The 57,671-nt window shown below is 58.9% G+C and carries 45 protein-coding genes and 1 pseudogene (2 of these 46 cut by a window edge); 13 read left to right on the top strand and 33 right to left on the bottom strand.

All coding sequences use genetic code 11. The features are described from left to right. From AC4CWF_RS15305 to hisC, 6 genes are all read right to left on the bottom strand, one after another. On the bottom strand, positions 1-909 hold the beginning of the coding sequence (locus tag AC4CWF_RS15305) for a response regulator (protein ID WP_491282495.1). 2,538 nt of this gene lie to the left of the window's left edge; 909 of the gene's 3,447 nt are visible here — the first part of the coding sequence; it begins with the start codon at positions 907-909; its stop codon lies beyond the left edge, outside the window. A 706-nt stretch (positions 910-1,615) separates the two neighbouring features. Beyond that, positions 1,616-2,179 carry a MarR family winged helix-turn-helix transcriptional regulator gene (locus AC4CWF_RS15300; RefSeq protein WP_491282494.1) on the bottom strand — a complete coding sequence of 188 codons (564 nt, stop codon included), beginning with the start codon at positions 2,177-2,179 and terminating at the stop codon, positions 1,616-1,618. Between the two features lie 90 nt (positions 2,180-2,269). Further along, complete coding sequence (locus tag AC4CWF_RS15295) at positions 2,270-3,769, bottom strand: tripartite tricarboxylate transporter permease (RefSeq protein WP_491282493.1); 1,500 nt, start codon at positions 3,767-3,769, stop codon at positions 2,270-2,272. Between the two features lie 12 nt (positions 3,770-3,781). Further along, on the bottom strand, positions 3,782-4,225 hold the full coding sequence (locus tag AC4CWF_RS15290) for a tripartite tricarboxylate transporter TctB family protein (RefSeq protein ID WP_491282492.1): 444 nt from the start codon (positions 4,223-4,225) through the stop codon (positions 3,782-3,784). Between the two features lie 10 nt (positions 4,226-4,235). Next, positions 4,236-5,264, bottom strand: a complete 1,029-nt coding sequence (locus AC4CWF_RS15285; protein ID WP_491282491.1) for a Bug family tripartite tricarboxylate transporter substrate binding protein — start codon at positions 5,262-5,264, stop codon at positions 4,236-4,238. 638 nt (positions 5,265-5,902) lie between these two features. Next, positions 5,903-7,015, bottom strand: a complete 1,113-nt coding sequence (gene hisC / locus AC4CWF_RS15280; RefSeq protein WP_491282490.1) for a histidinol-phosphate transaminase — start codon at positions 7,013-7,015, stop codon at positions 5,903-5,905. A 434-nt stretch (positions 7,016-7,449) separates the two neighbouring features. On the opposite strand from hisC, the gene gntH reads away from it, so the two are divergent. The 4 genes from gntH (at position 7,450) to AC4CWF_RS15260 (ending at position 11,255) form a co-directional block, all read left to right on the top strand. After that, the gene (gntH, locus tag AC4CWF_RS15275) at positions 7,450-8,544 is read left to right on the top strand and encodes a guanitoxin biosynthesis MBL fold metallo-hydrolase GntH (protein WP_491282489.1); all 1,095 of its coding nucleotides are present in this window, start codon (positions 7,450-7,452) and stop codon (positions 8,542-8,544) included. A 39-nt stretch (positions 8,545-8,583) separates the two neighbouring features. Further along, complete coding sequence (locus AC4CWF_RS15270) at positions 8,584-8,952, top strand: FAD-binding oxidoreductase (RefSeq protein WP_491282488.1); 369 nt, start codon at positions 8,584-8,586, stop codon at positions 8,950-8,952. A 17-nt stretch (positions 8,953-8,969) separates the two neighbouring features. After that, positions 8,970-10,120, top strand: a protein-coding gene (locus AC4CWF_RS15265; RefSeq protein WP_491282487.1) for an IS3 family transposase whose coding sequence is annotated in 2 segments (ribosomal slippage) — positions 8,970-9,237 and positions 9,237-10,120 — 1,152 coding nt in all. Because the reading frame shifts where the segments join, the coding sequence is not laid out codon by codon here. Between the two features lie 7 nt (positions 10,121-10,127). Beyond that, the gene (locus tag AC4CWF_RS15260; protein ID WP_491282486.1) at positions 10,128-11,255 is read left to right on the top strand and encodes an FAD-binding oxidoreductase; all 1,128 of its coding nucleotides are present in this window, start codon (positions 10,128-10,130) and stop codon (positions 11,253-11,255) included. 288 nt (positions 11,256-11,543) lie between these two features. Here AC4CWF_RS15260 and AC4CWF_RS15255 read toward each other — a convergent pair whose 3' ends face one another. The 8 genes from AC4CWF_RS15255 to AC4CWF_RS15220 form a co-directional block, all read right to left on the bottom strand. Next, entirely contained in the window at positions 11,544-14,942 is a 3,399-nt protein-coding gene (locus tag AC4CWF_RS15255) for an AAA domain-containing protein (protein ID WP_491282485.1), read from the bottom strand. Positions 14,943-15,280: 338 nt separating this feature from the next. Further along, positions 15,281-16,216 (bottom strand): hypothetical protein, encoded by a 936-nt coding sequence (locus tag AC4CWF_RS15250; RefSeq protein WP_491282484.1) that lies wholly within the window; start codon positions 16,214-16,216, stop codon positions 15,281-15,283. Between the two features lie 301 nt (positions 16,217-16,517). After that, positions 16,518-18,260: a vanadium-dependent haloperoxidase gene (locus tag AC4CWF_RS15245; protein WP_491282483.1), complete on the bottom strand. Its 1,743-nt coding sequence runs from the start codon at positions 18,258-18,260 to the stop codon at positions 16,518-16,520. Positions 18,261-18,328: 68 nt separating this feature from the next. Continuing rightward, positions 18,329-18,832, bottom strand: a complete 504-nt coding sequence (locus AC4CWF_RS15240) for a hypothetical protein (RefSeq protein ID WP_491282482.1) — start codon at positions 18,830-18,832, stop codon at positions 18,329-18,331. Between the two features lie 170 nt (positions 18,833-19,002). Beyond that, positions 19,003-19,992: a phosphatase PAP2 family protein gene (locus tag AC4CWF_RS15235; protein WP_491282481.1), complete on the bottom strand. Its 990-nt coding sequence runs from the start codon at positions 19,990-19,992 to the stop codon at positions 19,003-19,005. 39 nt (positions 19,993-20,031) lie between these two features. Then, positions 20,032-21,621, bottom strand: a complete 1,590-nt coding sequence (locus AC4CWF_RS15230; protein WP_491282480.1) for an AfsR/SARP family transcriptional regulator — start codon at positions 21,619-21,621, stop codon at positions 20,032-20,034. A gap of 554 nt (positions 21,622-22,175) precedes the next feature. Next, positions 22,176-24,299, bottom strand: coding sequence for a sensor histidine kinase (locus AC4CWF_RS15225; RefSeq protein ID WP_491282479.1), 2,124 nt, complete (start codon positions 24,297-24,299; stop codon positions 22,176-22,178). Beyond that, a complete protein-coding gene (locus AC4CWF_RS15220; RefSeq protein ID WP_491282478.1) occupies positions 24,296-25,036 on the bottom strand; it encodes a response regulator transcription factor in 741 nt (246 codons plus the stop codon). The genes AC4CWF_RS15225 and AC4CWF_RS15220 overlap by 4 nt, the downstream gene beginning before the upstream one ends. Before the next feature lie 214 nt (positions 25,037-25,250). Between AC4CWF_RS15220 and AC4CWF_RS15215 the strand changes: the two genes are divergently transcribed. From AC4CWF_RS15215 to AC4CWF_RS15195, 5 genes are all read left to right on the top strand, one after another. Further along, complete coding sequence (locus AC4CWF_RS15215; RefSeq protein WP_491282477.1) at positions 25,251-26,273, top strand: ABC transporter substrate-binding protein; 1,023 nt, start codon at positions 25,251-25,253, stop codon at positions 26,271-26,273. A gap of 108 nt (positions 26,274-26,381) precedes the next feature. Beyond that, positions 26,382-27,407, top strand: coding sequence for an ABC transporter substrate-binding protein (locus AC4CWF_RS15210; protein ID WP_491282476.1), 1,026 nt, complete (start codon positions 26,382-26,384; stop codon positions 27,405-27,407). A 77-nt stretch (positions 27,408-27,484) separates the two neighbouring features. Then, positions 27,485-29,716, top strand: a complete 2,232-nt coding sequence (locus AC4CWF_RS15205; RefSeq protein WP_491282475.1) for an ABC transporter permease — start codon at positions 27,485-27,487, stop codon at positions 29,714-29,716. Then, positions 29,713-30,771: an ABC transporter ATP-binding protein gene (locus tag AC4CWF_RS15200; protein WP_491282474.1), complete on the top strand. Its 1,059-nt coding sequence runs from the start codon at positions 29,713-29,715 to the stop codon at positions 30,769-30,771. Before AC4CWF_RS15205 ends, AC4CWF_RS15200 begins: the two co-directional genes overlap by 4 nt. Positions 30,772-30,802: 31 nt before the next feature. Then, positions 30,803-31,606 (top strand): inositol monophosphatase family protein, encoded by an 804-nt coding sequence (locus AC4CWF_RS15195; RefSeq protein WP_491282473.1) that lies wholly within the window; start codon positions 30,803-30,805, stop codon positions 31,604-31,606. A gap of 211 nt (positions 31,607-31,817) precedes the next feature. Here AC4CWF_RS15195 and AC4CWF_RS15190 read toward each other — a convergent pair whose 3' ends face one another. Further along, a complete protein-coding gene (locus AC4CWF_RS15190; RefSeq protein WP_491285422.1) occupies positions 31,818-32,726 on the bottom strand; it encodes a LysR family transcriptional regulator in 909 nt (302 codons plus the stop codon). A 123-nt stretch (positions 32,727-32,849) separates the two neighbouring features. On the opposite strand from AC4CWF_RS15190, the gene AC4CWF_RS15185 reads away from it, so the two are divergent. Then, the gene (locus AC4CWF_RS15185; RefSeq protein ID WP_491282472.1) at positions 32,850-33,614 is read left to right on the top strand and encodes an SDR family oxidoreductase; all 765 of its coding nucleotides are present in this window, start codon (positions 32,850-32,852) and stop codon (positions 33,612-33,614) included. 62 nt (positions 33,615-33,676) lie between these two features. Here the strand turns inward: AC4CWF_RS15185 and AC4CWF_RS15180 are convergent, their stop codons facing one another. Both AC4CWF_RS15180 and AC4CWF_RS15175 read right to left on the bottom strand, forming a co-directional pair. Then, complete coding sequence (locus tag AC4CWF_RS15180; RefSeq protein ID WP_491282471.1) at positions 33,677-34,186, bottom strand: hypothetical protein; 510 nt, start codon at positions 34,184-34,186, stop codon at positions 33,677-33,679. A gap of 40 nt (positions 34,187-34,226) precedes the next feature. Then, positions 34,227-34,634 (bottom strand): isochorismatase family protein, encoded by a 408-nt coding sequence (locus AC4CWF_RS15175; RefSeq protein WP_491282470.1) that lies wholly within the window; start codon positions 34,632-34,634, stop codon positions 34,227-34,229. A 528-nt stretch (positions 34,635-35,162) separates the two neighbouring features. On the opposite strand from AC4CWF_RS15175, the gene AC4CWF_RS15170 reads away from it, so the two are divergent. Beyond that, on the top strand, positions 35,163-35,669 hold the full coding sequence (locus AC4CWF_RS15170) for a TetR/AcrR family transcriptional regulator (RefSeq protein ID WP_491282469.1): 507 nt from the start codon (positions 35,163-35,165) through the stop codon (positions 35,667-35,669). After that, the gene (locus AC4CWF_RS15165) at positions 35,666-36,781 is read left to right on the top strand and encodes an MFS transporter (RefSeq protein ID WP_491282468.1); all 1,116 of its coding nucleotides are present in this window, start codon (positions 35,666-35,668) and stop codon (positions 36,779-36,781) included. The genes AC4CWF_RS15170 and AC4CWF_RS15165 overlap by 4 nt, the downstream gene beginning before the upstream one ends. A 723-nt stretch (positions 36,782-37,504) precedes the next feature. Here the strand turns inward: AC4CWF_RS15165 and AC4CWF_RS15160 are convergent. From AC4CWF_RS15160 to AC4CWF_RS15085, 16 genes and pseudogenes are all read right to left on the bottom strand, one after another. After that, the gene (locus AC4CWF_RS15160; protein ID WP_491282467.1) at positions 37,505-39,289 is read right to left on the bottom strand and encodes an ABC transporter ATP-binding protein; all 1,785 of its coding nucleotides are present in this window, start codon (positions 39,287-39,289) and stop codon (positions 37,505-37,507) included. After that, complete coding sequence (locus AC4CWF_RS15155) at positions 39,286-40,245, bottom strand: acetamidase/formamidase family protein (protein WP_491282466.1); 960 nt, start codon at positions 40,243-40,245, stop codon at positions 39,286-39,288. The genes AC4CWF_RS15160 and AC4CWF_RS15155 overlap by 4 nt, the downstream gene beginning before the upstream one ends. Before the next feature lie 7 nt (positions 40,246-40,252). Continuing rightward, on the bottom strand, positions 40,253-41,869 hold the full coding sequence (locus tag AC4CWF_RS15150) for an ABC transporter substrate-binding protein (protein WP_491282465.1): 1,617 nt from the start codon (positions 41,867-41,869) through the stop codon (positions 40,253-40,255). Positions 41,870-41,895: 26 nt separating this feature from the next. Beyond that, positions 41,896-42,816: an ABC transporter permease gene (locus tag AC4CWF_RS15145; protein ID WP_491282464.1), complete on the bottom strand. Its 921-nt coding sequence runs from the start codon at positions 42,814-42,816 to the stop codon at positions 41,896-41,898. Further along, positions 42,816-43,646, bottom strand: coding sequence for an ABC transporter permease (locus AC4CWF_RS15140; protein ID WP_491285421.1), 831 nt, complete (start codon positions 43,644-43,646; stop codon positions 42,816-42,818). Before AC4CWF_RS15140 ends, AC4CWF_RS15145 begins: the two co-directional genes overlap by 1 nt. Before the next feature lie 43 nt (positions 43,647-43,689). After that, entirely contained in the window at positions 43,690-44,301 is a 612-nt protein-coding gene (locus AC4CWF_RS15135) for an ANTAR domain-containing response regulator (RefSeq protein WP_491282463.1), read from the bottom strand. Then, positions 44,298-45,374, bottom strand: coding sequence for a transporter substrate-binding protein (locus AC4CWF_RS15130; protein ID WP_491282462.1), 1,077 nt, complete (start codon positions 45,372-45,374; stop codon positions 44,298-44,300). The genes AC4CWF_RS15135 and AC4CWF_RS15130 overlap by 4 nt, the downstream gene beginning before the upstream one ends. Positions 45,375-45,950: 576 nt before the next feature. Further along, positions 45,951-47,696, bottom strand: coding sequence for a sensor domain-containing diguanylate cyclase (locus AC4CWF_RS15125; protein ID WP_491282461.1), 1,746 nt, complete (start codon positions 47,694-47,696; stop codon positions 45,951-45,953). Positions 47,697-48,287: 591 nt separating this feature from the next. Then, a pseudogene (locus AC4CWF_RS15120) lies at positions 48,288-49,399 on the bottom strand (Gfo/Idh/MocA family protein). A 39-nt stretch (positions 49,400-49,438) separates the two neighbouring features. After that, positions 49,439-50,338, bottom strand: a complete 900-nt coding sequence (gene folD / locus AC4CWF_RS15115; protein ID WP_491282459.1) for a bifunctional methylenetetrahydrofolate dehydrogenase/methenyltetrahydrofolate cyclohydrolase FolD — start codon at positions 50,336-50,338, stop codon at positions 49,439-49,441. A 3-nt stretch (positions 50,339-50,341) separates the two neighbouring features. Beyond that, a complete protein-coding gene (purU, locus tag AC4CWF_RS15110) occupies positions 50,342-51,226 on the bottom strand; it encodes a formyltetrahydrofolate deformylase (RefSeq protein ID WP_491282458.1) in 885 nt (294 codons plus the stop codon). A 111-nt stretch (positions 51,227-51,337) separates the two neighbouring features. Continuing rightward, positions 51,338-52,420, bottom strand: coding sequence for an ABC transporter permease (locus tag AC4CWF_RS15105; RefSeq protein WP_491282457.1), 1,083 nt, complete (start codon positions 52,418-52,420; stop codon positions 51,338-51,340). 20 nt (positions 52,421-52,440) lie between these two features. Then, positions 52,441-53,994: a sugar ABC transporter ATP-binding protein gene (locus AC4CWF_RS15100; protein ID WP_491282456.1), complete on the bottom strand. Its 1,554-nt coding sequence runs from the start codon at positions 53,992-53,994 to the stop codon at positions 52,441-52,443. 67 nt (positions 53,995-54,061) lie between these two features. Further along, the gene (locus AC4CWF_RS15095) at positions 54,062-54,985 is read right to left on the bottom strand and encodes a sugar ABC transporter substrate-binding protein (protein WP_491282455.1); all 924 of its coding nucleotides are present in this window, start codon (positions 54,983-54,985) and stop codon (positions 54,062-54,064) included. 111 nt (positions 54,986-55,096) lie between these two features. Next, the gene (locus tag AC4CWF_RS15090) at positions 55,097-55,909 is read right to left on the bottom strand and encodes a TIM barrel protein (RefSeq protein ID WP_491282454.1); all 813 of its coding nucleotides are present in this window, start codon (positions 55,907-55,909) and stop codon (positions 55,097-55,099) included. A 158-nt stretch (positions 55,910-56,067) separates the two neighbouring features. Continuing rightward, positions 56,068-57,099 carry a LacI family DNA-binding transcriptional regulator gene (locus tag AC4CWF_RS15085; protein ID WP_491282453.1) on the bottom strand — a complete coding sequence of 344 codons (1,032 nt, stop codon included), beginning with the start codon at positions 57,097-57,099 and terminating at the stop codon, positions 56,068-56,070. 162 nt (positions 57,100-57,261) lie between these two features. Here AC4CWF_RS15085 and AC4CWF_RS15080 point away from each other — a divergent pair, with 162 nt between their 5' ends. Beyond that, positions 57,262-57,671, top strand: partial view of a fatty acid desaturase family protein gene (locus AC4CWF_RS15080; RefSeq protein WP_491282452.1) — the beginning only. Its footprint extends 682 nt past the window's final position; only the first 410 of its 1,092 coding nucleotides appear in the window; the start codon lies at positions 57,262-57,264; its stop codon lies beyond the right edge, outside the window.

The raw sequence follows: 57,671 nt of genomic DNA, 5'->3' as shown, positions 1-57,671 counted from the left end.
CACATGCCCGAACAGGCTGTCATTATGGCCGAAACTTGCCGGAAGGGTCACGTCCGAGGGCACGCCGTGGACGGCAGTGCGCTGATAGCGGCCGGCGTGCTCGACGTAGATCGCTCCAGCCACGGCGCCGAGATAGTTCGTGAGGAAACCGAGGACGTTTTCACCCAGTTCGCCCAGCGATTGCTCGCCAGCGACGGACGACGCGAGGCCCAGTTGCGCGTCCTGCAACCACTGATCGCGCCTTCTCGCCAGTGACACTTTTCTCGTCAGGGCTGAGATGACCAGAGTGAGGCCAATGCCCAGCACACCGGAGGCGAGCGCACTCACCCAGGCAATGATGTAGGAGGTGTCCATTTCGCCGAGGCGCTGGCTTCGATCTTCGGTAGCCTCATTGCGAAGTTGCGATATGATAGTGCGGATGCCGTCCATGTCGCTGCGGCCGCGATCCGATTTTACCAGCGCCAGCGCTTGCGCTGCTCCTTGTCTCTGAAAGAGCCCAAGGGTCTGCGCCATCACCTCGAGCTTGGACGAGAGGTAGCCCCGCAGTTCCTCGACACTTCCGCGTTCCCGCATTTCGGCCGTGACAGCCGAGTTGATGATGTCCATACGGCCCTGAACCTGAGGAAGGGCGCGATGATACGGCAAGAGATAGCTTTCGTCGGCTGTCAGGAGGAACCCGCGCAGGGCAGTTTCCGCATCCTGGATGTCGATCAGAAGAAGGTCGAGCGCCACGACAAGACCATGCGTCTGCGTCACCCCCGCATTGCTGTCCTTGACGTTCTGGACCGTGTAGATGGATATTGCGGTGCTGACGATGAAAAAGAAGATCGCCGACAGCAAGCCGATGGCAACGTTATGCTCCAGACCGAGCGTTCTCCTGCCTGCCAGGGCGGTTGTTTTTCTGTGCATGTGAAAAGCTCTGACTATGTGGGCTGGGCACTCGGTTGTGCTGTGTCGAGATTGAGCGGTGGCGTCGGCGTTGGATTGGCGTTCGGCGTCGCGAAACCTTAAGGATGTCGGGTCGTCAAACTCAGCCGATCACGATCTCTGTGATGAGGGCTAGGTAGCAATTATTCTATCCATAAAGCAAGAATGTACTGAAATTCGAACGAATTGAACTCCTGACCCAGAAGAGTTCGGAATCCCCCGCCGACCCTCGCGCGCTCATAGTTCCATCCCTGCGCCAGCCGGTGCGCTGTCGATACGCGCCGTCCACCTCCCGCTTCGTCTCTGCCCAGGCGGGCAAAGTCTCAAGCAGCCCTTGCTGCCAGGTGGTAAGGTTCGGAAACTCCGAGAACGGGACCTCGGTGCGTGCGCCGCGGAAGCGGCTCCGCGATCCATCGCATCCGCGGGCGGATCGAGAAAATCTTCGGGAGGTGGAAACGCAGCTATGAGCTACGACGAATGTGCTGGCGGGGGGGGGCTTTGAAAAGCTGGGATGCAAATTCGTCTCGCCGCCGGCGCCTACAATCTGAAGTGATGTCTCAACATCATCGCCGCCACCGATTGAAGGGCAAGAAATCTGCGGCAGCCAATGGATGAAGATCGAAAGCGATCGCATCATCGCCTGCCTTCCAAAGACCTGAAAGGTCCATGTCCGCGCACGGTCTCCTCGTTATAGTTCCAACGTGCTGATGTCGGTTTCGGTATGGTTCTGGCCGCTCAACGCCGCATCGGCCAAAGCGCGGAGCATCCTGAAAAACTGCGCATTTCCCTCTTCGCCCAAGACGCCGTCGAGACGGGCCCGGCGGGCGAGCGCCAGGGGCTTTATCGTCTCGTAGAGCTGTTTTCCCTTCTCCGACAGGCTGAACAACCAGACGCGCTTGTCTTTGCGTCCCCTTCGGATGAGCACCAGCCCGGCCTTGTTCAGCGATGCAAGTGCGCGGCTGACCTGAGCCTGTTCCACGACGACTGCAGCAATGATGTCCTTCTGAGCCATGGATCCATTGCCGTGGAGAACGGCCATGACGCGCCATTCCGCGAGCTTCAGGTCACCGGTTACCTTCAGGAAGGCATCGAATTCGCTTCGCATGATGCGGTGAAGGCGGTCCACCGCGACGTGTATGACGCTTGCGACATCAGGTATCTGGTGGCCGAGAATTGGGTCTTTCTCGGGGCCCAGCGTTTCGCGCTCCGGTTCGTTCAATTGATCTTCATCCCGACAAATATTTGCAGTCATTGTATGACATATCGTTCAACTTCGCGGAAGGCGGATACCATTCCTTCCCACACCCGGTAAATTTTTGAGGTTGCGCTCAAGACGAACATCTCATTCCACGATGTGTGTTCTTCGCCAGCTGGTGACGCGCGGAAGAGCCGAGACCAGCAGAACGATCACAATGAGTGCAATGAAAAACGCAGAGATCGGGCTGTCCAGAAATGTCATGGGGCTTCCTCGCGACATCAGCATGGCGCGCTTGAATTGTTCCTCCAGAAGGGGTGCGAGCACCATTCCCATCAGCAGCGGTGCAGGCTGACAGTTCAGCAGATAAAGAACATAGCCGAAGAGCCCAAACAGCATCAACAAGACAACGTTGCCTGGCTGGTAACTCGTTGCATAAACCCCGATGCAGCAAAACAGGATGATCGCCGGGAAAATGTATTTATAGGGCATGGAGACCAGCCGCACCCAAAGGCCGATCAGCGGGAGGTTCAGAAACAGCAGCATGGCATTGCCGATCCACATGGAAGCGATCAGGCCCCAGAACAAGGATGGGTTGCTCGAAATCACTTCGGGGCCGGGCACGATGTTATGGACCATCATCGCCCCACCCATCAGTGCGGCGACCGCATTGGTTGGCAAGCCCAGAATGAGGAGGGGTACGAATGTCGTCTGGCTGGCTGCATTGTTTGCGGACTCAGGCCCCGCAACGCCCTCGATTGCCCCTTCGCCGAAACGTTCCGGTGTCGAGGAAAGGCGCTTTTCGACCAGATAGGACATGAAAGAAGACAAAACGACGCCGCCGCCCGGCAGAATCCCGAGAACACTGCCCATGACGGTGCCCCGCAGGATCGCCGGCACCGAGGCTTTGACCTCTTCCCGTGTCATCCTCAATCGGCCGATCTTCGGGACTTCGGTGGGTGCTGATGCCACCTCTGCCAGACTGGATATGACGGACGCGATGCCGAACAGCCCCATGGCAATGACGACAAAATCAATACCATCGCTTAAAAAGCCAATGTCGAATGTGTACCTGACGAGGCCCGAGGTGAGGTCTGTCCCGATAAGGCCGAGCAGCATGCCGACGAGAACCAGACCGACGGCCTTCAAGGTCGAGTCGGATGACAGGGCAACGGCGCCGACCAGGCCCAGGGCCATGAGGGATACATAATCGGCCGGTCCGAATTTGAGGGCCAAACTCGATAGAGGTACGGCAAGCGCTGCCAAGAAGAACGTGGCCATGCAGCCGCCGAAGAATGAGCCCAGAGCCGACACTGTCAGTGCAGATCCGGCGCGACCGCTCCTCGCCATCTTGTAACCGTCCAAAGCCGTGACGATGGAGGAGACTTCCCCCGGCAACCTCAACAGGATCGCGGAGGTCGAGCCGCCGTATTGACTGCCGTAAAAAATGCCGGCGAGCATGATCAAACCCGTTGTTGGCGGCAGACCGAAGGTAACGGGCAAAAGCATGGCCATGGTTGGCACGGGACCAAGACCGGGGAGTACCCCGACCAAGGTTCCCAGCAGAATTCCCACGAGACAATAGAGCAGGTTGATACCCGTCAAAGCTTCGCCGAAACCGAGCGCAAGATGTGAAAACATGTCCATAGGATGGGGTCCTCAGAGCGTCGGCCAAAGTGGCGTCGTGAGCCCGATCAGCCCGTGAAAGATCAAGGCGACGAAAGCCGTCAGGCAGAGGCCGTAGGCAAACCTTCGACCAAAACTCCAGTCGCGATGCGCAAAGGAACTGATCAGGACAACCAGAAGCCCCGAGCAGAAAAGGCCGAGCGTCTCCACCAGGGAAAACAGTGCCACCGCCAGAAGGATGAAGAACACTTCCCTTGCTTCCGATATGCGCACTTTGCCGCTCGCCCGGCTTGCCTTCAGTATGACAGCGGCGCCGATGGCAACCAGGGCCACTGACAGCATGAGCGGGAACGCGCCGGGGCCCAGCCGCGAAGCACTTCCCAAGGGATAATCCCGGCCCAGCCAAAGCCAAAGCACTCCGAACACGACAAACAGGGTACCGGTGAGAGTGTCCCGGTTGAGGAAATCTCGTTGCATGATGACCCCCTCAGTTCGCCTTGATGTTTGCGGACGTGATGATATCGCTCATCTGCTTCAGCTCGCGCTCCATGCGGGCGGAGAAGTCCACCGTGTTCGATAGAACGGCCTCGTTTGACTGTTCACTCAACAGGGTGGTGGTGGCGGGTGAGGATACGACCGCCGAAAGATCCGCGGAGATCTTGGCAGCAAGGGCCGGATCGGTGCCGGAGCGCAGGAAGAACACGTTCCAAGGTGCGATATCGAGAGCCGGGAGACCAACAGATGCGGCGCTGGGAATGGCTTCGAAACCGGTGATCGGCGCTGACGAGCTGCGGAGCAGTGGGACCAACTGCCCCGTCTTGAGATAACCTTTTCCTGCCGAAGCGGCCTCGAATATCAACTGCGCGCGGCCGGCGATCACGTCAAGCAAGGCGGGTGCCGTTCCCTGATAGGGAATGTGGACCATTTTCACGCCGGCATCACGCTGAAACAGTTCACCTGCGATATGAGCCAGCGTGCCGTTTCCGGCCGATGCGATATTGTAAGCGTCCGGCTCTGCTTTCAGCTTGGCCAAGGCTTCAGCATAGGTTTTCACTCCCATGCTGGCAGACGCATAAAGAACCAAGGGATAGCTGACGCCGACGCCGGTCGGAAGAAGATCCTTGCGTGCATCGTAGGGGAGCGTGGAAAACAGGCTGGGTGCGATGGTCAGATAGCTGGCACCGAGCAGGATCGTATAGCCGTCCGCCGGAGCCTTTTTCAGAGCTTCGGTGCCGACGGATCCCATGGCACCGGGTCTGTTCTCGACAATCACGGCCTGGCCCCATTTAGCTTGCAACTGCTCGCCCACGAAACGTGCGAAGGCGTCAGTGGTGCCGCCGGGCGGGAAAGGAACGATAATTTTGACGGCTTTTGTCGGATAGGCCACTTCGGCCATGGCCGAATGAGCGCCGAGCAGCAGTCCTGCCGCCGCGATCAGATTGCAGATCCGCGACTTCTTGATGAATTTGGTCATTCCCAGCATTTTATGTTCCCTTGTTATGTTGTTCATGAACATCGTCATTCCCGGCAGCGTTGATCGCTGCTCGGATTGATCTGCAAGACTGCCATTGCAGGATGCGCCTGGTGCGCCAATCGAGGCCCTTGCGGTCTCTCCATGCCTGCTGGCAGCTTGGGCAACGGCCACTCGACGGAATCTTCCCGTTCCGAAGGGGCTTCTTCTCGTTGCTGAACTGTATTTCCTCAGAGCCTTCGGGGGATCATCAGGGCCCCGATTGTCATCTTGTGGGATCGCTTGTCGTCGACACGTCAGGGTGATTCAGATTCCAAAGTTCCGCAAACTCGTTCCCGTTTCGGAGATCGTCGGACCTGATTTCGTTGACCGCCACAACGGATCAGGTTTTTTACGCGCTATGCAGTCTGCATTTCCAATCCGGGATGCAGGAAGGCGCCCGCGCAACCGTTTCAGCACTGGTGAACAACAGGCCGCTTTCCATATAGAAACTGTGACATCATATGAATTGTCATGCAATAGTCTCGTCTGTTCCCTTCGTTTTCTTTTCGACGTGTTTGAGACCGGGTGATGCATCGCCTTTGGTGCCGCCCAGCAAGGCAGGCAAACGCGGCGGGGCCGACTGACAATCGACTGACAAAAGCAGCCCGCCTGCACCGCGAGGTGCCGCCCATCGGCAGGCGTTACCGCGCCTTGGACATGAATTCGCTCAAGGCGAGCATGGCGCCCCGATTGGCTTCCTCCGTACCAATAGTCATGCGCAATGCGTTGTTCAGTCCATAAGGGCGCACAGGGCGCAAGACATAGCCGCGCGCCGTCAGAAATTCGTCCGCTGCTGACGCGCTCCTGGACGGTTCGTCGTTGGGGAAATGAATCAGCACGAAGTTGCAAACGCTTGGCGTAAAGGTCAGACCGATCTTACGCAGTGTTGCTGTCACGAAGGACAGCCACTGGCTGTTGTGGCGAATGGCAGCCTGGACATGTTCGCGGTCCTTCAGGGCCGCACAACCCGCCGCAATCGCCAAGGAGTTGAGGTTGAAGGGGCCGCGGATCCTGTTGATGACGTCCACGATCGGCGCTGGCGCGTACATCCAACCGACCCGAAGCCCCGCCAGGCCGTAAATCTTCGACAACGTCCGCAGCATCACGACATTGTCGTGCTTTTCAACCAGGTGCGCACCGGGCGAGTAGTCGTCCTGCTGAACATATTCCGCGTATGCGGCGTCTATCACGAGCAGAACATGTTTCGGCAGGCTGTTCAGAAGGCGTTCCACCTCGGAGCGAGAGATATAGGTGCCCGTGGGGTTGCCGGGGTTGGCGAGGAAGACAATCTTCGTCCTGTCGGTGATCCTGGCGATCAGAGCATCCACATCGGCGCAATAGTACCGATCCGGTGCGAGGACCGGGGTGGCTCCGCTCGCAAGCGCCTGTATCCGGTAGACCAGGAACCCGTATTGCGACAAGACAACCTCGTCGCCCGCGTCGAGATAGAGGCGCGCGAGGAGCCCGATGAGTTCGTCCGAGCCATTGCCGCAGACGATGCGGTCGCGCTCGATGCCATGCGTTTCAGCAATCATTTCGCGCAGCTTCGAAGCCGATCCGTCGGGATAGAAGGGCAGGTTTGCAAGCGCCTCGCGACAGGCCTCAATAACCGAGGGGCTCGGCTCGAGCGGCGTCTCGTTCGATGAAAGCTTATGAACCTTCACCCCCGGTTTGGCTTCGCTGCGTCCTGGCACATACGAGGCGATCTTCATGATGCTGGGCTTCGGTGTTGGAGAATTGCTGGCGTCACTCATCCGGGCTTGCCTCGCTTTTTTGTTGTTCCGCTCCTGACGAAAGATATATGTGTCGTCATAAAATGAGCAAGCATATTTTTGTGTTGAAATCGATTTTGGTTTGCGTCAACACTGGAGCCGCGGGAGCCCGGGTCGTTCTGCACGCGGACAGACGTTGGACGAGGTGCACGCTTGAAACAGGAAATGATCAGGTAAGGGGCGCCGGCTCACGCGTCGAAGGCGGGGCCTTTGCCGGAAGGTGGCTGTGAGGCGCGCGGCTCGCTGCTGTCGGCGCAATGACGTCATTAAGGGGGCGCCGAAGTCTGCAGCATACTGAATGGGCAGGCTTCGGCTCCGGTCGCCTCATGGGCAAAGAAGAGCGCCCTCAAAGGTTTCAAAGGGTATCGCTGACACAGGGATATGCTTCTTAAATTCAGTCTTAGGAGAAAATTCGTATGGCAATTCGTGACGTCAATTTCTTTTATCCTGGCGAAGAGATCCTTGCCGATGAAATGCGTATCACCGCACTCGGCACGGGCATGCCTTTTTGTCGGCGCCGTCAGGCATCCCCTGGCTGGCTCGTCGAACTGGGAAACGGCGACAAGTTCATTTTTGACCTCGGCACGGGAAGCTCAGCGAACTTGAATGCGCTCGGCATTCCGCATTCCCTGCTTGATAAGGTCTTTCTGACCCATCTCCATATCGATCACTTCAGCGATATTGGCGCTCTCTATGGCATGGGCATGGTTCGGGGTCGCTTCACGCCGCTGCGCGTGTGGGGGCCATCTGCTGGCGAGGCTCGCCTGGGCACGGCTGCTTTCGGCAAGGCGTTCACCGACATGATGGCCTGGGATATTGAAAGCCGCAGAGGCGTTGTGAGCGCTGGCACTGGCTGGCAGACGGACTTCACCGAGTTCGATTATTCCATCAACGGTCACGTCATCTTCGAGGAAAACGGCGTCACTATTCGTGCCTTTCCTGCCATACATTGCATTGATGGTCCGGTCAGCTATCGTCTCGACTGGAATGGCCTGTCCATGGCCTTCCTCGGCGACGGAAAGCCAAGCCAGTTCATGGTCGACAACGCCCAGAATGTCGATGTTCTCATTCATGAGGCATTCGTGCCTGCCGCAGACTATGCACAGAAGACCCATCTTCCCCTGCAGATCGCGCAGAACATCGCCCATGGCGTCCATTGCCCGCCGCGTTCCGCCGGAAAAATCTTTGACTTGTGCCAGCCGCGCCTGGGCGTGATTTACCATACGATGATCTCTGAAAGCTTGCGTATTCCGATCATCGATGACCTGCGGGTCACCTGGAAGGGGCCGGCGGCCCTTGCTGAAGATCTCATGGTGCTCAATGTGACGAAGGAGAAAATCACGCAGCGTCAGGCTTGCGTGCCCGATCTTGCCTGGCCGGTGCCCGCCCATAATCACGGTGAAAAACGCCCGGCCATGGAAACCCAGAAGGTGGCGCAGATGTCGCAATGGCTGAAGGACGCCGAGATAAAGGTCGATGGGGTCAGTACCTTCATTGCCGACGCCGTCTAGGGCGCACGACTGAAGCAGCCAGAACCGGAGAGTTTCCGCATGAGCCACAGTCAGATCGGACGAGGATTGAACGAGGGTGCCCTTGAGGAACTTGCAGGCCTCCTTGGCCCGACAGGCATGATGACCGGCGCTGATACGGCGCCGTTCGAAACGCCTGTCGCGGGAGGCGGGGAGCGGTGCCTGGCTGTTTTGCGCCCCGCGTCGACGCACGAAGTCTCCCAGGCGGTGAAAATCTGCGCAAAGTACAGCATTGCCGTCATTCCTCAGGGCGGCAATACCAATGTGTGCCGCATGACGGTGCCTCTTCCCAACCAGAACGCCGTCATCCTTTCGATGTCGCGGATGAACCGCATCATCCACCTCGATGAAGAGTGGACTTGCCTCGGAAAAGTGGAGAGGTTTTCTTGAGTTGAAAGGAAACCGGAATGCCGAAGCAGAAGAATTTTACGAAGGAATTTGAGACCGAAGCGGTGCGGCTGGCGCAGACGAGCGGGCGGACTCAGCGTGAGATCGCACAGGACCTGGGCGTCGGCCTATCGACGCTGGTGCGCTGGATCGGTCGTAGCCGTGATCGGGCGATGGATGCGCCGGCGGTATCCGCTGCCACCGAGGACATGGCGGCCGAGTTGAAACGGTTGCGCAGGGAGAACGAAATCCTTCGGCAGGAACGTGAGATACTGAAGCGTGCCGCGACTTTTTTCGCCAAGGAGGGAAGTCGATGAAGTTCCGTTTCATCGACGAGGCGAAAGATGAATTCCCCGCACACCGCCTCTGCAAAGTTTTGGGCGTCAGCCAGAGTGGCTATTTCGCTTGGAAAGACCGGCCAGCAAGTCGTCGGCAGCGCGAGGACATGGTGATGCTCGCGCATCTGCGCTCGGCCTATGCGCTGTCTCACGAGACCTATGGCAGCCCACGCATGACGCGGGAATTGCAGGACAGTGGCTTTGCCATTGGTCGGAGGCGCACAGCACGGCTGATGCGAGACAATGGCCTGCATGCCCGGCAGAAGCGTCGGTTCAAGCGCACGACCGACAGCCAGCATGCTTTCCCGATTGCACCCAACATCATCGATCAGGACTTCGCCGCAATCGGCCCCAATCAGAAATGGGGTGTTGATATTTCCTACGTATGGACCCGCGAGGGTTGGCTGTATCTTTCCGTCGTCATCGACCTGTTCTCTCGCCGCGTCGTCGGCTGGGCTGTTGGTGACCGGCTGCACCGCGAACTGGCACTCAACGCTCTTCGCAAGGCCATTGTCATGCGGCGTCCAAAGCCTGGCCTGGTCCATCATTCCGATCGTGGCAGTCAATATTGTTCTATCGACTATCAGGCGCTCCTGCGCAGCAAAGGCATTTTGATCTCAATGTCGGGAAAGGGAAATTGCTATGATAATGCCATGGTCGAAACGTTCTTCAAGACGTTGAAATCAGAGCTGATCTGGAGGACGATCTATCAAACCCGAAACCAGGCTGAAAATGCCATTGCCCGCTATATCGATGGCTTCTACAATCCCACCCGTCGGCACTCGGCGCTTAACTACCTAAGCCCCGCACAGTTCGAGAGACTGGCCGCTTGATCTGAAAATGCCTCTCCACTTTTCCGAGGCAAGTCCAGAGTGCTCAACAATCCTCGTGGAAGCAGGAGCAACGCTTCAGCAAGTTCAGGACGCAGCAAGCGCTGCCGGACGCCTGTTCGCGCCAGATTGGGGCGCCCGCGGAACAGCACAGGTCGGCGGCGCGGTGGCGACCAATGGCGGCGGACTGAACGTGTTGCAGTACGGGACCACCCGCGAACAGGTTCTGGGAATGGAGGTGGTTCTCGCCGACGGTCGCATATGGAACGGCCTTCGTTCGCTGGTCAAGGACAACTCGGGTTATGACCTGAAGCATCTGTTCATTGGCTCCGAGGGAACCCTCGGCATCATCACCAGACTGGTCTTCAAGCTGCATCCCGCCCCGGTTCATCAGGCTTCCATGTTCGCCGTCCTGACAGACACATCCAGGCTTATGCACTGCTTCAATCTGGCGAAATCGATCGCCAAGGGGCAACTCGTTGCGTTCGAGCTGATGAACGGGCTCGGTATTGAACTGGCTCTCAAGCGATATCCCGCCCTGCGGCGCCCGCTCGAGGTCAAGGCGGATTGGTATCTTCTGATCAGGATGGCTGGCCCTGAACCGGTCACGGATGCGCTGGAGCGGCTGTTTGAACGCGGTCTCGAAGAGGAGATCTTTTCCGACGCCGTGATGGCGCAATCGGAAGCACAGGAACGAAATCTTTGGGAAATTCGCGAGCAGCTGATGCCCACCCAATATTTCCGCCGAAAGCAGATCAAATGGGATGTTTCAGTTCCCATCAATCGCATGATGGAGTTTCTGGAGCGGTCAGCCGAAATCGCAAAGACCCATGAACCGGAAGCCATCCCCTATGCCGTCGGTCATGTCGGAGACGGGAACATCCATTTTTCCATCTTCCCGCCGGAACGTCCTGCCGATGCGCTGGACGCTCTCTGCAGGCTCTATGTCGAAAAGATCGACGCGCTCATCTGGAGTATGGGAGGCAGCATCGCGGCCGAACATGGGGTGGGAACCATATACAAGGATCGCATCCGTCTTCAAAAGACGAAGGTCGAGATCGACTTGATGGTGTCGATCCGAGAGATGCTTGACCCGATGCAGATCTTTAACCCGGGCAAACTGATCGATGCAGGCTGAGCTTGGCCTCTTCGCCGCCGGATGATCGAGGACATGACGGTCTTGCTCTATCGTCCACCCTCCAGCCCCGACTTCAACCCATCGAGACGGCCATCGAGAAGGCCACTTTAAAGCTCAAGGCTGTCTTGCGCGCCAAAGCGAACGTGCTTTAGGTTGCGCATCGCTTTAGCCTGTGATGCCAAGTTCAGAAGCGGCCGGTGATCCGGGTTTTGGCGCTGCGCCAATTTCAGGGCTCTGTGCATAAGAGGCTGAGCGAGGGCGCTCGCACTGCAGTCGAGTTTCTACCCATTATTTTTCTCTGCGTCGAAGGCTGCCAACGATGGTACTGATCTCCTCTTCCAGATGCTGCCCTCGGTAGACGAACGATGTTTCGTGGCGTGCATACTGGCCATTTCGATCGGCACTGAGCCAGTTGTAAGACCCGATGCAAAGAAGGTCCGTGTCAATCGCGACGATCTTGCTGTGCAGCTTCGGAAGCTTGTGCAGCCGTACCCCGACCTTTGAGAAGGCCTTCTCGACCGCTTCCATCTGGGTCAAGCCATCGGCCGCCGGGCCCAGGTTGAGCAGCGGATCCGTGAATACATCGATCTCGGCGCCTCGCTGGATGGCGGCTTCGAATGCGGCCATCAGTCCAACACGTTCCATCGTGGATGCGATCACCCACGGGCTGACTATAGTATAGCGGCGGCCAGCGCCGGACAGCGCATCCAGAAGGAAAGCATCATGCCCAGCCGCATCCCGCAGCATTTGAAGCTGAGCGTTCCCCTGGTTCAGATCCATGCGCGGCTCGGCCGCAAACTCAAGCCTGCTCAATTCTGATGCCAACAAGAAGTCTGCGAGGATTGCCCTTGGTGACCCGGCTTTCGCTGCCGCAATAACGTCCATGTCACCAAACACTAGAAAACTGTCCTTTGCCCGGGAGACGGTAACGTTCAGCATGCTGGGCGAAACGTCGATAAACCCGCCGTCTGCGTGTTTCGAATAGACAGGCGAGAAGATCACGACGGGTCGTTCGGCACCTTGCAGCGAATGGACGGTTCCGATGGTCATGCCTTCGCGCCCTTCGACGGCGATCTTGCGGTTGGCACAGGCCCCCCTGATTTCGCGAGCCTGTCGGCCGAAAGGGGTTATGATGGCAACAATCTGTTCCAACCGCCTGCCGTAGCGCAGTTCTAGCTCAGCTCGGTTTGCATCAAGCCAGGCCGCAATAGTTTGCGCCTCGAGTGGATTGCTGCGGCTGCTCCCTGACGCAACTGCACGGCCGTCTATGTGCAGATATCCAAGCGCCGGAAGGCCTATGTCTGCCGGTGCCTTTCCGCGCAGCGGTCGCAGCTTTCCCTTGTAGCACAGAGCATTGTTGAAGCTGATGATTTCGTCGTAGCAGCGCCGATGTTCGAAGAGGTAGAGACCCTTCTCGAGATCTGGATACGGCGACACTCGGCAGGCGTGCTGTGCAAGGCGCATGGCACTGCCATTGGTCGAGCAGATCCCGCGGTCGACAAGTGTGTCAATGCCGGCTTCGCTCGGGAGAAGGCCGTTGTGTCGAAGATTGCTCACGTCCACAGGTCGGGGCACCGATGAAATCGGTTCGATCTGTTGCGTGTCACCAATCACCAGGGCACGCTTCGCCAATGAGAAAGACGCACCTGAGACCTCTGGCAAAACCTGACCGGCTTCATCGACGATCAATAGGTCGATGAAATTAAAGAGATACTCAGTGGCCCACTTGCCACCGTCACGGCGGCTGTAGGTCATCTTGCCTGGCAGGCTGGCAAATGTTGCCACGGCACAAGGGGTCAACATCATGCGACGGTGCCAACGAGGAATGACTGTCGCCTTTCCTTTTTTCTCCTTGGAGGCGACGATCCCGGCAAGGTCAGCTTCCATTGCCAGAAGCCAGTGACCTTCCCAGTAGTGCGTTGCCAAAAGGAAGAGGGAAAACCGGACATCGAGGTCTGCCTGACGCTCCAGTTCTGCCAAGTCATCGGCCCCGCCAAAGGGTTCCCTCGCTTTGGCCCAGTTGATCTCCGCCTCCTGGAAATTGAGGCGCAGCGTTCTGGCTGTAGCCAGCGCCTGTTCAGCCGATTGCAGCGCCTCATTCGCAGCCTGTAGATCGGTTCGAACCCTGTCCTCGATGTTTGAAACCCGCTTGGCTGTTTCCAACTCCGGCATGAGTTCACCGATGGCGAGCCGAGCCCGCAAGGCGCGTTTCCTTTCAACGAAGGGCAGGAAACCGAGCAACCCGATCAGCGGGGATTCCGCCGCCAGATACTGGTCCAGGGCAGATTTTGCTGCGCGGAGTTTCTCCACCGCGGCCGTTCGTGCTGCTGCCTTTTCACGGCGCGAAGCTAAAGCGGCATCAGGATCAGGGCCAAGGCTTGCTGCAAGAGTGGCACTGGCCGCGCGATAGGCGTGGCTGGCGCGATCGATCTGCGTCAGCTTGTCTGTTTCACCCGCCATCCGCTCTTGCAGCGCCGCCACCACACGCTCCAGATCGGGGTTGGCAAGTTCGGGAAATGCGACCCTGGCCGCCTGAAGATAGTGGTCTTTCGCGCGCTGGACATAGGCAACCGTCTCGCGCTCGACCTGAAATTCTTCGGTCTGGTAGCGACGGGCTGCCTCAAGACGGCGGGAATGTGACGCAAGAAACATCCCGAAGCTATCCACATCAGGCAACCACCGCCCTGCAAACGGACCCGCTCCTTGATCGAAGTCCTTGCCGAAGGCGTCAATAATGTTCGTCACAGCCTGATTGTTGGATGACGCTGCCACAATCACCGGCGGGTCTTCACCACGAAGCGCTGCACCTACCCAGAGGCCCGCTACGGCCGACAACAGCATGGTGGTTTTGCCGGTCCCGGGCGGGCCATTTACGGCGATCACCTCTCCTGACGCTGAGGCATCCAGCCAGGCCAGAACCTGCCTTTGTTGTTCAGTCAACGGGAAGTTCGGGTTTGAATGGCCAAGCCTGCGGGCAAACTCCTGTTCAATCCGATGGTCCCGGTCCGTGACCGCCCCCTCCGGCTGCACAATCTGTTTCAGCAACGGCGTGTCAGGTGTTTCGGCCAGAAGCTTGTCATAAAGATCAAGGCTTGCCCGCACTGTCGCATTTGCATCCTCAGCCAATTCCAGAAAGCCGGAGCCGATCGGCTGATAATCTGCATCCCCACGGGGCCACCCTTGCGAAACGGCATCCACCATCTTGCGGCAATGGCCAAGATAGTCCTCCCATGCGGCGGTGCCTGACATATCGGGCAGAGGCGTCTCGGTCAGGAATGTATCCAGGTCGTCGACAGAACCGATGGCAAACTCACCAGACGGAAGCGGCGTAAGCAACTCCCGGGCAAGTGCGTTTCGTATCGGTGTGATCTTCCCCTCTCGATCGACGGTCGCCTCTGTGACCACCGGCGCCACGATTTCTGGTAATCCGCCCGCTCGCGCCGCCCCGTGTGACGACTTTCGCGCGGTAACAAGAGGCCAGAACCGAACCCCAACGCTCCTCGCCGAAATCTGGTCTCGGAACACCAAATCCAGGACCTCTTTTGGCAGCACCCCGGTCTTCAGCGCGCCCGCATGAATATCAATAAACCGCTTCCGGTCGGACTGCGTGAATTTTCCGTCACCCAGCGCGCCATCGGCGAGCGAAGTTCGCCAGTAGCGCAGATTGTCTCGGATGCTTGCGGTCATGAAATCTGCACTACTCGCTTTGCTGAGGCTAGGGTGCAGACATATAAAACAAAAACCGCAATGCACTCCATCCCTGGGATAACATCCGCCTGAGGTCTTCTCTTTGGCAGGGCTGCAAACAGGCGCAGTTCAGAGGTCTTGACCGGAGGCGTCACCTGCGATTGCGCTACGGAACCTGTGGCAGCGGCGGACCCTGGAATCCCCTCTGTTTCCCCATCGCGCGCGACCATGGATGCCACCTTTGCGTCCCGGTTTCGGGCATCGGTTAACCGGAGGGCTGAAGCGGCAATTATTTCCGCTGCTTGGTTTGGCCGAGCGTGCAACCGGCGATCAACCCATCATTGCCGTTCTAACTCATCCGGGCTCTTCTTATTCTGCGGCGGGCCGCTATTGCGAATGGCGACGAAGCGCGACAATAAATCGAACCAGAACGGCGCGCCAAGGGTTACCGCGAAGGCGGTGAGCAGAAGACCGAGGGCTTTGGGCAAGGGTGCAGTCTGGGCCCCGCCAAAGGATCCCGGCATTGACCAACCCAGGGGCGAAGGCAGCGGTCCATTGCCCTTGGCGAGATCGGGTAGAACAGAGGACCCGTCGGCAGACGCGGCGGTCAGCTGCGCGGCCGCCTCAACGAATGCCGTCCTGAGGGCTTCGTCGTACCAGAAGGTGCGGGCGATCTGCAGGGTGTCGGCGTTGATGGTCACAATTAACGCCAGCGCGACCGCAAAGGAGAGCAGCGACATCCACCGCTTGTAGGCGCCTGAGGCTCGGTCCATCACCTGATCGAACCAGTCCCCGAGGGCCTTTTGGGTCTCCTCTATCGTGGAGGTCGCGTCGATCCCAAGGGCCGTCAGAAGACGCGGCAGAGGAGAGTTCGCGTCGATCTTTTTCGCAAGGATCGCCAAATCTAGCGGTTGCTTGACATCGGATTTCGATCCATCGATGTGTCGCAGCGCTTCGATCAGCGCGAGGGAAAAATCCCGGCGATCCAGGTAGCTAGGCGCATGCATTCGTGTGACCGCGGATACAGGCGTCGGCGGAGGCTTGAAGTCCAGCAACCCCTGGCCCCGCGAAAGGCTGCGGATCAGGCTGCTTTCCCAGAAGGTTTTATTCACCGTCGTGTCGCCTAACGCATGCGACACCTCGTTGTAAAGATTGCGAGCCCGCAGCCGCAACAGGCCGGCGATGGCCTCGTTGATGCTGGTGCAGATCAGGCTAAGGGTCAGGTAGACCATCATAAGGCCGATGGCCGTATCGACGGCAGCGGAAAACAGCATGGTGCTTCTCCTATTGAGTGTTGCTGCGGGCGCGGTTCAGCGCCTCTTCCAACTCTGGGTCATCGGCATGTCCATGGATCTGGCGGCCGCCGAGGATGAGGGTTAGCCCGGTGACCGAGTGGAAGGGACCCGCGGCCTGCATCTCGAAGGCCGGGCGTGGGAAATACCGTCCCTCGCCGTCCTCGATTCCCCGCCTGTCCTCGAAGCCTGCGATCGGTGAAGATGCCTTGGGCGACGATCACGGGAGTACACTCCGTTGTGGGAGGGGCACCCCGACGAATTCGGGGCGCCGATGGTGGTATCATTTACAAGTGGTATTGCTGATCTTGCTCTGCAGTGGCACGGACCTTGCAGCAGGCATCGCCCCCTCTTGCTGACGCATCCCGTCGGCGAAAATGTCGTTGGCGATGCCGAGACCGAGCGGCACGCCGCCGACAGGAAGCTGATCATTGTCCCCGCGCTTTGCGGTCCAGACATGTGAATAGCTCACCTCCGCCGGGTTCTTGTAAGCATCGTCACCTTCGGCATCCGGGCCTTTTGCGACATCCGCGTAGTCGAAGGCGTCGAACCGCCAGTGCACGCCCAGCCAGATGCGGCTGAAGGCATTTTCCCAGATCGCATGCCAGAGCGAGGGGAACTTGCGCTTAACATAGGTCCGCACGAGACCCGGCTGGTCTTCGATCGGCGATGACGGATCGTGGGGCTGATGCAAATCTCGGCTGATCCCGTTCATCTCTTCGGACACGAAACTGAAGGTGATGTCGTCGGGAGCATTTGGAGCGCTGACAGTCGCAACGCCGAAGTAAAGGCGCACCATCTGGAAGCAGGCGGCGCCGAACGTCGCGTGGCCTGAGGGGTAAGCCGGAAACGGCGGCTTGAAGCTGAGCCTGTTGGCGTTCGTTTCGGGCGCCCCCAAGGCAAGCCAGAAGGGATCAGCAGGTGCCGCGACTTGGGTGCTGCCAGCACCACCCTTTTGGGCGCTGGCATCGTGCTGGCGGATGCCGGACAAAGGGCGCCACAGATTGTGGCGGTATTTCTCTGCCCAGGCGAACTTACCTGCATCGGCCATTGCGACGTTGCAAAGCGCGAAGAGCCGAACAAACTCCTTGCTCTTGTCGAGTTCAGTGTTCGTCGGGTTGCTTTTGGCCCAGGCGATCTGACGCAGGATCTGATTGTAGAGGCGTGGCGGCGTGCCGATCAGATTCGCACCATCGTATGCCCAGTAATAGGCGGCGACAGTTTGGTCTGCGGTCCGCTCGGTGGTGTTTAGCGATGCCGCGCCACCGACGCGGTGCACTTCCCTCAGGGCAGCGTCGTATTCAGGGTTTGGCGGCTTCGGCCAGCCCGCGATCCGGTGGCCCGTCGGATCTGTCACCGCGAAGGGTTCCACGGTCGTGCCATAAAAAGGGCCGTGATAGACGTGCTGCGCCTTTTTTCCCTTGCTCGGATTGTTGGGGTCGATGTCCATGAGGCGGACGGGGTTCAGCGGTTCGTCATCGAAGTGGTAACGGCCTCCCTCGGGCTTGTAGTTCCCTTGATCGGCTCCCGGTTCGTCCGGCAGGACGGCAAGAGCTGCGTGAACCTTCTCGGCAACGGCGACGCCGTAGCGATGCGCCAGGGACTCCGTTTTGATTGCCACGCCGAAGGGGCTCTTAAGGTCCCGCAATGCGGCGCGCAGCGCCCTGCTTGCCTCGTCAGAAATATTGCCCGGAGCACCGTAGAGCCGCTCAAGTATCATGATCGCCGCGCCGGTCAGGGCCGCGTTGGCGGTCGTAAGGTCTGCCGCGAGGCCGGCGGGCAGAGGAGGGCGATTGGCGGCGTCCAGCCACATCGACGGGTTCGCGGGGTCGTTCAGCACCCCGAAGAAGGCGTCGTGCATGGCAAGATGCAGAAGTCCCAAAGCGCGGGAGCTCATCGTCGGGCCGCCCTGAGGGCCACCCAGCGAATGGGTGATCCGGTTCATCTGCAGACCGGCATGGTTCCAGTACAGGACCGGAAAGGCATTCAGCCCCGAGGGCTCGTCGATATCGGGTAGAACAAGCATTGGTTTCTCCATGGGTGGGTGGTCAGTTGGGCAAGGGGACGAGAAAATTTCTGGTGTACCCCGCCTTATCAGCCGGCTCCGACCCACGGCCGTTCCTCGGCCGCGAAATGCCAGTTGAGTGCGCCCTCGGCGTTGGGCGCAGGATACGGGATGTCGTGGAGCACCGCCTGGCCATCAGTGGAGCCACGGCTGTGCGCATGCCGGCCGAAGGCGGTCAGGCGCATTCGTGTGTCGTCCTTGCGCAGTTCGGCCATGCCGTCTGCCGGAAAGAAACGGCCGGGGACGGTAACGGAGGCCGGCAAATGACGTACCATCAGAAATTGCAGGGCGTCGGCACGGTCCTCGGCGAGGATTGCCACGATCGAGTTCTGTTCGCTCAGATCATCTGGCGCCGACGTCGCGTTGGGATCGACCGGGATCGCCGTGTCCGAGATGACCAGAAAAACACCGCCCGGGCCGCTTCGGGCGGCAATGAGCCATTCGTGCACGGATGGGTTGGTCTGGTGCGGCGTGTCGTAGGGGCCGACACGCAGCGTATTGAGCATTGCGATGCGGAAGGTATCTGAGGTCATCGGCAGCCTCCTGTGTTGCTGCCGGCACTGTGTCCTTCGCCCGTGAGCGCAGGATCAATTGATCGTTAAACCATCGTCAAAAATTCAGTCAATTATGGAAGCTTTCCGCAGGCTTGTGCGAAGTCGGACACTGGGTGGCGGCTACTTTGTGACTCGACAATCGACGTGGGTCACGACGCGATGTTGGCCTCCGGGAATCCGTCCAAAAGAAATTGGCGAGCCGTGCTGGCCTTGTCGAAATGCCTGATGATATCGGCGAAGACCCGGCTGTGCTGAGTGATCGCCTGAACCGCGAGTTCTTCGACCTCTTCACTTTCGAAAACATGTGGGATTACCCGCCGCAACAGCGTCCAGGATGCAATATTGTCGGACATGTAATGCACCCCTGCAAAGACCCGTCGGTCTCCCCAATCGACCATGTATTTTTGCAATTGCTCGCGTTCCTCCGGGGTAGGCTTCTTGCCCGATTTTATCAGTTGTTCGTATACGGTGCAGCCGCCCAGAATTCCCTGCATGCAATGGCCGCTCGGGAATGCCGGGTGTTGGCCGGTATGCACGTTCCGGTGGGCCGCAACCCACCGGAAACCCTTCACCCCCAATGCCGTCGCTGCTGCTCTGGGACGCGGGCGTTGGAAAAGCTGCTTCAGTCCGAGAACCTCAGGCCGCTTTGCCGAAGCCTCCTCCAAGAACTTTGTCTTGAAAGTAGCAGGCTCCATCACTGGTCCCCCATAGAGCGGATAATTTGCCGTGCCGTCCTTGCCGGTCCGGTACTCGAGCGAAGACGAGAAACAGATTGGCAGTTGGATATCGTTGTAGTCCGGGTGATCAAGTCGGGCATCCTCGATCCGGTAGTGCCAGTTGTGATCACGCTGCGGGCCTTCGAAAGGCGCGTTGGAACCCGCCAACTCGCAGAGAATCCCAAGTTGATCTCCGCCACCATGGTAGAGCGAAACCGCGATAGCCAGTTCGTCGTGCGTTGCACGCTCTGCAAAATTGATTGCGCCGCCTGTCCAGGCATCATTTTCCCAGCGAGGCCAGATCTTGTCTGCAACTTCGGCAATCCATGTGCTGATGATGGCCGGATAGTCGGTGTTGCCCGCAGGCCAGCCCCCTGGCTGCGTGTCCGGTGCCTTGGTCTTGGATTTCAGGTCGTCATGCATCACTCCGTAGGGTGCTAGCCTCACTTGACTACTCCTTTGTTATCTCAGGCCCAGTTGCATCGCCGCATGTACGGTCAAATCCCGATGAGCCTGATTGACGATCGGGTAGTCACCGGAGCGGAGCATGTCCAAAGACAGGTCGGGTTCTCGTGCAATAAGAGTGTTGAGCTTCTCACGCCCTTTTGCTGTCTCGCCCAGCAGTGCGTATGCGGTCATCAGATCCATGATCGTTGGGCGAAACAGAATATGCTCAAGGGATGCCTCACCCGATTGTATTGCCTTGCGCGGCTGACCGGCCATCAAATAGGCAAACTGTTCAATGGCAAGTGCAAACGGTTGCGCCACCGTGCCTCGGCAAAGCCAAACCGCATTCCGGGCCGCTTTCACGGCCTCCGTCGATTTGCCACAATACACGCACGCAACAGCATAGAAGGTCCAGCACGCACCGTTCCCGGGCAACAGTCGGACCGCCTCTCGGGTCAAGGTCAGGTTGCGTTCCAGGTCGTGCAACAAGAAGCCGTAGCTGTGGCCTGCCAGGGCAAAAGCAAGGCCATTGCCGGGCGCCAGCCGCATTGCCGTCCGGAAGCTCTCCATCACCTGCTGACTGTCAAGTGTGGCGTGCCTTTTCCGCTCGTTCAGCAGCATCAAGTGCCCGACGCCAAGGAGGGCGTGATAAAGGCCATTCTCTTCAGCGGCCAAAGCCCCCTCGCTGCACCTTATGATTTCCCGGGGTGCCATTGATCCCGGCACGAGCATGCCCATCAATGCCTGACAGCAGTTGGCGTGTGCGCTCCATTGCGCGCCGCGCAGGCTCTTCGCCTCTGTCCGAATGGCGAAGTCCTGGAGCATCTGAACTATCTCGGATTGAATCCGGCGCAGCTCATACCATCGGTTTGGCTCTATCTCGCGACGAATCTGCCATCTAAGCGAACCAAAACCGTCCGTGATGGAGATGGACAAGGTTCCTCCCGATCCCAGGCGAAGCGCGCGCATCCGCATCACCATGTCTGTGGCGCGCGGCGACCGGGCGTCGTCGCTTTGAACTCCTATCACTGTGTTGAGGCCTAAGACGGAAAGAGCCTCAATGATACTCTCGGTCAGGGATTCACATATTCCCGCAAGTCCGTCGTCCGCCATGGGGTGGGAGGGCAGGTCAAGATGCCAGCGCCTGTCTGGCAGGCCCGGCGCGTCGACCAAACCCCATCGCGTGTCGCGCGCTTCAACCTCGCTGCGGATTTGCCGTAGCCAGTCGTTGAAGCCCTCTTCTCGCAGATCCAGGCCCCGCAAAACTTCGCCTCTTGCACCTGGCACGACATGGTCGAAGTCGATGTAACTTTGTTCCAGCCAGATCCATGTACGGTCTGCGACCAAGACTTCAGCTTCGGCGTTGAATATGGTGCGCAGGCTCGTCAATGATTGCCGCAGGCTCGCAGCGGCCTGCGCCGGTCCGCGATCGCCCCACAGCTTGTCCTGAAGCCAGGTGCGGGTCTGACGATGATTTCGCGTCAGTGCAAGCATCGCAATGAGCGCACAGTCCTTGCGACCTGCTGGCCGAATCGAATGCCCGTTGCGATCGACAAGATCGAACGCACCAAGAACTTTAACTGAAAATGGCTTCGATGATCGCATAAAGAACTCGTCGGCTTGAGGTTCAGCGGGCTCAATCGAAATATGCTTCTATGGAATTCAAAGTGTTCGGTATTGCGCAATCACTGGAGATATCATCGATAAAATTTTACTAAATATCAAGCGAAACAAATATAAATAGATCGCGGATGAATGATGCATTTCAGCGTATATATTTCGATGATATATTATAGTTATTTGTAGATAGACGATAAATATTGGTGGTCATTGTCAGTATCGGTCGGCGGATGTTTAAAAATTTTATTTCGTGGCGCTGATTGTGCCAGACATGGCTAAACAGACTAGGTCAGAATGCCTCCGGCAAAACTGGTCCGCCACAAAATTGGTGTGGCAGCGCCCGTTTTTGTAGGCTCGCGTTGTATGCCCTTCATTCTCTGCCTAAAGTATTCATTACTCTCTGGGGCAGATCAAAGGCTGACGTCAACGGGGCGGGCGGGCGGTCGTTCTTTCTGCTCCTCGTGGTCAAGTTTGATGGGACGCTGAATTGCGTGGTGAGGGCGACAGGCCTTCTACGGCTCGCTCGGATCGGCTCATGTTCAGCCGCCTATGGCGTCATATCCGGGTTCGACACTCGGAAAACAAAGCTCCACACGCGTTCCTTCCCCCAGCCGAGAGGTGATCCTGACTTCCCCGCCAGACTGGCGCACGAAGCCATAGACCATCGCCAGCCCAAGGCCCGACCCCCCGGTTTTCGAACGTGTCGTGAAATAGGGTTCCATCGCCTGGTCGAGGACTTCAGGCGACATGCCGACACCTTCGTCAACGACGGCTATGATGACGGTTTCGGTGTTTCCCAATGCTTCCACGCGGATCGCGCCGCCATCCGGCATGGCGGCCGATGCGTTGAGGCATAGGTTCAGGATGGATTGCTCGAGCAGCGCAGCATCGAGGTTGACGGTTGGCAGATTGGCTGCAAGGTCGAGTTCCAGTCGATTGCGGCTGCCGATCGCCATTTCCAGAACATCAGCCATCCCCTGAAGGATCGTGGCAACCTCGATCGCTGCTGGACGTATCTGCTGCTGGCTACCGACGGACAACATGCTTGAGGCGAGCGCTCGCCCGCGCTCGGCAGCCTTGCGTATGCGTCCCAGGTGGCGCTTCTGCCGTTCCGTGAAGCCGGGTTCGCGCTCCAGCAGGCCAAGGCTTCCGGTGATGATGCCGATCATATTGCCGACCTCGTGGCTCACCTGGTGCGTCATGCGCATCACCACATCCAGGCGCTGGGCACGGGCCGCTTCCATCTCCTGGCGATCCATCGCCGTGACGTCGCGGGCGAGCAGGACCAGCCCTCCGTCCGGTTGCCTTGATGCAGAAATCTCTACGACCTGATCGTCGACAAACCGGTGCCGAAGCACTTGACGCTCGACAAGCGAGCCGCTGTCATTTTCGGTCGGCATGAGCAGAGGATCGATCTCCGGGACCGTTGCAACGAACCGGCGCAGTGACATTTTTCGGGACGATCCCGTCTGCCGCATCAGTTCAATGATGCGACGGTTCATGGTGATCGGTCGGCCGGCGGGATCGAAGAGGGCAATGCCCTCATTCATCGTTCGAAAAGTCGATCGTATTGTACGAGCAGCAGCTTCTGCGGTGCGTCTGAGACGCGACAGGCGATCGACGCTCTCCTTGAAAGCGCGAAAGGCGTCGAGCAAGCGGATCAGTTCGGTTTCAGTGCCTGCATAAACGGGGGGCCCGACATTCTCCTCTCCGCGCGCCAGCGCATTCATGCCGCGGGAGAGGTCACCTATTCCGTGTGAAACGCGCATGACCGAGCGGATGGAGAGAATTGCCAGGATGACGACCGCAAAGGACGCGAGCACGATCATGACAAGCAACTGGCGCAACGCGCTCGAGGTGGCTTCGAGGTTCTGGTTCAGCGCGCTGGCAACAAACGCACTCTGGGTTTCGGTTGCATGAGAGAGGTCACGCGAGACGGTGTGCAGGCGTGAGACGGATGCGCGGATGGTAAACATTTCAAGGAGGTAACGTGTCTGTGCCTCGAAGATCCTTCGATAAGGTTCGAGCTGTTCAGGCAATACCCGCAGATTGGGGCCTGGTACCAGCATTCGAAAGTTTGTCTCGGCTACGAAGCGTCGTTGAAGTTCGCCAAGCTGAAAGAGGCTATCCGATGTCGATGCAGATTGTGCGATGCCATTCAGACGCTGCCGCAGATCCTGATCCTGAATGGTGCGAGCAGTGGCTATCTCTCCGAGCGCGACGGCTGCTTCCGCTTTGTGCTCCTGGGCGGCATCTGCATTGGCTGCAAGTGCAAGCGTCTGTGCTTCTATATCTTCGAGGAGTTCAATGATGCGGCGCGCATCAGCGCCTTGCATGGTCACAGCTGGCTGGTCCGGTGTCATTGTCTTAAGCAGCGTCTCCACCTGCGCGACCACGGCGCGGCTTTCGCTCGAGACACGGTAGGGAGACGTGGCATTCATCAGGAATGGCGCGCTCGAAACAAGGTCGGAAACTTGCCTCGAAACAAGTGAAGCCTTGGCGAGGCTCGTGAAGGCCTTCACGCTGTAGGCGGACATTTCATTGCGCGCCCTTTGAAGGCCATAAATGGCGACGGTGGACAGGAGCAGAACCGATACGCAGATGAAGGCGATTGCGAATGGCAACCGAAAGGCGATCGAGGAGACGAAGGCGCGGTTGATCAAGGCAATGATCCGGCGTCGTCGGTGTACAAAACATAACCCTTGCCGCGCCGCGTCTGGATATGGCGTGGGAGGTCGGGGTTCCGCTCGATCTTACGCCTGAGACGCAGTACCAGAACATCGACGTTGCGGTCTACGAACCGATCGGAGTCGGCCCCCATCCGGTCGAGAATCTGTGCGCGGCTGACCGGTGTATTCGGCGTCTCGGCGAGGATTTCCAGCAAGGCGAATTCGGCGGATGTCAGCGTCTTTGTCGGATCGGTGAGGCATACGGCCCGGCGTTGAGCGAGATCAATGGCCCATTCGCCGAGCCGGAGCGCTGCCGGCGTCTGTTCGCGGTCGCTCTCCCTGTCGTGGCGCAATTGCGGATGGGTGCGACGGAGAACCGCCTTGATCCGTGCGGTCAGCTCATTCGGTTCGAACGGTTTTACCACATAGTCATCCGCTGCCGTCTCCAGTCCCAGCACCCGATCGGTTGCGCTGCCTGCTGCCGTCACCATGACGATGCCGACATCGGTCTGGGCCCTCAGGCGCTGGGCAAAGGCCCGGCCCGAGAGGCCAGGCAGATTGTGGTCGACCAGAACCAACTGAACCGTTTCCTGTTGCAACCGCTCCTGCGCAGCCTCGGCTGAGGGGGCAGTCACCGGGATCCAGCCCTCTGCCTCCACCAGGTCACAGATAAGCTCCGCCATATCCGGATCGTCCTCGACGATCAGAATTTTTACCTTCTGGTTCAACACGTTGCAGTCCTCCCACCGGCATCATAACCGCGCAGGTCGAAAACGCCAAAGATTTGGTGGTTATCGGCAGACGTCACAATTGTAACATTTGCAATCTCTGCAACGGGTGACGAGGTCATGGTGAAAGATCGGTAACCATTCTCCGGGTTGCCAGCCCGGACCGATATGGACATGCTTCATTCATTGGAACGGGGAGGTTCCAAGGGAGGACGACGTGAAGTTTTTGACCGCCATCTGTGCGGGGGTTCTTGCGACCCTTGCCACGGCTACGATTTCCCGGGCCGCATACACGCTGACCATTCTCTGCGGTGTCGACGAGGTCTGGTGCACCGTCATGGAGAAGACTTACGAGGCCAGAACCGGCCTTGCCGTCAACATGACGCGGATGAGCACCGGCGAGATACTCGACTTCGTTCGGGCCGAGAAGGATGCGCCCACCGTCGATGTCTGGTTTGGCGGCACTGGTGTCACGCATCTGCAGGCCGCCTATGAGGGCCTTCTCGAAGCCTATCGCCCACAGCAGGAAGCGGACCTTCTGCCCTGGGCTCGGAATTTCTTCTCTTTGTCTGGCGGCACATCCGCCGGTCTATACGCCGGCGCGCTCGGCTTTGCCTACAATGCAGACCTTCTTGCGTCTGCCAGTCTGCCGGCGCCCAACTGCTGGAAGGATCTCGCCAAGCCGATCTATCGCGGCCATATCCTCTCTGGAAACCCGCATTCCTCTGGTACGGCCTTCACCACGCTGGTGACCCTGGTGCAGTTGCTCGGAGAGGATGATGCCTTCGCCTACATGAAGGACCTCGGCCGAAACATTGTCGAATACACGAAAGCCGGTGCCGAGCCGGTCAAGGCTGCGGGCAGGGGGGAGGCGATGATCGGCATATCCTTCATGCATGATGCCGTGACGCAGAAGGAGGCCGGCGCCCCTCTCGTCATCGTCGCGCCCTGCGAAGGCACCGGCTACGAAATCGGCGCGGTCAGCATCGTCAAGGGCAGTCGTCATCTGGAGGCGGCGCGTCGCTTCGTCGATTTTGCGCTGAGCCCGGAGGGGCAGGCGACCGGTGCCGCAGCCGGCCAGAATCAGGTGCCATCCAATGCCAAGGCGGTGTTGCCGCCTGCGGCTCCCGACATCTCGATGATCAAGATGGTGGACTATGATTTTGCCACCTTCGGTTCACCCGAACAGCGAAGTCGGCTGCTGAGCCGCTTCGACACCGAGATCAATCCGACCAACTGATTTTTTAACGACCGGACGATCCCCGACCCGGTGCCCTTGCGGCACCGCCGCCGAAGGCTTGTCCGTTGTCTTCGACTTCCATCAGACGCAAACAACAGGAGGAACCCCATGCGACTGACACTGCTTTCCACTCTTCTTTTCGCCGGCACGAGCCTGACGGCCGGTTCGGCCCTGGCTGCCGGTGAACTCAACCTCATCTGCGCCGCCGACGTTGTCATCTGCGAACAAATGAAGGGCGATTTTGAAAAGGCCCATGACATCAAGGTGAACATGGTGCGCATGTCCTCGGGCGAGGCCTATGCCAAGATCCGCGCCGAGGCCCGCAACCCCAAGACCGACCTCTGGTGGGCCGGTACCGGCGATCCCCATCTCCAGGCGGCATCCGAAGGGCTGACGGCGGAATACAAGTCGCCGATGCTCGACCAGCTGCAGGATTGGGCGAAGAGCCAGGCCGAAAGCTCCGGTTACAAGACCGTCGGTGTTTATGCCGGCGCACTCGGCTGGGGTTACAACACCGCGATCTTCAAGCAGAAGGGTTACAAGGAGCCTGTCTGCTGGGCCGACCTGCTCGCACCCGAGCTGAAGGGCGAGATCCAGATCGCCAATCCGAATTCGTCGGGCACCGCCTACACCGCGCTCGCCTCGCTCGTGCAGATCATGGGCGAAGACAAGGCCTTCGAATATCTGAAGGCGCTCAACGGCAACATCTCGCAATACACCAAGTCGGGTTCGGCGCCGGTCAAGGCCGCTGCCCGTGGCGAAACCGGGCTCGGCATCGTCTTCATGCATGACGCTGTCGCGCAGACGGCGGAAGGTTTCCCGGTCAAGTCGATCGCCCCATGCGAAGGCACCGGCTACGAAATCGGCTCCATGTCGATCGTCAAGGGTGCACGCAACATGGAGAACGCCAAGACCTGGTACGACTGGTCACTGAAGCCGGAAGTGCAGTCTCGCATGAAGGATGCCAAGTCCTTCCAGCTTCCGTCGAACAAGAGCGCGGAGATTCCGAAAGAAGCGCCCCGGTTTGAAGACATCAAGCTCATCGATTACGACTTCAAGACCTATGGTGACCCGGCCAAGCGCAAGGCGCTGCTGGAACGCTGGGATCGCGAAGTCGGCGCTGTCGCCAACTGATCGTCCATCAGTCCAGCCGGCGGCTTGATGCCGCCGGCACCTTCTCCATTTTCCGACATGCGTGAACGAGGTCGACCATGAGACATGGCAACCGCAGACTGGACCTGTTGCTGGCCGTTGGCGCCGCGTCCTTCATCCTGTTCCCCTGGTACAGGCTGGAATCCGGCTTCTTCAGGCTGCGCTGGCTTGGCGATTTTCCCTTCACCCCGGAGACAGCACCCGGCCTGCTGCAACTTTTGGGCCATGGCCGCCTCTGGCTTCTCGGGGTCGTGCTGTTTTTCGGCATCGCGCTTGCGGCCCGTTTCGTCGCAGACCCGATGCGCCGGGGCGCGCTGTTTGCCGCATCCGGGGCCGCAGGCCTCGTTTATCTCTGCCTGCAGGGCCTGGCGGTCGGGTTTTCCGGCTGGACCTGGGGGATCAGCGAAACCCTTTTTGGAGTGCTGTCCAATGGGCAGCCCTCCATGGGGGCCGGTGCCGTTTTGATGGCGATTGTCTTCGTCCTGATGTTCGCCTTCGGTCTCGTCGAGCGCGGCGTGATGAAGGGCGATGCCTTCGTCGTCGGTTCGATTTCGCTTCTTGTCTTCCTCGTCTTTGTCTTCGTCTTTTATCCGATCGGCAGCATGTTCCTCGCCGCCGTCCAGGATTTTGATGGCTCCTTCAATCCGGACGGTTTTATCCGCAATATGCAGGATCCGGGCATATGGAGCTTCAATTGCCTCGTGGGTGAAGGGCGCTGCGGCGTCGCCTGGCGCACCTTTACGCTCGCCATCATGACGGCGTCGGCCTCCACCTTGCTCGGCCTTGCCTTTGCACTGGTGGCGACCCGCACCCGCTTCCCTTTCAAGAAGGGGCTGCGCGTCCTCACCATCCTGCCGATCATTACGCCGCCTTTCGTCATCGGCCTTGCGCTCGTGCTGCTTTTCGGCCGCGCCGGCGTGGTCACCGAGAGCCTGTCCAGCCTGTTCGGCATCGAGCCCGGCCGCTGGCTCTATGGCCTGACCGGCATCTGGATCGCCCAGGTTCTGTCCTTCACGCCGATTTCCTTCCTCGTGCTGATCGGTGTTGTCGAGGGCGTCAGCCCCTCCATGGAAGAGGCGTCGCAGACGCTGAGGGCGAACCGTTGGCGCACTTTCTGGCGTGTCTCGCTGCCGCTGATGAAGCCGGGTCTCGCCAACGCCTTCCTGATCGGCTTCATCGAAAGCATGGCTGATTTCGGCAATCCGCTGGTTCTCGGCGGCAGCAACGGCGTGCTCTCGACCGAAATCTTCTTTGCCGTGGTCGGCTCGCAGAACGATCCTTCACGGGCGGCAGTGCTCGCGCTTGTCCTGCTCGTCTTCACGCTCTCGGCCTTTCTCGCCCAGCGCGTCTGGCTGTCGGGCAAGAATTTTGCGACCGTCACCGGCAAGGGAGACAGCGGCGCCCATGCCGCCCTGCCGCGCAGCATCTCGATCGGCGTTCACGCCCTCGTCGTCCCGTGGATGGTTTTCACCGTCGTGGTCTATGGCATGATCCTCTTTGGTGGCTTCGTCACCACCTGGGGCCTCGACAACACGCTGACGCTCGACCACTACGCCCGTGCCTTTTCCGTCAGCATCCAGAACGGCGCGATCGCCTGGACGGGTGTCGCCTGGAACTCCTTCTGGACGACCATGGAGATTTCGCTTGTCTCCGCACCGCTCACCGCGGCCGTCGGCCTTCTCACGGCTTACATCATCGTCCGGCAGAAATTCGCCGGCCGGAACCTCTTCGAGTTCGCGCTGATGATGAGCTTTGCCATTCCGGGCACGGTCATCGGCGTCAGCTACATCATGGCGTTCAACCTGCCGCCGCTCGAAATGACGGGATCAGCCCTGATCCTCATCGCCTGCTTCGTTTTCCGCAACATGCCGGTTGGCGTGCGCGGCGGGATCGCAGCGATGAGCCAGCTCGACAAGAGCCTGGATGAAGCCTCGCTTACCCTGCGCGCAAATAGCTTCCGCACGGTGCGCAAGATCATCCTGCCGCTCCTGCGGCCCGCCATCACCGCCGCACTCGTCTACTCCTTCGTGCGGGCCATCACCTCGATCAGCGCCGTCATCTTCCTGGTCAGTGCCGAACACAACATGGCGACCTCCTATATCGTCGGCCTCGTCGAAAACGGCGAATACGGCGTGGCGATCGCCTATTCCTCGATGCTGATCGTCGTGATGATCACCGTCATCGGCGTCTTCCAGCTCCTTGTCGGCGAACGCAAGCTGCGCCGCGAAAACCGTATCGCCGGTCTCGGCAATACCCGTCCCGTTCCTCTCGGTCAGGAGAAAACCGCATGATCACCGTCAAAGCCGGGTCCGTCACCTTCCAGAATGTGCGCAAGACCTTCGGCGCCTTCACCGCCATCCATGATCTGTCGCTTACCATCGAGCCGGGCACGCTGGTGACCCTGCTCGGCCCCTCCGGCTGCGGCAAGACGACGACGCTGCGCATGCTGGCTGGGCTCGAACATCCGAGTTCCGGCAAGATCCTGATCGGCGGCAAGGATGTGACCATGCTGCCGGCCAACGAGCGTGACGTCTCGATGGTCTTCCAGTCCTACGCGCTCTTTCCGCACATGACCTCGCTCGAAAACGTTGCCTATGGTCTGCAGTCGTCCGGTCTGGCCAAAAAGGAAGCGCGCGAAAAGGCCGAGGACGGCCTGAAGCTGGTCGGTCTCGCCGGCATGGGCCACCGCCTGCCTGCCGAGCTTTCCGGTGGCCAGCAGCAGCGCGTCGCCGTGGCGCGCGCTCTGGTGCTGGAGCCGCAGGTCCTGCTGCTTGACGAGCCGCTCTCCAACCTCGATGCACGCTTGAGGCGTCGGGTTCGCACCGAAATCCGCGATCTCCAGCAGCGGCTCGGTTTCACCGCCGTTTACGTCACCCACGATCAGGACGAAGCGCTTGCCGTCTCCGACCGGATTATCGTGATGAAGGATGGAGAAATCGCCCAATCCGGTGCCCCGCGCGAACTCTACGAAGCGCCGGCCTCGCCCTTCATCGCCGATTTCATGGGGGAGGCGAATGTGCTTACCTGTGAAGTGGTACAATCCAATGGGGCGGAGGTGCTCGTACGGGTCAGCAATATCGAACATCACCTGCTCTCCAAGGCGGGTCGAGGCCCGGCCAAGCTCGCGGTTCGACCCGGTGCCATCAGGATTGGTGCGGCCGGCCTGGAGGGTTTGAAGGGGCGGGTTCTTCATTCCGCCTATCTCGGCGGTCATGTCGAATATGAGGTCGAAACCGATGTCGGCACCCTCTTCGTCATCGACCACGATGTCGACCACGCCCATGCCGCCACAAGCGACGTCACACTGGCGTTCAAGAACCGTGGCATTGCCGTGATCAATGGCTGATGATTTTACAATAAGATCAAGGAAGACGAAAATGACAATGAATGATACGGCACTCGCCGCGCGTTTTGCCCTGGCCAAGACGCTGGCGGCCGAAGCGGGAGCGATGGCCCTCGACTATTTCAATCGGCGCGACACGCTGGTGATCGAGACGAAGCGCGATTTGCAGGACGTTGTTTCGGTCGCCGACCGCAACGTCGAAACCTTCCTGAAGGAACGTGTCGCCGAAATCTACGCGAACGACGGCTTCCTGGGGGAGGAGTTCGGCCATGACGAAGGGACCTCCGGCTTCACCTGGGTTGTCGATCCGATCGACGGCACGGCCCCCTTCGTCAACGGCATGCCGACCTGGTGTGTGTCCGTTGCAATCGTCAGGGATGGCCAACCGGTCGTGGGTGTGATCCATGTGCCCTGCTCGGACGAGCTTTACGCCTCGGCCCTCCATTTCGGGGCGACGCTGAATGAAAAGCCGCTGCAACTCGATCCCACCCGCAATCTGCAGAATGCGATGACGGGGATTGGCTGCAATAACTACGTGACCCCGCAGCGCGTCGGCGCCATTATCGCGGGCCTGATGGACCTGGGCGGCAACTTCATCCGCAACGGGTCGGGTGCGCTGATGCTTGCCTATGTCGCCGCCGGCCGCTTGGTTGGATATTACGAGCCCCACATGCGCGCCTGGGACTGCATGGCGGGCTTCTGCCTGGTCCGCGAAGCCGGAGGCAAGAACCTGGATTTCCCAGGAGCGGGCGCCGAGTTCCTGAATGGGCATCCGGTGCTTGCCGCTAACCCGTCCTGCTATGACGAACTCTTGCAGCTTCATATGCGCAATCTTTGACGCGAAGGCGGTCGCCCCGATGAGCTGCAGCCAGAAGCGCCAGAGCCCTTGAGGGATATGACTTCCGCTTTGCTTGCGGATTGAAGCGGGGCCGGGGGCGGCCCCGCTCAACATCTTTAGGAAGCCAAAGCGCGACGCGGGCGAAGCATCGAAAAAGTGCAAATCTGATGACCTGGTTCTGATCTTCACCATGTCGTCATGAAAAAAGACATCAAACGGACCATGGATCCCAATAGGGCGGATTGCCGAATGCAATCTTCAAATGATCGGCTATGGCGCGCAGCTTGGCTTGTGGCTGGCGCCCTTGCGGGTGGGCCATGAAGATGAATTCCAGTTCCGGCTTGTGATCGACCTCTACTTCCTGAAGCAAACCATCGCGAATGGCAGGGCCGGCGATGAACGCGGGTAAGAGCGCCAGGCCGAGGCCTGCAATGGCGGCATCGCGCATCATATCGCCGTTGTTGATCGCAAGCCCAAGTTTGGCCCGGACGATGACGTTGCCGGCGTCGGTCTGAAATCGCCAGTCGGCGACACCACGGTTCGTGTAGAAAATGCCCTTGTGCTGTTCCAGATCCTGCAGTGTGCGAGGGGTGCCGAAACGCGAGAGGTAGTCAGCAGAGGCCGTCAACATCCGACGGCTGGGCGCCAGTTTCCAGGCAATCAACCGCGATTCCGATATGGGGCCATGGCGAATGATCGCGTCATAACCATCGGCTGCAGGATCGACCCTGCGATCATCGATATCCAGCGTGAGTTCCAGTTTCGGATGCCGGGCCAGGAAGGGATAGAGGGCTGGGCCAAGATGCATGCGGCCAAAGGTGACGGGGGCTGCAATCCGCAACGGCCCCACAATCTCGCCGCGGCGCTCCGACATCTCTTCGGCTGCTGCTTGCATTTCGAGGGTAATGCGGCGGGCGCGTTCGAGAAAGGCCTGCCCGCTCTCGGTCAAGGTGAGCTTTCGGGTCGTCCTTTGCAGCAGCAGCCCACCGAGCGCCTTTTCCAGCTCGGCCAACCGTTCGCTGACGACGGACTTGGACAGCCTCAGCCGTCTGGCCGCCTCGCTGATGGAGCCACTTTCGACCACAGCCACAAAGGTGACGATCCCTTCGGTCCGCATCAACATTGTTCGGCATCTCCGGATTACAGATCCAGTATCTGCCGACTAATCCGAACAATGGCAAGGTGCCATCTTCAGTCCATCGAAGAGAGCGGCGGGTTGCTGCTCACAGATGGAGATGAGGATATGACACGGCTCAACAACAAGGTTGCCATCGTCACCGGCGCAAGTTCGGGCATTGGCAGGGCAACGGCAAAGCTTTTTGCCGCAGAGGGCGCAAAGGTTATCGTTGGCGCCCGCCGACAGGCGGAACTCGATAGCCTGGTTGCCGAAATCGAGGCCGCAGGCGGCCAGGCGATTGCGATCGCTGGAGATGTGCGGGCTGAAGAGTATCACCAGCGTCTGGTGGCAACCGCAATCGAGCGTTACGGCAAGCTCGACATTGCCTTCAACAATGCGGGCACGCTGGGCGAAGCCGGTCCGACAACAGGTGTGTCAGAGCAGGGTTTTGCCGATACGCTGGCAATCAATCTGACGGCGTCATTCCTCGCGGCCAAACATCAGGCAGCCGCGATGGAAAAGAACGGCGCGGGCTCGATGATCTTTACGTCGACCTTTGTCGGTTACAGCTATTCTTTCCCCGGCGTTGCAGCCTATTCCGCCAGCAAGTCCGGCCTGATTGGCCTCACGCAGGCGCTGGCTGCCGAGTTTGGTGCAAAGAACATCCGGGTTAATGCCATCCTGCCTGGCGCGGTTGATACGGACATGTACCGCGAAATGAATGATACACCTGAAAAGCAGGCTTTCGTTACCGCCCTGCATGCGCTGAAGCGTGTTGCCACGGCCGAGGAAATTGCACGATCCGTTCTCTATCTCGCGTCCGATGACGCAAGCTTCGTCACCGGCACGGCATCTCTGGTGGATGGCGGGACATCGATCACCCGGACCTGAATTTGCCAGCCGGCAAGCGGGCGAGAGCCATCGTCCGCTTGCCGCTGAGGGCGCAAACCCTGTCAGGCAGAGGGTATGGATGCGCGAGCGACCGACAAGGACGGTCGAAACCGTAACACTGCCATAATGCCGGCGGCCAGCGAGGCGAGCAAAAGGATGAGCTGGCAGGCGATGACCGCGGGCTCGTTGCCGAGTGGCGCCAGCGCATGCAACGGTCCGATCTTCTGAAACGACTGGATGATCAGGACCAGCGTGTTGAAGAACATCAGAAGCGTGACACCCGCCACATAGGTTGGCCGCCAGAACCCCGCCAATCTTCCCCGGTAGCGCGCATAAAGTGTTACCAGGAGGATGACGGTACAGAGGATGCCGACATTGATCGCCGGCGTTATGCCGTTGAAAGGAAACAGGAAGCCGGTCACGAGCGTCACCGCCATCGTCACCAGAAACCATTGCGCAAGGACACCATCCTTGCCGTTTCCGATCAGCCGGCGGATGAGGCCAAGGCCTGCCACAACGGCAACAAGACTTATCAGCACATGAAAGAGAGTAAGGACCAGGATTGCAGACATGTGAACCCCCTCGAGCTATGTCATCATGGCATGTCGACGTTTACGGGTGGATCGAGGCAAAGACGATGTCGGCAAATCCCGGCACCGCTGCTTGACGCGCCCAATCCCGTTGCAGTTCACAGGCGAGTTGTATCCAGGTGATCGGTTTGGCCCCCGCCTGCATGATCCGATCAAGACCTGCAGAATGCGCGCATTGAGAGGTTCCTGCAACAGCATCTACAACCGGATAGACCTCGAACCTCTCTTTCAGCGCGTCGAGAGCCGGAAAAACCAGGCAGACTTCGGTCCAGAGCGCCACCATGATCAGCTTGCAGCGACCGGTTGCTCGCACGGCATTGGCAAAATCCACATCCTCCCAGGCATTGATCGATATCCGATCGATGGGAATGACATCGGTCAGGGCTTCGGTCAGTTGATGAATGGTGGGTCGGTTGCGGCCGGTTTCCACATTCACGGTCGAAAGAATGATCGGCAGGCCAAAAAAGTTTTGCGGTCCTGGCGACCGCCACCACGTTGGCGACGAGTTGGCGCCGTTCCATCGTGACAACAGAGGCGACCTGTACCGGCTGGAAATCGATGATGACGAGTGCGGCATTTTCCGGCGTCAGCATATGATCTTCCACGGGATCACGGATGGTGGCAGGCGAGGTCATGGGCAAACTTTTCAAGGATTGGGACGGGGCACGACATGCGGCAAGCGAAGGCCGGAAGGGTCAGGTGGCGTTGACCGGCTCCTACTTCTGGCCATCGAAGCCTTCGGCAGTCGATATCTGTTTGCCTGGTGAGTATGGCGATCGATCCGCAGCTATTCTGGCAAGTGCAGGGGACAAAGTCCTGAGGCCTGGCTGAAATATTCCTGAAAAATCCGGGTGTGATCGGCCCGCTCGCTTTAAGGGTTGCGGGCACTAAATTTGGATTCTCATTGCCAATGTAAAACGATCGGTTTACACCGGTTGCCATGGATACAAGAACAAAGTTGATCGCTGCGGCCGAAAGCCTGTTCGATCGTCACGGCTTCACGGCCACAGGCATGGACAGGCTGACCGAAGCGGCGGGGATATCCAGCCGGACGCTTTACAAGCACGCCGGTAGCAAGGTTGCTCTGATGACGGCTGTGCTCAACGGACGTAACGCGCGGTTCATGGATGCGATCGACGTTGCGAGTGTCGACGATCTTTTTGCCGCGCTTGAGGAATGGCAGCGCTCCGAAAGCACGCGCGGCTGCATGTTACTGCGCACCTTGGCGGAGACGGGCGGTGACATTGCGGAAATCGCTGAGATTTTCGCCGCCCACAAGAGCGAGTTCCGCGATCGGATCGCCGCGATCGTCGCGACCGATCTTGGCAGCAGCGACCATGTAGTCACCGAACAGGTGCTGGTACTGTTTGAAGGCGCGGTGGTCTCGGCAGTTTATCGTGGAACCGAGGCCGCGAAAGCGGCGCGTTCGGCCGCCGCCGTACTCGTCGCGGCAGCGCGACGATGAACCCTACGCTCGCCCTTGGTGCCTTTGGCTTTGCGCTGGTAGCGGTGTGCTACGGTTTGGCCCGCTTCGCCTTCGGCCTCTTCCTTCCAACCATCGGCAAGGAACTCGAACTAGGTCAAACGCTCGCCGGTGTGATTTCGGGTGGGTCGTTCGCCGGATATTGCATCGCCATCCTCGCGTCCGCCGCGCTCACCGAGCGGTATGGGCCGAGGCGCGTCGCTGTGGGAGCCGCGCTGGTGGCAGCGATCGGCATGACTGGCATTGCGCTTGCCCCCGATGCGATCTGGCTTGCCGGCGCGGTGCTGCTGGCAGGGTGCAGCACCGGCCTCGCATCGCCGCCGCTGGCCGCCGCGATCGCTATGTCCGTTCAGGAAGATCGACGGGACGCCGCCAACACGATCGTTAACGCAGGCACGAGCATTGGTGTCGGGCTTTCCGGCGCGATCGCGGTGTGGATAGCCCAGGAATGGCGGCTGGCCTTCGGCGGCTTTGCTGCGGCTGCCTTCGTGCTTGCTGTTGCAGCTCCCCTGGCTGTCCCTGGTGGACAAGCAACGGAGGGCTTCAAAGTCGGGCTGCCGTCGATGTCAGGCGCGCTCGTGCGCCTCCTCATAGCAGCGTTCATGATGGGCGCGGCCAGCACGTCTTTATGGTCGTTCGGTGGCCAGCTCGCTGCCCTGAACCTTGGCTGGCAAGATAGGCAGATCGGCATTCTATGGACCGTGATTGGGTTCAGCAGCATCGCCGGTGCCTGGGCCGGCTCGCTTGTCGCCCGCTACGGCATCAGCCGCGTTCACTGGACGTTCCTTTCGCTCATGGCCGCCGGCATGGTCACGGTGGGGGCGTCCTTCTCGTCGTCGATCAGCGTCCTGTTCGGCGGGGCATTGTTCGGCGCGTCCTATGTGCTTCTCAGCGGCGTCTATCTCGTCTGGGGGCTGAGGATCCTGCCCGACAGGCCCGCGATAGGGCTCATGGTCGGTTTCCTGATGATGGCGGTGGGGCAGACAGTTGGAGCACCTGTATTCGGCATCCTGCTCGACAGGCTCGACGCCGATACGGCCGTGTTTGCTTTCGCGCTTCTCGGAATGGCCGCCGGGCTGATGTGTACAGAGTAGGTTAACACCGAAATGCTGCGGCTTGGAACGGAAGGTGAAATCAGCGCCGATCAAGTGACGGATACCATATTGCCCAGCTCTTCGCCCCTGATGTCCATGTCTGGGGCAGAGCGCGCGGATGCGGAACGGCTTAAACGAGGTCGAAAGCAGTCTGCTGCCATGATCGGTGGGGAACAACCTGATTCCCATGTCAGATCATCTGAAACCGGCCAGGCCGCTCTCGGCCTCATGTCAATCCTCGAATACGTATCGGACAGTTATGGGCACCTTGCCAGCACCCCAACAAGATCCAAACAGGTGAACCGGACTGGGCCCTAATGAGGAGCGGAAACCTGTTCCGATACGTGCAACAGTCCGCAATTTAACCCATTGATTTATGTGGAAAAGAGAGATTGGCTGGGGAACCTGGATTCTCACATGATTTCAATGGCTTAGCAGAAAAGCCTTGAAATTACCTTTGTTTTCCCATCGCGAGCGACCGTGGATGCCACCTTTGTGCCCTGGCTTTGGGCATCAGTCAACCGGGGGGGGGCTGACGGAAGTAATTTCCGCTTTCCGACCTCAAGTTGCGACGAGGCGGCCATAGGGCTCCCGGCAGCTTTGCGCCCTCATCCTTGCCATTCAGGGCAGAAGGTTACGATTTTGAAAGCGGACCCCACCGGCCCCGATTCTGGCATCGTTGCGTTTGACATATGAGAAGCTCTGCACATGCCTCCCTATGAATCACGTCTCACTGAGAATTGACTGCGCGACGAGGTGACCGTCGCCGATGTCGACGAGATGCGCGCGTTCCGGGGCTTCGCCGACTTTCCACACCGGGCTCGGGATATCGCCCGCCAGGCGCAGACTGGGCGCTCGTTCGTGGCGAGGGTCTGGGACCGGGACCGCTTCAAGCAGGCGTCTTGTATAGGGATGGCGAGGATTGCCGAATAGCTGCGCGCGCGTTCCCATCTCGACAATCTGGCCAAGATACATCACTGCCACGCGATCGGAAATGTTCTCAACCACCGCCATGTCATGACTGATGAAGAGGTAGGTGACGCCGCTGTCCTTCTGCAGGTCGCGCAGCAGCTCCAGCACCTTTGCCTGGATTGACACGTCCAGTGCCGCAACGCTTTCGTCGCAGACGATCAGTTTCGGCTTCAGCGCAAGGGCGCGGGCAATGCAGATGCGCTGGCGCTGGCCGCCGGAAAACTGGTGTGGGTAGCGATTGTAGAGGCTCGGCGACATCTCGACGCGCTCCAGCAGTTCGCGCACGCGGGCCTTTTGTTCGGCAGGCGTTCCGATCCCGTGGATCACCAGCGGCTCGCGGATCAGCTCGCCGACGCTCATCCGCGCATCGAGCGCCGCCATGGGGTCCTGGAAGACGATCTGGAGATCGCGGCGGATCGCCTTGCGTCCCGCAGCGTCGAGATCATGCATGGCCTGGCCGTTGATCGCGATACGGCCGGTGTGGGGCACGAGCCCGACCAGCGCCTTCGCCATTGTCGACTTGCCGCAGCCGGACTCGCCGACAAGCGACAGCGTCTCTCCTCGAAAGATCTCGAGCGAGACATGCTCGACCGCATGGACGCCGGCAGCAACGCGGCCAAGGCCCTGACGGATCGGGAAGTTCACCGAGACATCATCATAGCGCACAAGCACGTCGCGGGTTTCCGGTTCCGGCCGCAATGCCCCGGTGCCGATGCGCGGCACGGCAGCAAGCAGGTCGCGCGTGTACTGTTCTTGTGGGGCATCGAAGAGATCGACCGTCGACGCGGCCTCAATCATCTTGCCCTTGCGCATGACGATGACGCGGTCGGCCATCTCGGCGACGACGCCCATGTCATGGGTAATCAGGATGACTGCCGTTCCGAGCTCCTTCTGCAGGTCCCGCAGCAGATCGAGCACCTCGCGCTGTACGGTCACGTCCAGCGCCGTCGTCGGTTCGTCCGCGATGAGGACGGCGGGGCGCAGCGCAATCGCCATGGCGATCATCACGCGCTGGCGCATGCCGCCTGAAAGCTCATGCGGATATTGCTCGAGCCGCTTTTCGGGCTGGGAGAGGAGTACCGCCTTGACCGCTTCGAGCGCTCGCGCTCGGGCCTGCGAAACCGATAGCGGCTCGTGTGAGCGGATCGCCTCGATCAACTGCCGACCGATGCTCATGACCGGATTGAGCGCGGTCATCGGCTCCTGGAAGATCATGGCGATGCGCGCGCCGCGCATCGCCTGCATTTTCTTCTCGGGCAAGGTCGTCAGTTCCGTTTCGCCGAAGCGGATGGAGCCGCCCGTCACCCGCACGGCGGGCGCGGGCAATAGCCCCATGCAGGCGAGCGACGTGATCGACTTGCCCGAGCCGCTTTCTCCCGCGATCGCAAGCGTCTCGCCCCGATGAAGATCGAAGCTGAGCCCATCGACCAGAGGTATGAGCCCCCGGTCCGAACGGGCAGAAACTTGCAGGTCGCGCACCGACAAGACCACGTCGGCTGTTGCATCAACCACGGGAGAAAGCATATCTGCGGTCATTCGAAGACGGCCCTCGGGAAGTAGAAGCTGACCACGACGTTCGGCATGTCGACGATCTCTGAAATCCGGAGATCGCCACAGGTCGAAACGAGCATATAGGCGTCGACAGGATCCATTTTCTGCGTTGTTGCAAGAAGATCGATCATGCCGGCGACCGCATCCTTTGCGGCGGTCCACAGATCAGGACCGATACCCGTCGTAACCTCATAACCTTTGGAATCGAGGTGCCGCGTGACAGGGCCAAGCGTGGTGAAGCGCGGGGTCTTCAACGGCTGGTCCTTGATGAGGTCGAGCGTCAGAACGACATCGAAAGGGCTCTCGATCGCGGTACCGCAAACCTCGCCATCGCCCTGGGCTGCGTGGGTGTCGCCGACAGAAAACAGCGCGCCGTCGACTTCAACTGGCAGATAGAGCGTCGTACCGGCTGCCAGGTCACGGATATCGAGATTGCCGCCGACGCGACGCGGCGGCACGACCGTATGGTGGCCATTTTCGGCCAGGGCATTGCCGATGGTGCCGGCAAACGGCTTCAGTGGTACGCGACCGTTCTTGCCGAACAAGGCGGGCTCCATGCTCGTCGCGTCGAACGTCCAGATGTTAAGCGCGGGTGCGGTGAACTGATCGGCAAGCAAGCCGAAGCCTGGAATGTTTGCCGTCCAGCCGAAGCCAGCGCCATCGCGCAACTGCGGTGTGAAGCTTTCGATCGTCACCTTGAGTACGTCGCCCGGCTTTGCTCCATCAACATAAATCGGACCGGAGACCGGATTGATCATGGCAAAATCCAGCGCCATCACATCCTCGACGGTGGACTGGGGGCCAAGCTGGCCCCCAGAACTGTCAAGGCACTGGAACAGGATCGTCTCGCCCGGTGCAGCCGTCAGGGTGGGGGCAAAGCGATTGTCCCAACCGAAATGATGCTGATGGGCGTGAATCGTGTGGTTGCAGTGCTTGCACATGGCGATATCACTCCTTGATGAAGACGTAATCGTAGTTGACCGGGATCGACACCGGATCCACGTAAAGTGCGTTGTCGCCGCCCATGCGGGCAGATTTCATCGTGTAACGCTGCTCGTTGAAGACCGGCGCCCACGGTGCGTCTTCCATCACCTTCATGTAGATATCGGACCACTTTGCGAGACGCTCGTCGGTCTTGGCCGGATCAACGATGGAATCGGCTTCAGCGGCCAGCTTGTCGAGATCCGCATTGCAGTATTTCGACCAGTTCCAGCCACCTTCTCCCGCACCGCTACAGCCGAGGATCGGACCGTAGAAGTTGGCCGGATCCGGGAAGTCGGCAATCCACGCCATGCCGCCTGACCAGATCATTGGTGCGTTACCTGCACCACCAGCTTCGATCACGTTGGCCTGTGCCAGCGACTTGATCGATGCTTTGATCCCGATCGCCTTCAGATCCTGCTGGATCGCTTGGGCGATACGCGGGTTGGGATCGGTGTTCATGACAAACAATTCGGTTTCAAAGCCGTCTGCGTATCCAGCGTCCGCCAGGAGCTTCTTTGCGCCTTCTTGATCGAACTTGTAGCCGGCATAGTCCTTTGTATAACCTGGCATCGACGGCGGAAGCGGCTGCGTTGCGGGCACGGCACGGCCGTTGATCACCTGAACGATGCGGCCCTTGTTGATCGCCATGTTGACGGCACGGCGGACTTCGACCTTGTCGAATGGTGCCTTGGTCACGTTCATGGTGATGTAGCCGGTGTGCAACTGACCGCCTTCGACGACGAGGCTCTTTTGCGCTTCGTCCTTCATCACTTCAACGAACTTGGCCGGCGGGATGCCGTCGCCGGGAATGTCGACTTCACCGTTCTGGGCGCGTAGCAGGGCGACAACTGGCTCCTGGCCGACTTCAACCGTGAAGCTGTCGAGGTAAGGAACACCCGAGATCCAGTAATCAGGGTTCCTTTCGAACACGAGGCGCTGACCAAGCGTCCATTCGGTCAGCTTGAATGCACCTGTCCCGACCGGCTTTTTGCCGAAGTCTGCACCGGCTTCCTCGACGGCTTCCTTCGGCACGATGGAGGAGAAGTTGAGCGCCATGATGTGCAGGAATGTTGCATCCGGGCGCGACAGCTTGAAGACCACCGTGCTTGCATCCGGGGCAGTCACGCCCGAGACCGTTGCAGCCTTGCCCTCTGCGGCTGCGTCATAGCCGTCGATCATCGAGAAGAAGCCCTGGCCAGGGGACTGAGTGGCCGGATTGATGACACGGTTTATCGAGAACACGACGTCGTCGGCGACCATGGCGCGACCATTGTGGAACTTGACGTCCGGGCGCAGCTTGAATGTGTAGGTCAGGCCGTCATCGGATATCTTATAGCTCTCGGCGAGGCCCGGACGCAGGTTGGTCGTGCCAGGTTCGTAGTCCATCAGGCCGTCGAAGACCGACTTGATCATCGACCAGTTCTGCCAGTCATAGCCGATCGCCGGATCGAGTGTTGCGACGTCGTCCTTGTAGGTAACGACCATGTTGCCGCCGTGCTTCGGCTCCTGTGCCTCAGCCGGGGCAAAGGCCGGCAGGGCCATGAGCGCTGCGAGGGCAGTTGAAAGGATAAGCTTCTTCATAGGCCTTACTCCTGTTGGTGACGGTTTCAGCGCAGCTTGATGCGCGGATCGATGAGTGGCGAAATCAGGTCGGCAATCAGGTTTCCGATGACGATGCCGCAGGCTGAGACGAGGGTGACGCCCATGATGATCGGGATGTCGACGCGTTGGATCGCCTGCCACGCCAATTGGCCGATGCCAGGCCAGCCAAAGACGCTCTCGACAACCACAATGCCGGACATGAAAAGGCCGATGTCGATCCCGATCATGGCGATGATCGGCAGGATCGCGTTGGGCAATGCATGGCCAAGGATGACCTTGCTGCGGCCAAGGCCCTTGGCGCGCGCGGTGCGGATGAAATCGGCACGCAGCACGTCGATCATCGAGGACCGCATGATGCGCGAGTACCAGCCTGAGCCAAGAATGCCGAGTGTCACTGCCGGTAGCACAAGGTGAGCAAATGTGCCGTAGCCGCCAATCGGAAACCAGCCAAGCTTCACCGCGAAGACAAATAGCAGCAGCAGGGCGACAACGAACTGTGGCGCAGAGACTGTCAGGAAGCTCGTCAGCATCAGGCCGTTGTCGATCGCCTTTCCACGGTTGAGCGCCGCGACGATGCCGAGTGGCAGGCCGATCAGAAGCTCGCAGCCAATCGCCGCCACCAGCAGGAGCAAGGTTGCCGGCAGGCGCGAAAACAAAAGTTCGGCGACTTCCGTCTTCTGCAGATACGAGCGCCCGAAATCACCCTGAACAAGGTGCCACAGATAGTTGCCGTATTGGACGAGAAACGGCTGGTCGAGGCCAAGCTGCCGGCGGATGCTTTCAACCGTCGCAGCCGTTGCGGAACGACCGGCAATCTGACGCACCGGGTCTGCCGGCAGCACGTAGAGCAGCACGAAGGTGATGAACGAGACGCCGAGCAGGATAAGCGCCGACTGAACGAGGCGTCTGAGGGTATAGGCAGCCATCAGTCACGCCCCTGTTGTGTCGGATCGAGAATGTCGCGCAGTGCATCGCCGACGAGGTTGAAGGCGAGTGCAAGCAGCAGGATCGCAGCGCCGGGAATGAAGACGAGCCATGGTGCTGACTGGAAGTAGGTCTGGTTCTCGAAAATGATGTTGCCCCAGGATGGGATCGGCGCCTGGACGCCAATGCCGAGGAAGGACAAGGTCGCCTCCAGCAGCACGGTGGTCGATATGCCGAGCGTACCCCAGACGATCAGTGTCGGAATGAGATGGGGCAGGATGTGCCTGAAGAGGATGCGGCCGTGACCGGCGCCGAGTGTCTTTGCCGCAGCGATATAATCACGTTCTGAGAGTGACGAGGTTTGTGTGAAAATCACCCGAGCCGTCTGCACCCAGTTCACAAAGGCAATGACCATCGCAACGATCCACAGCGACGGAGCAAAGATCGCTGCGAGGCAGATCGCAAGCAGGAGTGCCGGAAACGCCATCATCAGATCGGTGAAACGCATGAGCACTGCGCCGATCACCCCACGGAAATAGCCCGCGGTGACGCCCACGAGCGTGCCGATCAGCAAAGCGGCTCCATTGGCAACGAGGCCGATCACCAGCGAGGTCTGTGCGCCGTACAGGATGCGCGAAAACAGATCTCGACCAAGAAGGTCCGTGCCGAACCAGAATGTCTCGTTCGGTGGAAGTGGCGCGCCTTCGATTGTCAAGCCGTCAAAGAACTGCTCGTAAGGATTGAACGGCGCAAGCCACTTGGCGAAGACAGCACCGCCAACGCAGATAACGGTGATCAGCAGCCCCAGAAGTGCCAGCTTGCGTCGAGCCATCTGACGCAGCACGGACGGCCCGTTCTCCGGAACGACCAGGGGGTCAGGCGAAATCGATGTGTCTGCCATCTTCAGTGCCCCTCTCATTCGCATGGTTGGCTACCAGCCGATCCGCGGCGGTTTCGATTGTCACGCGCCACGCCATCGCGGTATGGCGCAAAAGGTCATAGGCCTCGGCCTCGGTCTTGCCCTTCATCACGAAGATCATGACTGCGCGCACGATCGTCTGGCGCGCCGACAGTCGGCTTTGTAGGTCGGCAATCAGCGCCTCGGATGCATTGGCGCGATCAAAATTGCTGCGTGCGACGAGTAGAGCGGCGTAGACGCCCTTGTCGCTCATCGGCTTGAGGAGCTGCGCGTGTGCGCCCATTTCCATTGCCCACCTCAGGCGGCCCGGCGCTTCCGAGCCGATCAACGCGATCATCGGCATCGGTGACTGACCGGGTGCCCAAGGGAACTGCTCGTCGTGCCCCATGTCGGCATCATAGAAGATGAAATCCGCCCCGATCGCCTCAGCCGGAAGTTCCGGCCAGGCCTCGCGCACTTCCAGCCCGATCACGCCGAGCTGGCGGACAAGTCCGTGAACGGAGGGGTGAGGCCTGTGCAGGATCCAGGCTGTTGCCCCGCCGAGATTTTCCGTTCTAATGCGCGTCATGACACCACCTTCAGCCGGGACCCCGTCTGCGCGGGCTGCGAGCGATGTGTCAGGTAGGGATCGGCGCGCATCGCATGCAGCCGCCTAATCTCTCGGAATCGACCGTTCTCAAGCCGCGCAATGATGGTAGGCTGACGCGCGTGCAGATGCACAGGATCGAGCCTTGTCGGGCGGCCACTACGGATCGCAGTGTGCAATAGCTCCGCCAAAGGGAGCTCTTCTGCCCCTGGGCGGCCTTGAAGCAGTAAAGCCAGTTCATGCACGGCCTGGCGCGCCAACTCGTGAAACGATCCGCCGATGCCGCCGTCGGGCTCGAACCAGGGGCCTGCCGAAACCAGCCCTTCGGCGGCATAGCCGGCCGCGTCAATCTCGCATTCGGTGAAATTACACGAGAGCACGGTCAAGCCATCGGCCAATTCAGCCTCCTGCTTCACCTGGGCAAGCCGGGCCAAAAATGCATACGAGCTGTCGCCAACGAGCGAGTTCAGGATGAAATCCGGCTTCAACGCCCTGATGTCATTGATGATGTGATCGAGTTCCGTTTCACCAATTGGAAGGTACCGGTCGCCTAGCACCTGTCCGCCCGCCGCTGCGATCTTCTCGCGGGCGATCTGCGCCATCTCCCATCCCCAAATGTAGTTGGAACCGACTAGGTAGGCGCGGGTGCCGAGCGTGGGCAGCGCCCAGTCCAGAAGCGGCAGCAGGTGCTGGTTCGGGCATGAGTGCATGTAGGCGACGCGCTCGGACGCCTCGAAGCCCTCGTAGGGCACGGGGTACCACAGAACCCCGTCAAACCGCTCAAGCTCCGGAATGACCTCCTTGCGGCTGGCAGAAGTGATGCAACCGAAGATATGGCGTGCCTGGGAACCGCGCAGGATTTCACGGCACAGCGGCGCATATCGGTCAAGCCGTCCATCCGGGTCGCGCTCGGTGACCTGGAAGGAAACGTCAATGTTGGGGTCGGCATTCACCTCCTCCACACCACGAAGCACGCCGTCGCGGCTCGCACGGGACAACGCGGCATACATGCCGCGGCTTGAAAGGAGTACGCCTATATCTACGAAGCGTTTCATCGACGTTCCAATACAAAAAGCCCCGGCCGATGCGCGTTGGGGACGCGATCGAAACGGGGCTCAGGTGCCAAATATTTATCTTAATCTAGACTCGAAAATTGCGGATTGGAAGCTTAATTACGGGCCAGAACGGCGAAATTGCACAATTTCTCTCGCAAAGCTCTTTCTGCGCAATATTTGTGCATCTGCTGTCTTTTTTTGTCCGATACGCCTTGAGGAGGTGCGAGGGGTCATGGGGTCGACCTCCGCAACCTGCCCAAGGCTTCGGAGGAGGCCGTTGCCTGTTCGACGGCAGACACCTTCTTGTGACAAAAAAGCGGAAGGACAGCATGCGGCCCCCTTGCAGAAATGATTTCCGCTAAGCGCCTTCGAGTCGGTCGTTGAGCCTTCGGCTGAATTTCCTTGAGGCTGCCGTTTACCTGGCCAGACAAGATTTCGGATTCGGGGCCGTCTCCTTGTCGCCAGCACCAGACTGCGGCATACCGCTGCATTGAAACCTTCTTGCGGCTATCAGCCGGTGCCCGCCAGCGCTGCCGCAGGTCTGGCTACGGTCGCCTGATCTATCGAGGTGGAGTTTTATGACTGCGCCGCTGGGATTGTGCTGTGGGTTGTGTTTCGTCCCGCACCCTTGGCTTCGTAAAGAAGCTTGTCGGCTCGTTCATACAACGTCGTAAAGCCTTCATCGCCAGAGATCGGTGTGATGCCCATGCTTGCCGTCACGAGCCCTGCGAGACCCGGAACCGCATTTGCTACGGTCGCAGGGATTGATTGGCGGCGAAACTCGGCCTGTACATCCACGTCGTGACCTCGCAGGAGAAGCAGGAACTCCTCGCCACCAAGGCGGTAGGCGCGTACGTTCGGGTCTGCGTTCAGTGCAACGGCGACAGCCTTGAGCACCTCATCGCCGATGCCATGCCCGTATCCATCATTGATCGCCTTGAAATGATCGAGGTCGATGACTGCGAGTGCGGTAAAACTCTCCTCGAGAAGTCGCTCGAACTGCCGCTCGATCGCCCGCCTGTTGAGCAACCCGGTCAGTGGATCGGTTTCAGACAGGCGTTCAAGCAGATCGGCCTCGTGGCGAGCGCCATCTCGCTCTCGCTTGATGGACATGAAGCGCTCCGCCACCCCAAGCGTGGTGAAGAGAACCTCAAACATGCAGCCAAAATAGAACAGGGGCATGGCGTCTGCGCTGTACAGCCAGGGAGCCAGGCCGGTCACCAGCCGTATCAATCCGACCAAGGCCAATGGTGTGTATCCGATGGCCTGGAACCACGCGGCGCGGCTGCCCCGACGCAATGAATCGATCATCGAGAAAACGAAGACAACAAGAACTGGTGCAAACGCAGCCGTATAAGCTGGCGATTGGATCGGGCGTGCAACGAAGGGAAAGCTCGCATGAAAGACGCTCAGAAAGAGCGCCCACGCAGCACAATAGGGCAGGATGCGCCGCAGGAGGGGATGCATCTTACCCGGCTCGATGAAGCTGTAGGTGAACATCGCGCCTGAGCCGATCGTAATCCCGAAGATCAGTGTCGTCATCCAACTCAGCGTCATAGCCGAAGGATCGTAAAATACCACCGACAAACCAGATGTAACGAAAATCGTCATCAGCAGCGAAAAGGTGAGGACCGAGTGCCAGAGGACGAACGGCTCACGCAGGGCTCGGTAGAATGCCGCATTGAAGATGAGCGGCATAACGAGCATGCCGGCAAGTCCGCCTATGATCAGCAGGAACCGCATATCGTCAACGCTCGCGCCTGCGTCAACAGGTGAAAGATATGCTTTCTCCAACGTCATCCGGTGGCTCGGCAGGTCAACGACAGCGACGATCTGCCGAGTCGCTCGAGTTACGGCTGGTAGGTCTGCCTTGAAGTAGCCGCCGGCCATGGAACTGGGCAAGGCGGCGGCAGGAAAGGACGTCTGCCGAACCGCGCCGTCCTGGTCGATGGCCAGCAGATGCACCGCTTCAAGGGCGCTCCGCCTTGAAAGCAGATACCGAGGAGGTTTTTGGCTAGGCGCGATGTCGAACCGGAGGAGCACCCGTTCGGCATTGATGGAGAATTGGTGGTTTGCGCCAGAGCAGGTCCATCTGGGTTCATCGCGAGCCACTGCGACGAGGTCTTCCGAAAGCGTGCCGACGGCCCAGCATGACATTCGAATGCTGGTCATATCGCTTGCGCTGGCGACGGCGGCACCCAATTGCGCTAGCATCACCATAAGCAGATATACCGTTAAATCTTTAAAAGAAGAGCCCGATTTCATAGGCTTTGGGATAGCGCAAAATGCTTTTAATGCCGTTAAGGGCAGCAATGCGAGCATCTGCGACTTCGCGGACGACGCGCACAAGCTGCAGGCAGACGCTGCGCACGGATTGCATATCTGCAAAGGCCTATTCCGGACCTCGTCATCCTTTCATCAATGACTGCTTTTGCAGACGCTGAACTTAGAGCGGAGGTTCTCCTACCGGCCCCGTTGCAGTCATTGCCTGCGGGTCCCCAGCCAATCTCTCCGTCGTCCTTTGAATGTGGCGAGATAGCCCGCTTATTCTCGCAGACGTCGCCTAAGTTCCTGGGAAGACGCCACTTTTTGGCGGGGGAGATAGTTTCTGATTTGCAGTGCAAAATGGACTTGAAATGGTTCGCCTGGGAGACCTGGATTATCAAATTATTTCAATGGCTTAACGGAAAAGCCCTGAAATTCCCTCTGTTTTCCCATCGCGAGCGACCGTGGATGCCACTTTTGTGCCCTGGCTTTGGGCATCAGTCAACCGGGGGGCTGACGGAAGTAATTTCCGCTTCAAGGCTAGATAGAAATTGCCTTGCGGGTCTCGGTACTGCTTGAACCATTATTTGGATGCGCCAATTGTGGCCATCCCCGAAGGCTGTTGCGAACAGGCAAATCCCCTCGCCATCAGAGAGTCATCCAAGTCCGTGTCCGCGCCGACTTCGCCATCGAATGCACTACGCGCTCGATCTCTAGCCCGCGTTCGAAATCGAGAACATGAGCGTCGCAATTGCCTGAAATCGCTTGAAGCAGTTCGTGGCACTCGATCACTTTCAGCTCATTGAACCCCAGTCCATGCCCTGGTGCCGGAATGAACTGGCGGTAAGGTGAATGCGCTGGAGCGGCAAGCACGGTGCGATATCCCTGAAGTTCTTCGGGGCCATCGGTGGAATAGAGCTGCAATTCGTTCATGCGCTCTTGGTCGAAGAGAATGGAGCCGTGAGAGCCGAAGACCTGCAAAGCAATCCGTCCTTTGCGCCCCCAAGCCGAACGGTTGACCATCAATACGCCAGAAGCGCCTGCTTCGGTGCGGAAGAGAGCCTGGGCGATATCGTGATTTTCTACGCTGCGGCTGCCGCCTCCCATGGCAGGGCGATCCGCATAGGGTTTTGTCATATCCGCAACGACAGATTTGATCCGTCCATGGAGCACGGACAACAAGGAGAGCGGGTGAACGGCGAAATCGTCCAGTGCACCGTAACCTGATGCCGCTTCGCTCTTCCAGTAGAAAGGAGCTGATGGGTCTGCCATGAAGTCCTCGTCCATTTCCAGCCGGATATGGTTTACCGTCCCAATTCTACCTTCGGCAATCACTGCGCTCGCAAAGCGGATCATCGGGTTTTGAATGTAATTGTAGCCGAGGATCGCGGTTCGTCCGGATCGTTTGGCCGCATCACGCATACGCGTCGCATCTTCAAGCGATGTGGCCATTGGTTTTTCACACCAGACATGCTTTCCGGCTTCCAGTGCCGCAATTGCCATTTCCGCATGAAACTGGTTTGGAGCGGCAACGGAAATCACGTCGATTTCCGGGGTCGCGATCAGATCACGCCAGTCTCCGGTGCTGCTTCCGAAACCGAACGCCTGCGCCTGCTGTCGCGCAAGTTCCGGCGTCGTGTCAGCAAGTGCTACGAGCCGTGCCGCTCAAGATCAGGGAACACAGTTGCAACCGAGGTCCAGGCCAACGCGTGACACTTTCCCATATAGCCGGAACCTATTAAGCCCACTCCCAGTCCCATCGCGCCCTCCCAGCGTTCAAGATCTTTATCTGTATGCTATCAAAAGCTTGGCGCGGAAACACCAGCCCTGCGATGGGCAGCAATCACTGTGTTTGCCATCAGCATGGCAATCGTCATGGGACCGACCCCGCCCGGAACCGGTGAGATTGCCTTGGCGACCCGCTGACATTCGGAAAAGGCGACGTCGCCTATAAGCTTGAATTTGCCCTCGCCCTTTTCCGGCGCGGCAACGCGGTTGATGCCAACATCGATGACGGTGGCGCCGGGTTTCAACCAGTCGGCTTTGACCATCTCAGCCCTTCCGACGGCCGCAACCAGAATGTCTGCCTGACGAGCAAGTTCGGGCAGATCTTGGCTCCGGGAATGACCGATTGTCACGGTAGCGTTGGCATTGAGCAGAAGCTGCGCCATGGGCTTGCCAAACAGGTTGGAGCGCCCGATAACCAGAGCGTTAAGCCCCGAAAGATCGTTGCCGCAGATCTGGCGCACCAGAAACATCGCGCCAGCCGGGGTGCAGGAGATGAGGCCGCTCGTAAGATCACCGATCGCAAGCTTCCCGGCATTGACGACGTGCAGGCCATCTACGTCCTTTTCCGGCAGGATCGACTGGATCACCATTTCGCTATCGAGATGATTTGGAAGTGGCAATTGTACGAGAATACCGTCGACCTCAGGATCGGCGTTGAGCGAGGCGATGAGCGCCATCAACTCAGGCTGCGGTATTTTATCGGGCAGGGTGTGCTGGATCGAATTGAACCCGCACTGCTTTGCCATGCGGCTTTTTGCGCCGACATAGGCATGGCTTGCCGGGTCATCGCCGACAATGACGACCGCAAGTCCCGGTTTGCGATGACCGGAGGCCTCCAGTGCGATTACCGCAGACGTAACTGCTTCGATCACCGAAGCCGCGGCGGCCCTTCCATCGATAATGATCGCCATGCCTTACCCCATGCGCTCAGAGGCATAAGAGCCGGGGCTCGCCGGAAAGACGACGGTTCGATTGCCGTTGATGAAGGTGCGGTGGTGAATGTGGGCGTGTATGGCGCGTGCCAGCACCTGGCTTTCCACATCGCGACCGATAGAGACGTAATCCTCCCCCGATTGTGCATGGGTGATGCGGGCAACGTCCTGTTCGATAATGGGGCCTTCATCGAGGTCTGCGGTCACGTAATGTGCTGTGGCACCGATCAGTTTCACGCCTCGCTCAAGTGCCTGGCGGTAGGGGTTTGCCCCCTTGAAACTCGGCAGGAAGGAGTGGTGAATGTTGATGATCTTGCCCGACATCTTGCTACACATGTCATCGGAAAGAACCTGCATGTAGCGGGCAAGCACGATCAGTTCGGTACCGGTCTGCTCGACCAGATCCATGATCCGGGCTTCGGCTTGCGCCTTGTTTTCTTTCGTCACCTTGATGTGGTGAAACGGGATGTCATGGTTCACCACGACCTTCTGGTAGTCGAAGTGGTTGGAGACAACGCCGACGATTTCGATCGGCAATGCGCCGATTTTCCAGCGGTAGAGCAGGTCGTTCAGGCAGTGGCCAAAACGCGAGACCATCAACAGCACCTTCATGCGCTTTGTAGCGTCGTGCAGATTCCAGCTCATGGCGAAAGCCTCGGCGATATTCACAAAGCCTTTCTCAAGCTTGGCATCGGATGCGCCTTCCTCGGAGATGAAGGAGATGCGCATGAAGAACCGGTCTGTCTGCAGATCGTCGAACTGCGAGCTATCGATGATGTTGCAACCCTGTTCTGCAAGATAACCCGAAATGGCAGCTACGATGCCGCGTTTGGACTGGCATGATACGGTCAGCACATAGCTCTTCATGGGTTTTGCATGCTCCAGATTGTCTCTGCGGAAGGGTAAAGTCGAAAAGTGGGAGGGAGGCGATGCGGACCGTTCCGGCAGACATCGCCTCCTTACGCCTGGGAGGTTGGTTTAGGCGCGTGATTTCTTTTTCTGGCGATGCACGTCAATGACGACGGCGGTAATGATGATCGCGCCTTTGACGATCTCTTGGTAATAGGCACCCACTTTGAGGAAGGTGAAACCGGAGGTGACGACGCCAAGGATGATGGTGCCGATGACCGTTCCGGTGATGCGCCCGATGCCGCCGGTGAGTGAGGTGCCGCCAATCACGGCCGCTGCGATCGCGTCGAGTTCAAAGGAAATGCCCATGTTCGGCTGACCGGATTGGGCACGAGCCGCCAACATGACGCCGGCAAGACCGGACAGGAGGCCAGCCACGGCATAGACCTTGATGAGATGCTTGCCGATATCGATGCCTGATACACGCGCGGCCTGCGGATTGGCGCCAATTGCATAGGTGAACTTGCCGTAGCGCGTGTAGGAAAGCGCGATGTGACAGATGATGGCAACGATGAAGAAGACGATCACCGTTCGTGGTACGGGAAAGCCGCCGATGTCGAAGCTCTGGCCAAGCCAGGTGAAGTTCGGGTTCAGCAACGCAATTGGCTGCCCCTCGGTATACCATTTGGCCAGACCACGTGCCGAAACCATCATGCCCAGCGTTGCGATGAAGGGCGGAATGCCGGTCTTGGCAATGATGAGACCGTTGATGTAGCCAAGTAGAGCGCCAAGGAGGATGCCGGCGAGAAGCGGCCAGAGCGGACTGGAATCAATGAACCAGTTCAGGCCGAAGGCTGCATATTCCGGTTGCAGAAATACTGCGCGCGCGTTGAGTGATGTCTGGGCAAAGCTTGCCACGACCATGGCGATGAAGCCAACCATGGAACCCGACGACAGATCAATCCCGCCTGTGATGATGACCTGGGTGACGCCGACGGCAATGATGCCTGTGACCGCGACTTGCAGGACGATGATCGACAACCTCTGTTTATTGGCGAGAAAGCTCTCGCCTATGACATACCAGCCGATGACCTCAAATATGAGGGCGATCCCGATCAGGACTGCCAGGATGGAAAACTCCGGCGGCAGCCGCTTGACCTTCTTGAGGCCGGTCTTGGACGTCTCGCCAAGTTCGTTGATGGCATCTGACATGATTTTCTCCCGGCCGGTCGTCAGCGCGACGCCAGCTCCATGATCTTCACTTGGTCGGCGTCTGCCCTGTCGAGGATTCCGGTCAAACGGCCCTCATGCAAAACTGCGATGCGGTCGCTCATCCCGAGCACCTCGGGCATTTCCGAGGAAATCATGATGATCGCGACGCCCTGGCCTGCAAGCTGCGAGATCAGGCGATGGATTTCTGCCTTGGCACCGACATCGATGCCACGCGTTGGTTCGTCGAGGATGAGGATCTTGGGATCGGTCATCAGCCAGCGACAGATCAGCACTTTCTGCTGATTGCCGCCCGACAGGTTGATGATCGGCTCGTTCATGTCGGGTGTGCGAACCCGCAGGCGGTTTGCCATGTCGGACGCCGCCTTTCTGAGCCTTTCCTGCTGGACGAAGCCGAAGTTCACATACCGCTGCTGGAGAACCGCCATCTGGGCGTTGTCCTGGATGTCGAGCATCAGGAAGCAGCCCGTCTCCTTCCGGTCTTCCGTGAGAAACGCCATGCCGTGGCTCATCGCCACAGAGGGTGAGGAGACGGTCAACGGCTTGCCGAACAGCTCAATCGTTCCTGCATTTGCAGGCGTGACGCCGAAAATCGTTTCTGCCACGTTAGATCTGCCTGATCCGACAAGCCCGGCAAAGCCTAGAATCTCTCCGGCACGCAGGTCGAAGCTGATGTCGCGGAAGACGCCGTTCAGTGTCAGCCCCTTGGCCGACAGAACGACATCGCCGATTTGGGCCGGTTCCTTGGGGAACATCTGTGTGATCTCACGGCCCACCATCATCCTGATAATGTCGTCGCGCGTCACTTCAGCGGAGTTGCAGGTGGCAATATATTTGCCGTCGCGGAAAACCGAAAACTCGTCGGCGATCTCGAAAAGTTCGTTCATCTTGTGCGTGATGTAGATGATGCCCTTTCCATCCTCGCGCAGCGAACGAATGATCCGGAAAAGGTGATTGACCTCCTTTTCGGTGAGAGCGGATGTGGGCTCGTCCATGATGAGCACGTCGGAATCGAACGAAACGGCCTTGGCGATCTCGACCATTTGCCGGCTGGCTACGCTCAACCCGCCGACTCGAATCTCCGGGTCAATGTCGATGCCGAGGCGCTTGAACAGCGCTTCAGTACGCCGGTTCATTTCAGCGTGGTTGACCAACCCGAGACGGCCAAGGGGTTCGCGTCCGATCCAGATGTTTTCCGATACTGTCATCGGTGCCATCAGGTTCAGTTCCTGATGGATCATCGCGATTCCGTTTTGCAATGCATCGAGCGGATTCTTGAGACGGATATCCACTCCACGCAATTTGAAGGAGCCGCTATCGGGCGTATAAATGCCCGCAAGGATCTTCATTAGCGTCGATTTGCCAGCGCCGTTCTCGCCCATCAGGGCGTGTACGGTGCCTCGCTTAAGCTTCAGTTGCACGTTGTCGAGCGCGACGACGCCCGGAAATTCCTTGCGAACATCTTCGACTTCGAGAAGGTATTCGCTGCCCGGCACTGCACCGCTCTTGCGAACAGCCTCCATCGTCTGTGGACTGATAACGCGTTCAGCCGACATGGTAGTCCTCCTCCCCAGGAGTGGTCCGCCGCTCAGCTTTGAGAGCAGCGGACCGGCCCATCGTTCATCAGTTCTTGGCGGTGAACTTGTCCATGTTTGCAGGCGTTACCAACTGGAATGGGATCCACACCTTGGCATCCACCTTTTCGCCCTTGGCAAGCTTGACGGCTGTGGTGACTGCCCCGGAGCCTTGTCCGAAGGCATCCTGGAAGACTGTCACATCCAGATCGCCTGCCTTCATGTAAGCCAGCGCCTCCTGCGTGGCGTCAATGCCGGCCACGACCACATCCTTCATGTTCCAACCTGCCGACTTCATGGCATTGATGGCACCAATTGCCATGTTGTCATTGTTGGCGATCACGGCTGCCGGCTTGTGACCGGCCGCAATCCAGTTCGTCATAAGGTCCTGAGCCTTGACCGGGTCCCAGACGGCTGTTTGCTCGTCGAGGATCTTTATGCCCATGCAGTCCGGCGTCGCGATCACATCGTGAATGTCCTTGGTGCGCTGAACGGCAGCTTGGTTTGCAAGATCGCCCACCATGACGAGGATGTCGCCCTTGCCGCCGAGAATGCGACACACTTCCATCGCTTGCAGGGTGCCAGACTGAACCTCATCGGATGCCACGAACGCACCTTTCGGACCAAGCTTCTCGACATCTGCCGGCATACGGTTGACATAGACAATCGGGATACCCGCATCATTGGCAAGCTTGGTCATCGGTGCAGTTGCCGTTGTATCGACGGCGTTGACGATGATTGCATCAACCTTGGAGGCGATGAAGTTCTGGATCTGCGAAAGCTGTTTCTGAACGTCGTCGTCCGCAATCTCGATCTGCACCGGCTGCTTTGCATCGCCAGCAGATTTTTCAATACCCTTGCGCAGCACAGTCAGGAAGGTGTCGGAGTTTGCCATGGAAACACCGATATTGCCCGCATAGGCGCTTGAGGTCATCAAAAGCCCGAACATAGCGCCCGCCAAAATTTTCTTCATCTCTTCCTCCTCTAAAAGGGTGCCCGGCGAACACCCTGAATTAGCCGGTCGCCTCCTCCCAGAAGGCAATCTTATTAGCTGAGCCGGCATTATGCTGGCCCATCCGAGGCATCAGATTCCGGCGAGCACCACATTCATGCTGGCCCGGATCAGTGTTTGCGGATCGCTCGAACTATGGACGGATGCCGCGAACGGCTCGAATGAGAACGGTCCTGTGTAGCCGGCAGCGAGAAGAGCCTTGATCTGCCCCGCATTGTCCAGACGGTCGTGATGTGTCACCATCACCCGGTGCGGGTCGCGCATGTCATCAACACTGACCTGGGCATCATCGACGCCAGAGATATGGACGAGACCTGTCATTGCAGCAAAGAGATCAGGTTCACCGGCCAGCACATGGTGGAAGGTGTCATGGACCAGCTTGAAACGCTCTTCCCCGTTGATGGCCTGGATTGCTTCGATCGCTTCCTTCTTGGAGCGCAACGAACAGATCTGGAAACCCAGCGGTTCGACTAGGCCAATAATCCCGGCCTTTTCGAGGATCGGCTGCAGCCCCTCGAGCGCCAGACGAAGATTGCCCTGACGTTCACCTTCCAGCTTGCCGGAACCGTCATTGACGGGCACCAGCACAAGGGCCTTTGCACCGCAAGCGGCAGCGTATTCCGCCAGATTGCGCGCTTCGTCTTCACGCGCCGGTGTCCATTCATTGAAGCGCTGAAGCGCATTGATCGAAATGATCTCCACGCCCTCGACGGCTGCCAGTTCGCGCACTGCCTCAGGCTTCGTACCGTCAAGGATGGCGTTTCCGGACAGATCGTTGCGGATCTCGAATTGATGAATGCCGAGCATCTTGCCCAGCTTGAAAAAAGCGCCAAGCGGCATCTGTGGCGCAACCATGTGGTTGAGCGCGAAGGTAGGCGCAGTCATGAAAATCTCCCGAAACCTCTGGCGAGCCGGCAGTTCCTCCCCGGCTTGCTAAATCGAAATCATCAGGTTTCAGGACGTTCGTCAAAGCAGAATTGCGCGACTTATCTTTCATTTGTGAAAGAATTTATACATTCAAATGATGTAATTCTATCTTTTCTTCAGATGTTTTCTGGCACATGCATCTCCAACGGAAGAAATGTCTGACCTGGTGCTGTTGCTGGACCGCTATCAACCGCTTCCACCATCAACCGGACCAGTTCCCGGCACAGATTTGCAAGGGGCGTTGCAATGGCCAGCGTGACGATCTCGTCTGCAAGAGCCGTTCGCGAAATCGGCGTCAGTTCGTTAACGACTACAATATGCTTGCCGCCGAGCTTTTCCTCCCGGATTGCGGAAATTGCACCTTCCATGCCACCGCCTGCCACATAAAATCCAATCAGGTCCGGGTGCCGCAGCAGCAGATCAACCGTTGCCTCGTGAGTGAGTTCCACCGTCTCAAGGTTGACGAGCGTGTCCAGAACTTCGAAATCGGGAGCATGCTCTCGGAAATATGAGCGAAAGCCAATTTCTCGCAATTCATGTCCATGAAAGCGGTGACTTCCTACAAAAACCGCCACCTTTCCCGGCTTCTTCGCGGTTTTCGCGATCATCCAGGCCGCTGTACGACCGGCCTTGCGGTTATTGAGGCCCACATAACCTTCCCGTATGCCAGGCGCAAAATCCGACAGCATTGAGAAGACCGGCACTCCCTTGGCTTTCAACTCTTCCGCAACGACGGACAAAGCGGGATAGTCTGGTGCTGTCATGGCAACAGCCTGATTCCGTCCGCCGATCTCGCGCAACTTGTCGGAAAGAGCCGACGGTGTCTGCGTAGTACAGAAGTCGATCTGTGCATTGCCGCGAATGCCGGGATGGTTCTGGACCGCAGTTTCAATTTCCCGCGCGAACGCTTGATAAAAATGATGGTCCGGTTTCTGCAGAACAAAGCCCAGTCTGTATTGCGGCAGCCCCTCGAAAACACGCTGCCTGAGAAGCCCTACAGCGTGGTAGCCAATTTCGTTTGCTGCATCATAGACGCGCCTTGCCGTATCTTCCCGCACTTTGTGCCGTCCATTCAGGACGCGGTCGACAGTTGCCACGCTGACATTGGCTGCCTTGGCGAGGTCGGTAATTGTGGGACGCGCGGCCATGGCTTCTCCTTTTGATAGTATTCAATCAACAATGAAGTTAAATATGATGTGAAATGATAGAATATATCAAGGCCCTATTGAGCAGATTGAAATCCACGATATTCCTTCTGGTATCCATCAAGAGGATTGGTCCGGCCTGACCCGGACAGGCAGGAGGGTATCGTGGCGCGGGTAGTGAGCAAGAGAGATTACAGTCTATTGGGACGGGATGCCCAGGCAGCCGTGGCCAACGGCCTGTCGGCGGCGCAGTGGTATCACACCGATGTTCCGCGCAAGCAGATGAAGGAGCTGATGAAGCGGGAGGATGGTCCGGCCATTCGCGATACGATCATTTGGCTAGGATCGATGATCGTTTTTGCGGGCTTTGGCATCTACTTCTGGGGCAGTCTGTGGGCGATCCCGTTTTTTCTCGCCTATGGCGTGCTTTACGGCTCGGCATCTGACAGCCGCTGGCATGAATGCAGTCACGGCACGGCGTTCAAGACCATGTGGATGAACACAGTGGTCTATCAGATCGCCTGCTTCATGATCATGCGCAACCCTGTCACCTGGCGCTGGAGCCACACGCGCCA

The organism is Neorhizobium sp. PAMB6630, from assembly GCF_058242775.1.
The sequence above is the reverse complement of the archived record's forward strand: the minus strand, read 5'-3'. Positions and strand labels throughout refer to the sequence as shown.

Excerpts from the sequence above, each read along its gene's own strand:
- AC4CWF_RS15155 (WP_491282466.1), bottom strand. The coding sequence starts at position 40,245 with ATGTGCAAGCACTGCAACCACACGATTCACGCCCATCAGCATCATTTC.
- AC4CWF_RS15200 (WP_491282474.1), top strand. The coding sequence starts at position 29,713 with ATGATCACCGTCAAAGCCGGGTCCGTCACCTTCCAGAATGTGCGCAAG.
- AC4CWF_RS15195 (WP_491282473.1), top strand. The coding sequence starts at position 30,803 with ATGACAATGAATGATACGGCACTCGCCGCGCGTTTTGCCCTGGCCAAG.
- AC4CWF_RS15165 (WP_491282468.1), top strand. The coding sequence starts at position 35,666 with ATGAACCCTACGCTCGCCCTTGGTGCCTTTGGCTTTGCGCTGGTAGCG.
- AC4CWF_RS15300 (WP_491282494.1), bottom strand. The coding sequence starts at position 2,179 with ATGACTGCAAATATTTGTCGGGATGAAGATCAATTGAACGAACCGGAG.
- AC4CWF_RS15295 (WP_491282493.1), bottom strand. The coding sequence starts at position 3,769 with ATGGACATGTTTTCACATCTTGCGCTCGGTTTCGGCGAAGCTTTGACG.
- AC4CWF_RS15095 (WP_491282455.1), bottom strand. The coding sequence starts at position 54,985 with ATGAAGAAAATTTTGGCGGGCGCTATGTTCGGGCTTTTGATGACCTCA.
- hisC (WP_491282490.1), bottom strand. The coding sequence starts at position 7,015 with ATGAGTGACGCCAGCAATTCTCCAACACCGAAGCCCAGCATCATGAAG.
- AC4CWF_RS15235 (WP_491282481.1), bottom strand. The coding sequence starts at position 19,992 with ATGCATGACGACCTGAAATCCAAGACCAAGGCACCGGACACGCAGCCA.
- AC4CWF_RS15130 (WP_491282462.1), bottom strand. The coding sequence starts at position 45,374 with ATGAAACGCTTCGTAGATATAGGCGTACTCCTTTCAAGCCGCGGCATG.
- AC4CWF_RS15270 (WP_491282488.1), top strand. The coding sequence starts at position 8,584 with ATGAGCCACAGTCAGATCGGACGAGGATTGAACGAGGGTGCCCTTGAG.
- AC4CWF_RS15285 (WP_491282491.1), bottom strand. The coding sequence starts at position 5,264 with ATGTTCATGAACAACATAACAAGGGAACATAAAATGCTGGGAATGACC.
- AC4CWF_RS15160 (WP_491282467.1), bottom strand. The coding sequence starts at position 39,289 with ATGACCGCAGATATGCTTTCTCCCGTGGTTGATGCAACAGCCGACGTG.
- AC4CWF_RS15135 (WP_491282463.1), bottom strand. The coding sequence starts at position 44,301 with ATGACGCGCATTAGAACGGAAAATCTCGGCGGGGCAACAGCCTGGATC.
- AC4CWF_RS15245 (WP_491282483.1), bottom strand. The coding sequence starts at position 18,260 with ATGCTTGTTCTACCCGATATCGACGAGCCCTCGGGGCTGAATGCCTTT.
- folD (WP_491282459.1), bottom strand. The coding sequence starts at position 50,338 with ATGGCGATCATTATCGATGGAAGGGCCGCCGCGGCTTCGGTGATCGAA.
- AC4CWF_RS15105 (WP_491282457.1), bottom strand. The coding sequence starts at position 52,420 with ATGTCAGATGCCATCAACGAACTTGGCGAGACGTCCAAGACCGGCCTC.
- AC4CWF_RS15255 (WP_491282485.1), bottom strand. The coding sequence starts at position 14,942 with ATGACCGCAAGCATCCGAGACAATCTGCGCTACTGGCGAACTTCGCTC.
- AC4CWF_RS15260 (WP_491282486.1), top strand. The coding sequence starts at position 10,128 with ATGCCTCTCCACTTTTCCGAGGCAAGTCCAGAGTGCTCAACAATCCTC.
- AC4CWF_RS15150 (WP_491282465.1), bottom strand. The coding sequence starts at position 41,869 with ATGAAGAAGCTTATCCTTTCAACTGCCCTCGCAGCGCTCATGGCCCTG.
- AC4CWF_RS15085 (WP_491282453.1), bottom strand. The coding sequence starts at position 57,099 with ATGGCCGCGCGTCCCACAATTACCGACCTCGCCAAGGCAGCCAATGTC.
- AC4CWF_RS15090 (WP_491282454.1), bottom strand. The coding sequence starts at position 55,909 with ATGACTGCGCCTACCTTCGCGCTCAACCACATGGTTGCGCCACAGATG.
- AC4CWF_RS15100 (WP_491282456.1), bottom strand. The coding sequence starts at position 53,994 with ATGTCGGCTGAACGCGTTATCAGTCCACAGACGATGGAGGCTGTTCGC.
- AC4CWF_RS15180 (WP_491282471.1), bottom strand. The coding sequence starts at position 34,186 with ATGTCTGCAATCCTGGTCCTTACTCTCTTTCATGTGCTGATAAGTCTT.
- AC4CWF_RS15145 (WP_491282464.1), bottom strand. The coding sequence starts at position 42,816 with ATGGCTGCCTATACCCTCAGACGCCTCGTTCAGTCGGCGCTTATCCTG.
- AC4CWF_RS15125 (WP_491282461.1), bottom strand. The coding sequence starts at position 47,696 with ATGCTCGCATTGCTGCCCTTAACGGCATTAAAAGCATTTTGCGCTATC.
- AC4CWF_RS15230 (WP_491282480.1), bottom strand. The coding sequence starts at position 21,621 with ATGCGATCATCGAAGCCATTTTCAGTTAAAGTTCTTGGTGCGTTCGAT.
- purU (WP_491282458.1), bottom strand. The coding sequence starts at position 51,226 with ATGAAGAGCTATGTGCTGACCGTATCATGCCAGTCCAAACGCGGCATC.
- AC4CWF_RS15290 (WP_491282492.1), bottom strand. The coding sequence starts at position 4,225 with ATGCAACGAGATTTCCTCAACCGGGACACTCTCACCGGTACCCTGTTT.
- AC4CWF_RS15240 (WP_491282482.1), bottom strand. The coding sequence starts at position 18,832 with ATGACCTCAGATACCTTCCGCATCGCAATGCTCAATACGCTGCGTGTC.
- AC4CWF_RS15140 (WP_491285421.1), bottom strand. The coding sequence starts at position 43,646 with ATGGCTCGACGCAAGCTGGCACTTCTGGGGCTGCTGATCACCGTTATC.
- AC4CWF_RS15210 (WP_491282476.1), top strand. The coding sequence starts at position 26,382 with ATGCGACTGACACTGCTTTCCACTCTTCTTTTCGCCGGCACGAGCCTG.
- AC4CWF_RS15250 (WP_491282484.1), bottom strand. The coding sequence starts at position 16,216 with ATGCTGTTTTCCGCTGCCGTCGATACGGCCATCGGCCTTATGATGGTC.
- gntH (WP_491282489.1), top strand. The coding sequence starts at position 7,450 with ATGGCAATTCGTGACGTCAATTTCTTTTATCCTGGCGAAGAGATCCTT.
- AC4CWF_RS15185 (WP_491282472.1), top strand. The coding sequence starts at position 32,850 with ATGACACGGCTCAACAACAAGGTTGCCATCGTCACCGGCGCAAGTTCG.
- AC4CWF_RS15205 (WP_491282475.1), top strand. The coding sequence starts at position 27,485 with ATGAGACATGGCAACCGCAGACTGGACCTGTTGCTGGCCGTTGGCGCC.